Origin of the sequence: Paenibacillus foliorum (genome assembly GCF_013141765.1) — a bacterium.
Lineage (GTDB): Bacteria > Bacillota > Bacilli > Paenibacillales > NBRC-103111 > Paenibacillus_S > Paenibacillus_S foliorum.
In genome coordinates this window covers 1-57,270 of the sequence record NZ_WHOD01000128.1, presented here as the reverse complement: position 1 = coordinate 57,270, position 57,270 = coordinate 1, and the positions used below count along the sequence as shown (strand labels likewise).

Below are 57,270 nucleotides of genomic sequence, written 5' to 3'. Positions count from 1 at the left end.
TTTGATCATCGCTCCGGTTGTGTAAGAAGTTACGACCATGCCCAATAAGGGGATGGCTAACACTAACCCTTTCTTTACACCATCGATTTTGTAGGGTTCTTCCTCTAATATATTGGATAAAAAGAAGAGTACACCGAATAAAACGAATAACGCCAAGGAACCTGCGAAAAATGCAGTGATTAACCAACGACCTTTTTGTTTTAAAATAGCACCGATCGATTTCAAGTAGGGTTTTAGTTTTTGAGCCTGTTGTTCCTTTTTTGGTTCTTTTAATAAAAACATAACAGCAAGCAAAGAGATCAAGCAAAACACAGGGAAAGCAAAAAAGGCAGCATACCAAACAATGAGAGCAAACAAAGTGCCGATGATGGGGCTTAGTACTTTGCCCATCCCATTGGATGCCTCCGTTAAGCCTAGCGCTTTGCTTTCCGTGCCTCCCTTATATAGATCCCCTGCCAATGCCATAGCTATGGGGGCCGTCCCAGCTGCGCCAAGCCCCTGAATGGCTCTTGCGATGATTATGATCGTGTAAGAGTTCCAGACAGCTCCAAAGCCTGCTAGAACGCCTGCTGCTCCGTAAATGATTAAGGAAGGGATCATAATGGCCTTTCGAGAAAAACGGTCTGACAAGTAGCCTGAGATCGGTATAACGAGACCTGCAGTTACCGAGAATAAGGTGATAACGAGACTGCTTTGAAATTTACTGATCCCAAGCTTATCCTGCATCTCAGGTAGAATAGGAACCAGCATGGAGTTGCCTAATACAAGCACTAACGGAACTGTGGCAATCGCTATGAATTCCCATATTTGCCCTTTGGATTTGCTGCTTTTTTTATCCTTTTGATTAGGGGGAGGAGCTGTAGCTGCTTCCGTTTCCATATCGCTCTCGAAGGTGATATTTAGCTTGCGATTCTTTGTCTTTTGCATCGGTCGAAAGTCTCCTCTAAAACAATGGTGTACAAATAATGTGCCCTAAGGGCGAAGTTGTCATTCTTTATGACTTATTAAACGGAAGCATCCAAATAACAGGGAAACATTTTGGTTACAATATGAATTAAGCTAAAAGAATAAGACTCCAATTGAGGGAAATAATTGATTTAGAGGAGCTATAATAATGAAACGAAAATTTCCAGCGGTGATCATTGCTCTATTGTTAGTGGGCTTAGCCGCTTATCAGATGATTCAAAACGAACGAGAGGTTAGTGCTGCCGGGAGTATCAGGCCTCCCGAAATGGCGAGGAATAAACCAGTGCCGTCATTTACGTTAAAGGCGCTGGATGGGAAGGGATATGAAGTTGGCGGTGAGAGGGAGAAGCCTTTAATTGTGAATTTTTGGGCTTCGTGGTGCGGACCTTGTCATGAGGAAGCGCCGGATTTGAAACGAATGTATGATAAATACGGTGGACAAATGGATCTGTACAGTGTTAACGTTACCAAAGATGATAGGCTTGAGGACGTAAAGGGGTTTGTTAAGAAGTATGATTTATCCTTCCCTGTATTGCTGGATCAGAAAGGGACGAGTGCAGAATTGTATCGGATATTGTTTGTTCCAACCAGCTTCTTAATTGACAAGCATGGTATTCTTCGTGATGTGATACATGTTCTCCCTCCGGATTTGCTGGAACAACGAATACAACTGCTAATTAACAGTTGAGGAGACATATAAAAGCGCGGCAGTACGGATTTGATATTCCGTACTGCCGCGCTTTTGGTTATTGACGGTATGATTAGTGATTAACCAAGCCGATACGTTCTTTTTGCTCTTCAATTTGTACGGTGCTTCTTGTTTTCCCGATTAGAGCGTAGCGTAGGCTATCGATTAGAGCATCTGCGCTCGCCACAATAATATCAGCGGATACGCCGACGGTGCTCCATGTGTTATGGAAATCAGTGGATTCAATTAACACGCGAACTTTAGCAGCGGTTTTATCCTTTTCATCAAGTACACGCACCTTGTAATCGCTGAGATGCATATCTTGGAGTACAGGGTAATATTGCAACAAGCATTTGCGCAGCGCGTTATCAAGGGCGTTAACAGGTCCGTTGCCCTCTGCGGCATTATAGACGGATTCACCGTTTATGCTTAGCTTCACAATGGCCTCGGTGACAACAGGTTGATCATCATTTTTAGCTACTATTATCTTGAAGGATTCCAAGGTGAATAATTCTTCTTGCTTCCCGTAAGCATCTCGGATCAGAAGCTCTAACGAAGCGTCCGCTCCCTCGAACTGATAGCCTTGATGCTCCATTTCTTTAATTTGTTCAATTAATTTACGTGATTGTTCGTTATTGTTATCGAAATTCAATCCAAGCTCTTGAGCTTTAAATACCAGATTGCTTTGACCTGCCAGCTCGGACACAAGCACTCGCTGCTTGTTCCCGACAAGCTCTGGTTTAATATGCTCATAGGTGCTCGCATTTCTTAGAATAGCCGAGACATGAATTCCGCCTTTATGGGCAAAAGCTGCAGCGCCTACGAAAGCTTGATTCACAGGCAAATGCATATTAGCGATTTCACTGACATAACGAGCAACATTAGACAAGCCTTGTAGTTGCTCTTCCGAAATACAGGAGTAGTTAAGCTTTAGCTGTAAATTAGGTATGATTGAGCATAAATTTGCATTGCCGCAGCGTTCCCCAAACCCGTTTATCGTACCTTGAACTTGCGTAGCTCCTGCCATTACAGCTGCCAGGCTGTTCGCAACACCGAGCTCGCAATCATTGTGGGCATGAATGCCCACAGGAATGGAGACGAACCGTTTTACAATTGTTACAATCTCACTTATTTCATGAGGAAGGGATCCGCCGTTCGTATCGCATAAAACGATCCAATCTGCTCCAGCTTCTTCTGCTTTTTTTATGGTTTGCAGAGCGTAATCTGCATTGTTTTTGTACCCGTCAAAGAAATGCTCAGCATCGTAGATGATTTCCAAGCCTTTACTTTTCAAATAATGGACGGAATCATAGATCATTGAAAGATTTTCTTCTAAAGTGGTCTGGATAGCTTGGTGCACATGGAAATCCCATGATTTACCGAAAATGGTTGCAACTGGCACTCCAACTTCCAAAATACGGTTGAGATTGATGTCGTTCTCAGGCAGCGTATCTTTGCGACGGGTACTGCCAAAAGCTGTAACCTTTGCATGCTTGAGGCCAAGCTCCTTAACACGGGTGAAAAATTCAATATCTTTATTGTTGCTGCCGGGCCAGCCGCCCTCAATATAGTGAACTCCAAGGGAATCAAGCTTGCGGGCAATTTTCATCTTGTCCTCGACAGATAAGCTAATACCTTCGCCTTGAGTGCCGTCTCTAAGAGTAGTGTCGAATATTTTTACGAAGTTGGCCATGGGTTATCCTCCTGCTATAAGACTTGCACAAAATATGATTCATTATTATATCACAATAATTCCATCAAAGGGTATCATTTTCACAAAAAAGGCGGTTTACGTTGCTTGACCTGAATATGCAAGGAAGGTATGCTGAAAGATGAACGGCTATATGTGAAGTTACATTCTAATAGGGGGCAATTCCATGTCTGCTACTATTCTGGCCAGAACCTCTACTACCGGTTCCGAATTTGCATCCTACTATTATGTTCAAATATATTCAGAGCCTGTCCATAGTAGAATTGAAATGATTCAAGCTATATTATGGAGTTCCCGCGCTGAATATGAACAATGATAATAATCAAGCTTATCCAGTTAACGGAAGAGTGATCCTTCATATTGATATGAATGCTTTTTATTGCTCGGTCCACGAGGCTGTTGAGCCTGAGCTTTACAAAGGAAAACCGACCGCTGTTGCCGGTAGTGTGGAGCTGCGCAAAGGTATTATCGTCACCTGCTCTTATGCCGCAAGGGCAAAGGGGATTAAGACGGGCATGCTGGTTGGCCAAGCGCTGAAAAAATGCTCTGACTTAATTCTTATTCGCCCGAATTTTGATTTGTACAGGCAATATTCCAATGCGTTTATGAATATTGTATATAACTACTCACCTTTAGTGGAAGCCATGTCAATCGATGAATGCTATGTGGACATTACAGGGTCCAAGCAATTCGGTACCCCTTTGGAAATTGCTGAGCTTATCCAAAGTCGTATTCGCGGGGAACTGCTTCTACCCTGTTCAGTTGGTGTGGCACCCAATAAGCTGCTCGCCAAAATGGCCTCGGATATGAAGAAGCCAAATGGCCTTACCGTACTGAGAAAGCGAGATGTGCCGCGGGTATTGTGGGATCTGCCCTGCGCCGATTTGTACGGTATTGGCAGCAAGACAGCAGAAAAGCTAAAGCGTTTAAATATCCTTACTCTGGGTCAGCTTGCCAAGGCAGAGGAGAAGCTGCTTAGAGAGCACTTCGGTGTAATGGGGGTAATATTAAGACATTCAGCTAATGGTGAGGATGATTCTCCTGTTCAGCCGGAGCGCGAGCAAAGCAAATCAATCGGTCATACCACAACGCTTCCTGTTAATTTTACTGATTTATCTGACATTCGCAGAGTTTTTCTTAATTTATCCGATCAGGTTGGAAGGCGTCTCCGCAAGCAAATGCTGCTGGCTCAGACCATACAGATCACTATTCGCGATCCTGATATGAGAACAATTACACGTGCCGCCAAACTCAAGACTCCAACGGAAAACCGAGAGGATATCTATAGCATGTCTTGTAAATTATTTGAAGAGAATTGGTCCAAAGGCAAGCCAGTCCGGCTTCTTGGGATCACGCTTCAAAACTTATTGGATAAATCGGAGGCCGTAGTTCAATTGGATTTGTTTGATTATGAGAAGCAGCCTTCGAGGGAGAAGCTTAATAAGGCGATGGACGCTCTACGTGATAAATTCGGGGAAAGCGCGATATTGACCGCGGGTATGCTGGGAGACGATCCATCATCGCTCATACGCGACCACAAAGCAAGAGGTACGTCTCTGCAAATGGATCATCTTAGGTTAAATCGGTTGGAGGATAAGAAGTAAGAGATGACGAGTGTGATTGGGTTCGTGGGGTTTTCAAATAGTGGTAAAACGACACTGATTTCTAAATTGGTAACCCATTTTACCAATTCAGGTCTGAAGGTGGCTGTGATTAAGCATGATGCGCATGGGCATTATAAAGAGGCTGAAGGAGCGGATTCCACCCATTACAGGGAAGCGGGAGCTGCTGCGACAGTTGTCATCTCACCTGATTCCTATATGGCATTCCGGCGGGAAGTTACTGAGCTAGAGCCCATCGTGGCGATGCTCCAAGTTGAACAAAGCTATGAGCTCATTTTTGTAGAAGGCTTCAAGAACGGAGCTCATAATAAAATAGCTTTGTTCCGTAATGAAGAGCAAGCCGAAATTATAAGAAGCTTACCCCAACCTCCTGCTGCTGTCGCATCGTTTGAAACATTCAAGAAACTAGTGCCCGCAACTATTCCTTTTTTGGAAATAGATGATATATGCGGAATTGCAGAGTGGATCGAGATTCATATGAAGAAGAATAGTATTTGAACTTTCTCTTGTTTTATATTATATTTTAGGATGAGCTTACAATTTAGGGAGGAATTTAAAAATGGCAAAATATACTTGGGTTGAAAAAGATACCTGTATCGCTTGTGGGGCCTGTGGAGCAACAGCTCCAGATATTTATGATTATGACGATGAAGGTTTGGCAGAAGTAATTTTTGATGGTGACGGCAACAAAGGCGTAACTGAAATTCCTGATGACTTGTACGATGATTTGCAGGATGCTCAAGATGGCTGTCCAACCGATTCTATCAAAGTAGCGGATACACCTTTCAATTAATAATCATTTTCGACAAAAAGCCTTTTTTTCTAGGGATTTATTCCTATGAAAAAGGGCTTTTTTTGTTAAAATTCGTAGAAATTCCATGTATTTAGGAGGGATTTATGGTAAGATTATGTACGAAACTTTGGGTTGGAGGGGTTAAATGAGAAAGGGTATCAGTAAAACGGCAATGATCGTAATTGGTAATACAGTTGTTGTGCTAATTTGTTTGATTTTTCTTACTTTTGGACTATGGAAAGTGCTATCCGACCAAGTATTCGACATAAATATGAAGCAGTCTATGACTGGAGCGCCGCATGGTGATATTTTGGTGATTGGTATTGATGCGGAATCGATCAAAGCGGTTGGGCCCTATCCTTGGGACCGCAAAGTATATGCCCAGTTGATCAACCAACTAGAAAAAGCTGGAGCCAAAGTCATTGGTTTTGATATTGAGCTCTATTCGCAAAGTAATAATCCAGAGAGCGACAAGTTGCTTGGAGAGGAGATTGCAAAGTATAAAAATATAGTTTTTCCTTCCCATGCCGAACTGGAGAATGAATTCGCTCGTTCAACTAAAGTTAAAGAAGGCGAACTGCTCATGGCCAGTGGTGTACAGCATCCAATCCCCGCTATTAATAAATCTCCTAACAAGGCGCATATCAATGCAGCATTTGACACAGATGGCATCATTCGTTTTAACTGGCTACAGATCAACACACCTGAAGGTATTCTACCTACGATGGGACTTGCTATGGCTCAATTAGCCGGTGAGGATGTAATTAAATATTTGAATATGCCCGTACAACAAAACAGTCCTAAATCCCAAATGCTCATAAAGTGGGACGGTGTGGAGAAGGATTTTGAAACCATTCCTTTTTCCGAAGTTTATAATGGTAAAATTCCAGCGAGTACATTTAAGGACCGAATCATATTGGTCGGTTATACCGCACCAGGCTCGGATGAAGGGATAACACCGGTCGAGCGCCATATGCATCTGGTTTATGCCCATGCTAATATTTTGAATCAGATCCTGAATCAAAAAACGATTACACCAGTCAGCGGCTCTGTGACGGTTGCATTAGCGGCATTAATGATTTTGTTATTCGGTTTCTTAACGTGGAAATTGAAGGCAATATCCGGTATCATTCTGGTTTTTTCCGTTTCAGTTGGTCTTATGATAGCACAGTACATAACTTTCGCTTATAGCAATCTTTATTTAGATTCGATCGGGGCAGTTTTGAGCGGATTAGTTTCATACTTAGGCAACATAGCTATGAAAACCTACTTTGAAACGAAGCAAAAAAACTATATAACCAAGCAATTTGGACGTTACATCTCCCCAGATCTAGTTAAAGAGATAGCAAGCAGTGATTCGGAAATTCAGCTAGGCGGAATCAAAAGAGAGTTAACGCTGCTGTTCCTGGATGTTAGCGGATTTACTCCACTTTCGGAGAAGCTTAAGCCGGAGGAAGTTGTTGATTTCTTGAATATGATGTTCAATTTAATTACAGAAAGAGCTCTTGAAAATCACGGTACCATCGATAAATTTATAGGTGATGCAGCTATGATTTTGTACAATGCTCCATTGGATGTACCTAATCATGCTTATTATGCAGTAAAGACCGGCTATGAAATCCAAAAAGGTATGGAGCAGGTTCGTGCAGATGTTGAGGCTAAATATGGCATTAATCTGAGTATAAGAATTGGTATTAATACGGGGGATGTGGTTGTAGGAAATATCGGTTCCTATTTACGCGTGGACTATACGGCAATTGGCGACAATGTCAACACTGCAGCAAGAATCGAATCGACAGCTAGTCCGAATCAAGTTTGGGTATCTGAGTCCACATATGAGCAGACAAAGGATTATATCGAATATAACTTTGCCGGTGAGAAGCTAATGAAGGGGAAAAGCTCAGCATTGAAGTTGTTTGAGGTTGTAAACATAACAGGAGCTCCGAAAGAGGGCGGAAAAGCGGGAAAAGCCTCTTAATGTGTCAAATTTTGCATTGCTTATTGAAAACTATCAAATTACAATCAAGAGAGTGAATAATTCGTTGAAAATGAATGATAGAGATGAGAGGAGATTTAATGTGGGACATTCAAAGCGAATGAGGATGGATGGAAAGAAATCATTTTTGTCGCTAGTTGTTGCATCTTGTATGGTATTTTCATTATTATCGACTACACTGTCCAAGCCGGTAGAAGCAAAATCAACTAGAGCGGCAATATTAGTAGATGTAAATGGAACCGTTAGCGTCAAAAAGGCAGGAGGCTCCAAATCTTACACCGCCTACAAAGATATGAGCTTAAATGAAGGCGACGTCATTATTACAGGAGCAAGCTCTTCTGCCGTATTAAAAATTGCCGATCATGATGATGAAATTACGATAAGCGATAATGCGGAAGTTAGCATAGCAGAACTGTCTGAACAAGGCGCAGGGAAAACGTCTAAAATAAAGTCCTGGGCTGGTTCATTGTGGGTTAAGGTTAAATCCTTGGTAAGCTCAGAAGATGAATTTGAGGTTGAAACGCCCACAGCCGTCATGGGTGTTCGTGGAACACAATTAGGCATATCCATTAATCCTGAAACCGGAATTATGACCGTGTTTCTGGCGGCAGGGAAGATTGATGCATCAACAACTACAAACAACGGGCAAGGTGGCACACAGGAAACTGCCAACACGATCTTGCTGCCATCTCAACAGCTGAATCTGGATAGTAGAGATGAAGTAAAGGATTTGAATTTAAAAGTAGATATTATAGACATTGATGCATTTATACGGGCAGCATCTCCAGAAGTCATTAAAGCTCTCATTCTAAATAAAGCTCTTATTGATAAAGAAAATCAAGAATTTATAGCTGCTAAGAAACAAGAGATTGCCGAGAACGGTGAGTCCAATACCGGTGATTCGTCTCTGACCATTAAGGATCAATCCACTCTAGATAAAGTCAGCCAAAACTTAGATAATCTAATTGGAAATATTGCTAAAGCAGCATTGGCACAAAATAAAATTAGTACAGCTGAAATGAATGCTCTCATTTCGGAAGCCAACAAGAAAATTGATGACGATCAGAAAAAGCTGGATTTAAATAAAGTAGTGCCTTTGGATAAGACTGCGGGTGTCGACGCTGAAATGGAACGACTAAAAAAAGCTGAGCTTGAGAAATTAAATGCGAAAAAGCAAGCAGAGCTAGAAGCGAAACAAAGGCTTGAAAAGGAAAAGTTGGAAAAATTTAAAGCTGCCTTAGAAGCAATGGAAAAAGAAAAAAAGCGAATTGAAGAAGAAAATAAGAAAGCAATTGAAGCTGCTAAACAAAAAGCGGAAACCGAATATCTCAGCAAGCTGAGCGAAGAAGAGAAGAAGCGTTACGAAGCGGAAAAGAATGGTTCTACAGGAAATGAACCTGCTCCTACACCTACACCATCGCCTACACCATCACCATCACCGAATAGACCAAGCACTATTAGTGTGAAGCCGCCGGTATTGGTGAATCCGACAGCGAATACAACCAATACAACAGGAAATGTGGAAGTAAAACTAACGGCAGCCACAGGTTCAAACATAGAAATCCTGAATGGAGACACGGTTGTTGCCACTCTTCCTGGCAAAGGTGAGCTAGAATCCATATTCTCTTTACCTCTTCAGAATGGAATTTATAATTTAACGGCTCGTGCAGAAAGTGGCGGCAGATATAGTACTTCTGTTGTTATTCCGACAATAACGGTTCAAATACCGGACGTTCTGTTTACTCAGGCAAGCAAAGATGCTAATACGGTAACTTTGCAATTGTCGATGGCCAATTTCCCGAAGGCTAAAGAGTTTTATGCGGTTCAAGCTCACTTGGTTTATAACAATACATTGAGCTACATAGGTCCAAAAGAGCTTACAGACACACCGAATACGGTGTTTGACGGAGCCGACATATCAGCTGAAACATTGAATCAACATATTGGAAATACTCAGTATGAACTAATTTACGCCGCTTCTCAATTCGAAGCATCTACTTCAACCGCTGAAATTAATAATATTACAGTAGTAGGGACAAAGGCTTTGGTGTCAATTCCGTTGACCTTCTCGCCGAATGCAACAGGTTCAACAAAAGTAGATCTTGTTTATGTCAAGGTTGTAAATAAAAACGGCGCTACCGTTGCGGAGTTTACGACTCCCAAATCGATTACTGTTACAAAGTAAGGTTTGAATCGGGAAGGGGAACCATATGAAAAAAGTAAGCAAGCTCGTTGCTCTAAGTATTCTAGCATCGGTCCTAATGAGCAGTACTACAGCGTGGGGAGCATCGTTATCCTCAGATAGTGTTAAGGGCAGCAATAACCAGATATTGACTGATGTTACAACGGTTGCTGGAATCGGGGATTTCAGCGCTGAGAATGGGGCTGCACTTTCGTCCACGTTCCGCAGTCCTTCAGGTATCGCTATTTTGCCTAATGATTCTTTGCTAGTCGTCGACACTCGCAATCATTTACTGCGTTTGGTCAAGGACAATCAAGTAAGCACCTATGCCGGGCTTAGCTTAAAAAAAGACAGTAAAGGTTTTCCGATCGGTGGAAGATATGACGGTATCAAGGAAGAATCATTTTTCCAAAATCCCGCTGGCCTAACGGTTGACAGCCAAGGAAATGTATTTGTTGCTGATGCAGGTAACAACGCAATCCGTAAAATTACACCTTCGGGTCAAGTTATTACCCTTGCAGGTAACGGTCTTATAGGAATGAAGGATGCTACTGGAATGGAGGCTACCTTCTACAATCCTTCCGATGTTGCTGTAGCAGCAGATGGGACTATCTATGTTGCTGATACATTGAATCATTTAATTCGAAGCATCAGTCCAAGTGGACAGGTAAAGACATTAAATGCTTTGTCTGGCCGTCTTATCGAGGTTACGCCCGGACAAGTGATTCAATCAGGCGATTATGCGGATGGCATCCTAGCTTCTGCTAAATTCAACGAACCAAAGGGACTTGCTCTAGATAGCAAAGGAAATCTATATGTAAGTGATACGGGTAATCAAAGAATTCGTTATATTGATCTTCAGAAGAACACGGTATCAACGGTTGCTGGCAGCAGCTTAAATGATACGAAAACTGGATTATACGGCAAGTCAGATTTATATGCTGCTGGTGACTTTGCAGATGGGTCTGCTGACAAAGCTTTGTTTAATTCTCCACAGGGTATTGCAGTTACGGATGAAGGCGGTCTTCTAATTGCGGATAGCAATAATCATTCGATTCGCTATTTACTAAACGGTCAAGTATCCACAATAGCCGGAGCAGCAAATCTCCGTGGAGGAGAAGCTGACGGTGCTGATCGCAGCGCACAGTTAAGAAATCCTTCCGATGTGGCTGTTTCAAAGGATGGAAGCATCTTTGTAGCAGATGCTAGCAACAATAAGCTGCGTAAGATTAGTTTGTATCGTCTACCGACAAACCTTCCAAAGAATGATGAAGTGAAGGTAGTCTACGGTTCACAATTGATTAAATTTGATGTGAAGCCTGAAATTAAGGAAGGCAGAACTATGGTTCCAATCAGAGCCATTACGGAAGCATTGGGATACCAAGTAACCTTCAATGATGCAGAACGCAGTGTTCAACTGTCAAAAGACGGTGTTGCCATTGAACTGTATATCGATGAAACGGGTATTAAAAGAACGGTTCAAGGAAATGATGCAGTTATGAAGGAAACAGATGTAGCTCCTTACATTAAAGAGGATACAACTTATGTACCCGTACGTTTCTTCGCTGAACAAATAGGTTTGAACGTCCAGTGGAGTGATGCTGCCAGGACTGCTATTCTTCGTTAATTTACATTAATAGTTCCTTTTGGCTTCGCTTCTGAAAGACCTATAGTGTTGAAAAGCAGAGGGTTCTGCTCTTCACATTATAGGTCTTTTGGATTATGATAGTAGACAAAAGCCCACTAGGTTGGAGGCGGGACCGAATGTCCAGTATGCAAGAGCTGCAGAATCGAGTGGAAGAATTGGAGAAGCGGAATAAGGAGCTCTCTCTATTACTGGAATCGACTGATGAGTTGAAGAAAGGCACAACCGAAACGGATGATCCTTTCTCAATTAGTGTCATCCATTCTCTAGTATTAGCTCTAGATTCCCGAGATCCGTATACGGCAGGTCATTCATCAAGAGTGGGATTATATTCGTTGTGGATTGCTAGAGAACTGGGGATTTCCGAAATTGAATGCAAACATTTCTATAGGGCAGCCTTGATGCATGACATAGGTAAAATCGGTGTTCCGGATCGGGTTTTATTGAAGGCTGACAGTCTGAATGATGAAGAATTTCAGATTATGATTTCCCATACAACAATCGGTGCTAGAATATTATCCAAGATGCAGCCGGAAAAACGGATGATTCAGGCGACTGAGGTAGCTTTGTATCATCATGAGAAGATGGATGGCTCAGGCTATCCGGAAGGATTGCAGGGAGAGGAAATACCATTCTACGCAAGGATCGTTGCTGTGTCAGATGCTTTTGACGCTATGACGACAGATCGTCCCTATGCTAAGGGAAGAAGCTACAAGGATGGAGTAATCGAGATTATTCGGTGCAAAGGAACGCATTTTGATCCCCAGGTTGTAATGGCCTTCGAAAAGGTTATGCACACTAGAAACTATTTAAGGGATGAGTTTGAAGTAAGACCGTTCGTTGCACCCGTGGAATAAGACTTTATAAGCTGAATAAAGGATAGTTTTTTGCACCAGGTTCTTCGATACCATGGTGTTTTTTTCTGCCCTAAAAAAATTTGAAAAAGAAGCCGATATTAAGTGGGAAGGGTGGAAGGAAGGGATTGGATGAAGGAAAAAGAGCATGAGGAGCAGCTAAAACAATTTTTTAAGCATCAAGAAGATCCACTTCATTTGAAAAAATATGTGCGTGAGCACCCGAATAATAAAATGGCCTGGTATTTGTTGGGTCGCGAATATGATGCTCAAGGTAAACGCGGTAAAGCGTTGTATTGCTATTCACAAGCAGGGGAGGTTTACGAAGCCTTCGAGAATAAAGCTATTCCCGTTTCTCAGGAATCCCTTCAGTCGTTGAAGCAATGGGAACATAGAGTAATGAGAAAACGCTGGCTTAACCGCTTACGAGTAGCTGCCCTAACCGCGCTGGTTCTAGCAGCGATTGCCTATTTACCACCATTTCAGCCTAGTTCGCAGCCCATATCCAGCATTTCGTCACTTCCCCAGGATGTAAGCACGGCACTGGTTGAACAAACAAAGGTCTATTATGTGACGGCCGGTAAAAATAAAGAAAATGTAGGTGCAGCCTTACAGGAAATGCTGATTAAAGAACGATTGAACAGCTATGCGATATTAGCCTATGGTAAGCCAACGGATGATGGTAAGTGGATCTCGTGGCTGAAGCCTCCAGATTTATTGCTTTCCGTCGAGGGCAAGCAAGATGCCGCCCAGCAGCAAATATACTACCATGATGCGGAAAGCTGCAGCTGTCAGCCTACTGATTCCACGAAAGCGCGCGCGATTTATCAATCCTGGGCCGGACAACGAGAGCAGGAGCTCGTTCTTCGATCAGCGATAGCTGCTTACACGCGGAAAAATGGTCAACCACCTGAAGAGCTGCAAGCATTGAATAAGCCTTATCCACAGAATGTATTACCTGGTATTACACCTTTCATGCAGCAGCTATACGATCAACAGAAGGAACTGATAACAACTGATTCGCCTGATCTGCAAAGTAAGAATCAATCGGTGACAAGTCCTGGCTCTGCGCCTGAAACAGCAAGTATTGGCTCTGGGGGATCTGATTCTACTAAACCTTTATCAGGTCCAAGTGGACTTATGAAACCGTTGACTGAACCTATTCGAATCGTTATTGATAAGACAAACCACCGATTGGCGGTTATAAGCGGCCAGATGATTGTGCGCAGTTATCCGGTAGGCTTAGGAGCTAATAAAACACCGGAAGGCACGTTCGAGATATCGGAAAAGGTTCGGAATCCAAATGGGAAATCCAATGGGGACTTTGGCAGCAGAGGCATGGCGCTTTCGGATACTTTGTATGCCATCCACGGGACTAACAAGCCTTCAAGCATTGAGAAGGATCAATCATTGGGCTGTATCCGCATGCTTCAGGAGGATGTCGAGGAATTGTTTGATATGGTTCCATTAGGCACCTCTGTAACGATTGGAAAAGGCCTTCTGCCTTCTGAAATCAAGCGGGGTGAGCCAGTATTTAGGTTGCCTCTTAACAGCAATGAAATGAATCCTGGGAAAGTATACAAATGGCTGGATTAATCCGAAGGGTCTAGTAATTAAATAATAGGTAACGATAGAACGTGAAAAAAAGGATATCAGGAGTTATAGCCTGGCATCCTTCTTTGTTGTTTGAATTTTTGAGTTTGAGCGATGGGGCATTTATTTATTCAATAGCAATAATACAGTCATGGCAATGATTACTGCCGCGAATACGCAGCCCACCCAAATTAAAAGTTTTTTGTTGACCTCGTCTTTTGGTTTACGCTGCTGCAAATAAGTTGGTTTTTTACGCTGCATAGGGATCAGCCCTGCCTTTTAAATGGATTTAGGAATATTTTATCATAATGTACCCATTTAAACAGATGATTTTACAAGACATGTCCTCTTTATTTTTCCTGCATAAAACGATAAACTGTTCAGAGAGAGCACTTAACGTTCGTGGGGGAGAGACATATGCTTTATAAAAAGATAGCTAAACCGATTTTATTTTCAATGGATCCTGAAAAGGCGCATCATCTTACAATAGATGGCCTTCACGCAGTTTCGAAATTTCCAGGAGGTAAGGAGCTGCTTAGAGGACTATACGCGGTCCCAGAATATCCTGAATTAAGAACCGAATTGTGGGGAATTCCCTTCGCTAATCCTGTCGGATTGGCTGCAGGTTTGGATAAGAATGCAAAGGCTGTTACTGGCTTTTCGAGCATAGGCTTCGGATTTATGGAGGTTGGTACGGTTACACCGAAGCCGCAGGCCGGCAACGAACTGCCGAGGCTTTTCCGTCTGCCAGAAGACGTGGCTCTGATCAATCGTATGGGTTTTAATAATGTAGGAATCGAAACGATGGCGCAGCATTTGCAGGAAACAGGCAAACGTACTATACCGGTAGCTGTCAATATTGGGAAAAACAAAGCTACGCCAAACGAGCATGCAGAAGACGATTACCGTGCCTGCATTCGAGGGCTTTATAATTATGGCGATTTCTTCGTGGTGAATATCAGCTCGCCGAATACTCCGGATTTACGCAGTTTGCAGCATGGTGACGATTTATCGCGGCTGCTCGATGCCGTTCAAGAAGAAATGAAGCTGCAGCATCAACAAAAGGGAGGGGCAGCCAAGCCTGTTCTTGTTAAAATAGCTCCTGATCTTCGAGAGGAAGAAGTTTCGTACATGGTTCAAACCATTGTCAAAAGTGGTGTTTCAGGCATCATTGCCTCCAATACAACGATCTCAAGGGATGGATTGACGCATCGGCATAAAGGAGAAATGGGCGGACTAAGCGGCAGACCGCTCACTGAACGTTCCACTCGTTTGATCCACTCGATATATGCAGCCACTGAAGGCAAGCTCCCTATTATCGGATCTGGAGGGATTTTCACAGCGCAGGACGCTTATGACAAAATATGTGCCGGTGCTAGTTTGGTAGAAGTATACACGGCGCTCATTTATGAAGGACCTGGTTTAATACGGCACTTGAATGAGGGATTATTAACCCTTCTGCGTAAGGATGGTTTCAAACATATAACGGAAGCGGTCGGTTCTGCACACCGACGTTAGTAAGAATGGAGGAACTTGGATGGATGGACGCGACTGGAAAAAATTCCTGTTACCCTACGAACAAACTGTCGAGGAATTAAAAGTTAAATTCAAAACATTGCGCGGCGAATTGAAAAGCAGAGAGGAATATTCTCCAATTGAATTCGTAACCGGACGGGTTAAGAAAGTTTCCAGTATTCTCGAAAAATCAAAGCGATTGAATGTTCCTAGTGAGCAATTAGAGAAAGGCATTGAGGATATTGCTGGGATTCGTATCATGTGCCAATTTGTTGAGGACATTGAAAGGCTGGCTGAGCTGATCCGCAAGCGTGAGGATATGACTCTAGTCTATGAAAAGGATTACGTCACTAACAAGAAACCGAGCGGGTATCGCAGCTATCACATGATAGTAGAATATCCGGTGCAAACAGCGCTAGGGATGAAGCGGGTGTTGGCTGAGGTTCAAATTCGGACGCTGGCAATGAATTTCTGGGCTACAATTGAACATTCTCTTAATTATAAATATCGAGAGAGCTTGCCGGAGGAAGTGATTAAGCGGCTAAGTAAGGCCGCTGAAGCCGCTTATTTGCTTGATCAAGAAATGAGCAGCATTCGCGATGAAATCATGGAAGCACAGCAGTTGTTTGATGATAATTCGAATATTATTTCACGCGTATTAAATGGAATTCAAGAGCTGTATTTCTACTACCGAGTAAGAGAAGCTGCCCAATTCCAGCTGCGCTTCAATGAGCACTGGGAGACTGATGACGTTAGATATCTTAAGGAGCTGTCAGCCGAGATTGATGAAGCTATTGCTCGGGCTAAGAAAGGGTAATGGCCTGCTTGCAGCCTGGGTTTACCCTATCCGAAGTTATTGAGGTGAAGCCGTGATAGGAGAGCAGCCGTATGACCTGCTTTATGTAAAATTTATTTATTACTTTAATGTGGAACGGGATTATTTCGAATGTCATGAGGTCATGGAGGAGCTCTGGCTGGAGGAAGGTAGAGCTCCTTTATATCAAGGCCTTCTTCAGGTAGCGGTAGGTCTTTACCATCACAGTAACGGTAATGTGAGCGGAGCAATTAAGCTGTTTACAGCAGCGTTGGAGAAGCTTGTGAATTCCAGACAGCCACGATTGGGCATTAATTTGGAACACCTGGTGCAGGATAGCAAGCTTTATCTGAGTCGCTTGGAACAATTGGAGCAGGAGCCGTTCGAATTTTATGATTTGGATATTCAAATTACGGATCCTGAGCTTGCTCAGCTGGTAGAAGAGCTTATAATGAACCCGCCAGTAGTTAATCACGAGGAAGAATAAGAAAACGGAACGGAAGGCTGTGCCCACTACGGCATTTGCTTTCTTTTTTTGTTGTTTATGTGGAGTGGTATTCCGCTGTTGATGGGCCCCTAAATGAAGGATTTTTTACATTAGCGTGGAATACATCAATACGCTTACAACATGAGTGATTCTTTGAACAGACTGCGGGGAATACGGTATGAAGCTCAACATTAGAAAAGTACAAAAACCTTTTATTTGGCTTGCAGCCGGGCTAGCTGTGCTAATTGCGACAAGCTTCATTGTTTTTTCATACCCTGTACGGACAACCCCATTTGTTAAAGCGATAGATGCATCCGATCAAAAGGCAGGCTCTGCCAAAATTATTGCTACACCAGTCAGCTATAGCGTGAAGGAAGATTTTAAGAATTCGAATGTTGAACTGCCGAAGCATGATTTTGGTTCCCTACAGGTTAGCAAGTCCAAAGTAAATCGCGGTATACAGCTCCTCGCCAAGCAAGGGCATGTACAGGGACAATATGTGGCTCCAGACCAAACGCGAATGGTCTATTTGGTACAACGCCTGCAGCAAGAGGAAAAGGATGCTTGGGCTCAGGTCGAGCTTGTATCTGTTGATCCTCAAACACAGCAAATGCTCATAGAACCGATAGGGTTCACTTACACTAACGGAGAACAACTGGAAGCTGCGCTGCAATCGACGGGGTTGAGCGGTTTTGTATCCAATGATGAATTTCTATATACGACTGTAAAAAATGAACATGATGAGTGGGTTTATTTGCTCAACAAATTTAATTTTACACATAAGACGGTAACCCCTGTAATGGAATTATTCCGCTATTCGTATACAGATAATAATAACAAACCTCCTGTAATTTATTGCTCGCAGCTTTCCCCTGATAAAACACATTTGTTCGTGCGTGATAGTAGAAATGGGATTGTCAGCTATGATTTGGGTACGGGAGAGGCGAAGCTGAGTAGTAGTGACTCTAACGAGGTTAAGCCCGGTGAATATTTTGAACTATTAGAGGATAATGGAATCGCCTTGTACAGTGCTTCCCGTTATCAAAGTGATGTGTTGTGGGTTGATCTAAATACAGGTGTGAGACGTCAACCGTTTATTGCAGAGCAGGGCTTTGTTGAGGTCGGGATGGATGTAAAAGGAAAAATAATGTATTATAATTTTACTAATGACCGTATGCCGGAAAATATAATGATGAGCGATAAGCAAGGGTTGCTTTTGCCCAATGGCGTTCAGATGACAGATTTTCAGGGTAATCCAACAAAGCGATTCAGCTTATCGAAGGATGCGAAGGAGAAGCTTGAATTCGGCGGCTACAGTGAAAGCAAGAAGGCGGTTTTGCTGCATAAATTCACAGTGGCGATGAATGGTAATGGACAGCCTTATAAAAAGACGTCAGGCTGGCTGCTGGGAGATATGAACACAGGCTCGATGACCTTGCTTAACAAAATAGATGTTCCTGACAACTGGGATAAGAAAGATATCCTATTCGGTAAAGTAGCGCTCAGCGCTGTAGTACATTCAGCCCAAGAGCAAGTATTTGTAAATTTTCTGGATAATAGTTACTATATGTCACGTTGGAAGACTCACCAGGTACAGCTTCTTCAAGATGAAGACATTGTCATCTACCAGGATGACTTGCAAAAAAGGGTGTTTGTTAGTTCGTTTACCCGACCTGATCTGGTCGTCGCGGCTTTGAACTATAAGAAATATAACTGGGACAATAATAAATTTAGTTTGCTGAATGGACATTGGTTGACGCGTTATCAAAAGCAGCCTGAGGGCGATAAGCTGTACTTTTTCCAGTGGAATTAACGGGTTACGGTATTTTGTGCAGAATAAGCTGCGGAAAGTTGGACGAATATGGGCAGTCAGTTGCCTGAGGCTTTTTTAACAAAAATGGAACGTATGCTGGGTGAACAATATTCGGCTTTCCTTGCTTCTTATGAGGATACCAGATGGTATGGACTGCGGATAAATACATTGAAATGCAGCGTAGAGCAATTTCTCTCATTGTCTGAACTAGATCTTAAGCCGATTCCATGGACCCCTACAGGCTTCTACTACCGTGAGGAGGATCGGCCTGGTAAACATCCGCACTATCATGCGGGCTTATACTATATCCAAGAACCAAGCGCGATGGCGCCAGTTGAGCTGTTGGACGTTCATCCAGGCGAGCGCGTACTCGATTTATGCGCAGCTCCAGGAGGCAAATCTACGCAGATAGCAGCGAAACTGGAGGGGCAAGGCGTTCTGGTTACTAACGACATTCATTCGGATCGAGTGAAGGCGTTAGTGAAGAACATCGAATTGAGCGGTGTGCGCAATGCAGTTGTATTAAATGAGCAGCCAGAGAAGCTTCAGCGGCCCTTTGAAGGCTATTTTGATAAGATTCTAATCGATGCCCCGTGCTCGGGGGAAGGTATGTTTCGTAAGGAAGAGGACATGGCCAAGGCATGGCAGCCTGACTGGGTGAAGAAGTATGCCGAGATGCAGCGAGAGCTTCTTCGACAGGCTGCTGTTATGCTGCGATCAGGAGGGCGGATAGTTTATTCTACCTGTACGTTCTCGCCTGAAGAAAATGAGGCAATGATAGCTGAGTTTCTCCAAGCACATCCTCGATTTAAAGTGTTGGCGGTTTCTCCTGAGCATGGGTTTCGTTCCGGAGAGCCGGCTTGGGTAGATTTGGACATGGCAAGTTATAACAAAGAGACTGAGGGAGCAGTAAGTTCTGTTTCCGAGAGCACCAAGCAAGCGGTTGAGGGAACGGTAAGACTGTGGCCGCATTTGCTTCATGGAGAAGGTCATTTTGCAGCGGTTCTTGAATGTTCCAGTGATGATGAGAACCAATTGCTTGAGGAAAAGCAATGTCTGCAAGAAACACCAGAACCGTTCGAGGCAGTGAAAGCCCGTAAACAGGCTAAACGGAGCCATGGCACTGAAGGCTCTCGTCCGTCAGTTAAGGTGAAAGGTCAACCTGTCATTGATTTGCAATGGCTTTATCAATTCATGGAAGAGAACACTTTGGATATAGCCTTTAGCAATATTATCCTGCACGGAGACCATGTCTATGCTGCTCCAGAAGGGCTGCCCGATTTGAATGGTATCCGAGTCATTCGTCCAGGGTGGTACTTGGGTTGTTTGCGCAAGCAGCGCTTTGAGCCCTCACATGCGTTGGCAATGGGGATGAGAGCTTCAGATGCTGTCCGAATGGTCTCGCTATCGTCGGCAGATGCGATTGCAATTAGGTATTTGAAAGGAGAGACTTTGGAGATAGCTGAGGAACGGGTAATAAGATCTCGCTCAGCTATCCCATTGAAGGGCTATTGTCTTGTATGCATCGACGGGTACCCGGTCGGTTGGGGGAAATGGCTTGACGGTATGCTTAAGAATGAATATCCAGCCGGTTGGAGGTGGACCTAGAATGAAGCAAACGATACGTTTGGAAAAGCTGCTGGCGCATACCGGTCATGGTACGCGCAGTGAGATTAAACGATTGATGAAAACAGGATCCGTAAGTGTAAATGGACGTCCGGTCAAGGACGGCGGCATACAGGTCGATCCTGAGCAAGATCAAATTGCCGTGGACGGAATAGGGGTACGTTATCGTGAGTTTATCTATTTGATGCTGAATAAGCCGCAGGGCGTCATTTCGGCAACAGAGGATTCTCGAGATCGTACTGTGATTGACTTACTGGATCCCGAATACCAGACATTCGATCCATTTCCTGTCGGACGGTTAGATAAGGATACAGAGGGACTATTGCTGCTCACGAATGACGGCAAGCTCGCGCATAATTTGTTGAGTCCGCGCAAGCATGTGCCTAAAACGTATTTTGCCGAGGTGGAGGGCGCCGTGACAGAAGAGGACATAGATGCATTTTCAGCAGGAGTTACGTTGGATGATGGATACGTAACGATGCCAGCTAAGCTGAATATTTTAAAATCAGGGGATCCTGCTACAGACGAGGTTTCGAAGATCGAATTGACGATCATGGAAGGTAAGTTCCATCAAGTGAAACGGATGTTTCAGTCTGTTGGAAAAAAAGTTGTATTCTTAAAACGAATTTCGATGGGGCCGCTACTTCTTGATGAATACTTGGAAGTAGGTTCTTACAGAGAATTAACGGCTGAGGAGCTGCTTGAATTGCAGGCAAACACAACATCAGGGTTAATCGGATAGAAATTTATGGCAGGGATCGATGGGGGAGCTTGGAGAATTTGAACTATTCTATGATTGCATTAGATGTAGATGGAACACTACTGAACGATCGTTATGAAATTACAGACGTTACCAAAGAGGCTCTGCAGCAAGCGCATGCTTCAGGAATAAGAATTGTACTTTGTACAGGCAGGGGACCAGGGAATGCTGTTCCGATATTGGAGCAGCTGGGCCTGGAGGGAGTGTTGATTACGCATAATGGTGCAGCAACCGTTCAAACACCTGGCGGCATTCTGCTGCATGAGTGTGGATTTTCTCTCGATGATGTTGAACCAGTGATCCGTTACTGCAGGGATAAGCAAGTTCATTTTGACGTCAACACCGCATTTGAAATGTATGTCGATAAAATAAGTGCCGTGGAGGTAAGCATGTATGAGAATTATATGCTTCAACCCCAGAGAGTTAGCGATATTATGCAGCTGAACCACCCACTTGTCAAATTTACGATCTTCGGTTCATTAGAAGTAATGGATGAAGTAGAGCAGGATTTAAGGTTGATGGAAATGCCGAAAGGTCTTCAATATATCCGCAGCGGAGATTACTTTATTGATGTGATGAGTGTGGAGGCTTCCAAGGGTAAAGCACTTGAGCAGCTTGCTCAGCAATGGAATATCCCCCGTGAACGGATAATTGCTATGGGGAATTATTATAATGATATAGAAATGCTCGAATATGCAGGAATAGGAATCGCAATGGATAACTCGCCTGAAGACGTAAAAGCTGCTGCAGATGCAGTAACATTATCTAACAATGATAATGGAGTTTATGAGGCATTGGTGAAATTAGGACTTGTCTAAGGTGATTTGCAACTGATCATGCATACAGAAAGACCGCTCACGCGGCGCGTGAGCGGTCTTTTCGTAGATTGGATTGTTATGCGGTACTTTCCTCAACCTTGGACGAACGCGTACGTCCTTAAGGAAGATCGCCTTATTAAGTCAGGTGGCTATGCGATCAGTTGATAGAAGCTTTCGAACGGTCGTAGAAATCTATTAACGCTTATTAGATAGCAAGCTTACAGGAAGCCGGCACGAGATACGATGACCAACAAGATAAACAATACCAAAATAACACCTGTGCTAGTGTGAAATCCTCCAACTGTAGACATGCTGCTTCCTCCCATTGGTTATATTAACCGATCAACAAGACAAACTGCGTCAATAGCTGAAGGGCATTGGTAGGAGCCTTAATTAGCTTAACTTGGTTATCGGTCTTCTTTATAGTATGACATTTTCCTCAGATCGTTTGGACTCCTATCCCCTATGCATACTTTTTGGGCATATTAGGACACGATAGTAAAGATGGTTTATAAAGCCACTGCAACCATACAGTCCATTGGAGGCGAGAATAATGACCGATGTTAGGCTCAGACCGGATTTGAAGACGACAGGCGGAGAGGTTAGCGACATACTGTGGAACGATCAGTTTATTGGAACCATGACACTGGTATATCGCGAGGCAGACCGCATTTCTGGGGCTATCCAATTGGAAGAAGAGAGTCTTCCTCGCAATGCTAAACAGCGTGTCATGACTTTTCTACAGGAGCATATCCAATTTCAGATCCATGCATGGGGAGTTCATTCATGTGATGTGATGGTTACTTATAGTAAATATGATCATATCATCGCTACGGATGCTGTGGAGTCTGACGCTTATAATGTAGAAGAAGATCATGATTATGATTATGATTGGCCGGAGAATGAACGCTTTGAGGATGAAGATCCAATGGAGCAAAATGAGTACGTAATGAATGAGGATCTGGACTTCATGCCCGTTCAGAGTGCTTCGGATGAAGATAAATCAGTCTCTGATTATTTCGAGCTGATAGTCGTTGCAGAGTCTCGCAATAAAATTGAATACCATATTTATAATGAATTTCAGGAATTGGTTGCTGAGACATCGATCCGTATCCTAGGGCGCGAAGTAAGCGGAAATGTTACTTGGACACATGATCCTAATGATGATGAAATAGAAGCGGTAACTAGTCTCCTGGTGAGTGATTTTGATGAGGATGAGGTAGATACTTTCGTAATTAATATGAAATGGGATCAGGAGATTGTTGAAACTATTGAGCTGACCCATCAAGACCTGTTTGAGGATGAGGACGACGAGATTGAAGAATGGTTAGGATCTGTTGATGAGGATTTGAACGAAGAGGATTATACAATCGTACTTGCCCGTGATGACGGTGACACTCTAACTTATGAAATATACCAGCAATCGTATGGCGGGCTGCCAATTGGCACTGCAACCGTAGATATTAGTGAAAGGCAGTTAACTGGTTTTATCGATTTTCGGGAACCGGGCAACTCCGATGATCGTGAATGCATTACCACCTTGTTGATGCAAGAATTGGATAAGGAAAAGGAATTCGAGTCGTTCAATGTCACCATGTTATATCAGAACCAGCCTTTTGAAGAACTAATGTTTGAAACAGAGGCTTACCATTAGGTAATAACTACATTGAGTAAAACAAATACCCCTGCAAGTCATCATCGGATGAAGCGGGGGTATTTATTTTACTCAATGATCCATCGAGCATCCAACACAGATAGCTAACACTAGCCTTGGTTATTCTCGCTCGAATATTCCTTACGCTTATCCTTCCAGAATAAAGCAGTTAACATCCGCTCAATCCATTCCTTATCCTGCTCAGAAAGCTCAATTCCGTCGAATACCAGATCATTTTCACGTAGAAAACGTCGCAGATTTACACGTGGTTTGGCATAAGGTTCATTAGGCTCTATTACCTGCTTCTCCAAGTATCCAGCTATACCCATGAGCTCAGAGTAAGGTGTGTTTAATCCCTCCGACAATTTCATCAGCACATCAGGCGAAGGCACGCCACGGTTTCCATTTTCCAACTGAGAGATGTAAGCTGCAGAAACACCGGAACGGTCAGCTAATTCTCTAATAGTGAAGCCTTTTAATTTGCGCATATCGCGTAGTTGTTCATAAAAGTTCATTAGGCAGCACCTGCATGATTAGAAGTAAACAATAGTTAACATTATTATAATATCAGTAAACATATGTAATTTCAACGTTCGCAACCATGTATTCAAAAGTAAACAATATTGGTTGCAATAGCAAAAATAGTTATGTTATAATTTAGCTTATATTGGAAAACTAGCAGCAGAAATGAAAGGAGGCTGACTTCACTAAGATGAAAATCACAACGAAGTCGAATGCCTTTGTGAAAGCAAGAATTGTAAAAGGATTGTCACAAAGGGATTTAGCCAAGCGATCAGGCCTAAGTCCATCCTACATAAGTTTGCTTGAGCGCTCAGTCAAATCAGTAGGGCCAGCTACAGCTAAGAGGCTATGTGAGTTGTTGGATCAACCTTTGGAGGTTCTGTTCGTAATTGAATGAAAACCATTCGTTAACAAGCAACGACCTTGTTCTTTCCACTTGTTTTGGCTTTATACATGGCTTCATCCGCTTGCTTGATCAGTTCATCTGCAGTCACATTTTTACTATATCGGCTCAACCCCATACTTACAGTTACAATGGTTTCCGCCTCAATTCTGGCACGGATACGTTCTGCTAGCTTACTTGCGTCTGTTTCCGTATCCGTTACCAGAACAACCATTTCCTCGCCTCCGTATCTACCGCAAATGCCTATTTGATCGGTTTCCTCTTTCAGTATGTTTGCCACCTGCTTCAAGACCTGATCTCCCATATGATGGCCTTTTGTATCGTTAAGCTTTTTGAAATTGTCGATATCACTAAAAAGCACAGACACGTTTATACGCCCTTCGATATGCTGCCGAACCCGATTGTAGAAATACTTGCGGTTGTATAGCTGCGTTAGCCCATCTCGGATGGACGAATTATAGATGGCCTGCATCAGCTCGATGACACGTTCGAAAATAAACAAAAACAACACGATATATAACACCATAGGTATAATTTGCTCAAGCTTGGTCAAAACGGATTGGACTCCATCAAAAACATAGCTATTCGCCATATGTATCACATGTGTACAGAAATATAAGGTTAGCATAAGCTGGTACTTGATATTTTGACCGATACGGGGATTTACAAGAAGAAAGCTCACAAATATTATTAAAAACAAAAATAGTTCGATTCCAAGCGGGCGGAGCAACCGAATTTGCTCGCTGCTTCCTTGCAGCCAATCAGGTATATACCAGTAGCTCAAGGAAAAGAGTGCAGTCACTGCGAAACACAAGAGGAACACGATACCGTCTCTAAGCCGAGTTGGGTTATAAAGTTGGTAGACACCCAGGTTAACAAGCAGAAATGACAACAGCTTAAGCAAGATTGCCCAATAAAAAGCTAAATCGCTCGTCGAATGCGTGAGTTCAAAATAAATTAATTGATAATGCTGCGCCATCAAAATGAATAAAGAAAGCGTGATGGAGAAATAACCAATTTTTCGGCGTGTCACTAACAGTCGGATCGAAACTAGCAGCGTGAGAAGCAGAATAACCTCAATGATCAAATATGAAACGACGGCACCGAGCGTGCCTAACCATAGATCCTCTAGTCGTAAACCATTCATTGTGCGTAATTGACCTCGCATTCTTAGGCAGATGGATCTATTATAGCAAACATACATTCGTTTTGGTGAAAAATTATGTCTATTTTTGTCTGAAAGGATCACTTGTAAGTTTTACTTTATACCCTTGTAGTAGCAATATAATACTGTTACGATGTATCTATTAAATATCTTGTTTACTTGGACGGTTACGGAGGGCTACCATGAATATTTTACAGGCTTTGTTTTTCCCCCCGGAGCAGCCGGGCGGAGTTTCATCCATGATCCCTTTTATGTTGGATCGCTTTAATAAACGAGGCTGGGAAATGGAATTGTTTTCGCTGCCGAAGAGAGTTCGCGGTAAGGGTGTTGAGCCGGTAAAGTTCTCAACCTTTGATTGGGAAGAGTATGCTGGCAATGCTATCGTTGACAAATATATACAAACATATAAGGACTATGTGTGGTGGACCAAGCTTCGCTTAAACAAAACATATGATTTGATTCATGCCCATCATCCGATAGTAGCTCTGGTTATGAAGCAGTTGTTTCCAGATACACCGATTCTGATGACGGTTCATTCAAGCTTTGAAAAGGAACTAATACTGAATGGTAAAATTAAGGAGAATGGACCGGAACATACCTTTTTAACTTCAATTTACCGAGAGCTGGAGGAGCGGGTAGACCAACTAATAACGGTTTCCAGTTCATTCAAACAATATTTAGCTGAGTATGTGCAGGAGCCTGAGCGGATTGGTGTAATTCCGAACGGGTTTGATGAGAAAAGGTTTCGTCCGGTCCCACATGAGAATAAAACCCCACAGCTGATTACCGTATGCAGGCTGGTACCTGCCAAGGGGTTAGATACTTTATTATTAGCCTGCGCGGAGCTCAAGAAAGAAGGGCATTCCTTCGTCCTTCATCTAATTGGGGATGGCCCGATTCGCCAAGAGCTTGAGCAGATGGCCATTGAGTTGAATATCTACGAGGAAATTATTTTTTACGGCTACATGCTTCATCCTGAGGACTTCATGCCGTTCTTCGATGTATTCGTACTTCCGTCCCGAGCTGAGTCCTTCGGTTCCGTATTTGCGGAAGCGGCACTATGCGGATTGGCTTTGATAGGTACAAATGTAGGTGGGATTCCGGAACAGATCGTGCATGGACAGAATGGCCTGCTCGTGCCTGTGGACGATGTTCCTGCATTGGCTAGTGCATTGGAGAAAGTGATCGGAGATCCAACCTATCGCTATAATCTGGGACGTGTCGCATGGGATAAAGCGCAGAACGCCTACTCCATGTCGAGGGTTGTACAACAGCTTAAGAGTGTATACCGACCTTACCGTAAAGAGCAATCATAACCTATTTATAACTTACATAAAAAAGACCGATCCTCGGCGGATCGGTCTTTTTTATGTAAGTTATAAGGGCTGTTTACGCTGCTAAACGAAGGATAATAATGCCAACCATGGCGGCTCCAAGTCCTGAAACTTCCAAAGTAGTAAATCGCTCTTTTAAGACAAAACGGGCGTAGAGCAGTACAAAAACAACGTTCATGGCAATAACTACGGAGACTAAACCAGTTACTCCTAGCTTAAAAGCTGGCATAACGAGCATCATTCCGGATATGTTAGTTAATCCTACAATCATTCCCCAAAGCAGTGTTTTACTAATGCTCCAATTCGTTCGAGTGGAGATCGGGGCTGTGGAGCTATTTCCATTCACGGCGCTGATTTCTGCCGCTGCAGCTGTTTCAGCTTCGTGTGCTGCCTTCTTGCGTCGAGCCGAGTACCAGGTAAATCCAAACAACACTGTGCCTGTAATGTACATAAGAGACAGTGTGGGCAGTGTCTCTGCGCCTAGCAAGGCAGCTTGCTTAGATGATAAATCGGTTAAACCAAAGCCAAACATAGCAACAGCGCCCCATTGCGCTCCTTTTAAATTATTCCAAGATATCTCGTTAGAATAACGGATTAACAAAAGCCCAAAGATGATGACGACAAAAGACAGTGTCTGCCAAAGGTTTAGCTTTTCATTCCAAATGAAATAAGCCATAATGACCACCACCACGGGCGGTAAGCCTGTAAACATAGCAATAATCGCGGCTTTTCCAACCGCAAAGCCGCGATAGATCGCAGCGTTCGAAATGAAAGAGAACAAGCCCATAACAGCACCTACCCAAACTCCTGAAGACCAATGCTGTCCTGCAAAAAAATTGATAGCTAATGCGATAATAGTTCCCGACAAATAAACCCCGAATAGCAATAAATTTCGGTCAATTGGACGTTGGGAAGTCCATTGATATAGGATACCTCTGAGGCCGAAGCAAACGGCTGCAGCGGCGGCAAATACAAACCACATGATGAGAACTCCTCGCTGAATTATTATTTATTCATATATCATATTGACGGTCATCCCACCGTCAATGATAAGATTCTGACCTGTTATAAATCCTGCGTGCTCTCCTGTTAAATAGAGGCATGCGGCTGCAATGTCGGCAGGAGTTCCAACCCGACCGATAGGGTGCTGGAGCGCGTCCCGCTCACTATGCACCGGCTCCTGCCTGTTCGCGGTCTTCTGCCAGTCACGTGTTTCGATCCACCCAGGACTGACAGCATTTACACGTATGCCATACCTTCCTAAGCTTATGGCCATAGCATGGGTGAGCGCAAGCAGCCCGCCCTTAGAGGCGGAATAAGCTTCTGTGTCCGCTTCGGACATTAGCGCACGTGTAGAGGCCATGTTCACAATAGCGCCACTTCCCTGAAGCTTCATGACAGCAGCAGCGTGCTGCGAGCATAGGAATGCACCGCGGAGGTTCACCCCAATCACTTCATCGAATTGATCGATTGGCAATTGAAGCATAGAGCCATTGCGGCTGATTGCTGCGTTATTGATTAAAATATCGATGCGCCCAAACTTATCATGGATGGTGCGTATCCACTGAATGACTTCATCTTCCTTAGCTATGTTCACACACATAAAAATCGCGTGTTCCCCTATATGTAGTAGCTCTTGAACGGTTTCCAGCCCAGCTTCCTGATCCGCATCTGCAATAGCAACTATATATCCTTCCTTGGCATAAGAGAGGGCTATGGCTTTACCAATACCTTGAGCTCCTCCGGTAACTGCAACCACTCTTTGCATGTGATCTTCTTCCTCCGGCATTATTTTATTTAGTAAAGTACTGGTAAATAATATTTAAATTTATTGAAAACATAGGTCATCCTTTTCACAAAGCCATTGCTTTTTTTACAGGTTATAAATACTATAGTATATAGTATAACAAACGGAGGCGCAATGATGGAGCCTGAACAACGAACGGAACGGGAAATAACTTATCAAGTGGGTTGGAAACGAGGTAAAATCAAACTGAATACAGCACATCCAGTTGATTGCGGAGAACCTGCTGCACAGATTGAAGGGACCAAGAATCTGTTGTCAGGTATCGATAGCTTGAATTTGCGCTGGTTATGGCGACCAGTAGGTCTAATAAAGGATGAGGTTCTTCAAGTGGTGCTATGGGTATTCCCAGTCATAGCTTTTGGAATATCCATGTGGCTGATCTATAAATTGTCCTTTCAACCGTAAGGGATTCTGAAGTTATTTATCAAGAAATGAGGCTGGTGACAAATATGAAATTGATTCTGGCAATCGTAGGAGGGAGTATTGGACTTTTAGTTTCAGCTTCTGCTGTATTTATGGCTTGGGCTTTGTTTCAGCATCATAAAACCAAGTCAACTCAAGAAACTGTAACAGGAGAACCCTCGGAGAAGATGGGAATCACGTCCGGAAGTGCAGTTTCGGCTGCGATGCTGAGATGGACCTTTTTTGACTATGCATTAATTGCTGTATTTGCTATAGGAAGCTTGTTTCTTTTCACGGATGTTATTGCTGTGATTCGCGATGCGGAGAGCTACCCGCTGTACCACTACGGTTACTTGCTCTGTGGATTCGTCTTTACGTTATTAGGTATGTTGTTTATGATTCTTCGACTAGCGTTTGTGCTTTCGTTAGTTCGTTCGGATCGGCCGGTTACGGTACAGGATAATCATAATCATCCAGGCAGCGCTGACCAAGCCGAAAAACGGGTATAGTGTGGAAAGCAGTGTTTTAAAGCCCAGCTGGCTAATTATATAGCTGAGCAGCAGGATGAGTATCAAAACCCAGTTTCGAGATATTCGGGTACGTTGCTCCAGCTGAGTTGAAAGCCCATAAACATCAGCAATAAGGGTTGTAAATATTTCTCCATAGATGACACCAATAAACAATAACTGCAGCAGCGGTCCGAGATTATGAATTAAATGTCCCATAGGGATTTCGAATTGGGAGATTCCAGGCATTTGTGCTGATAAAGCAAAATGGCCGGCAAGCAGCATCATTCCAATAATGACTCCTCCAGAAATTCCCCCCCAGAATAGAACGGAGCGGTCCTTAGTTTGAGCGCCAAGCGGGACAAGCACTCCTTGTGACATAGTCAGGTTAAAGGCAGCATAAAGAAATGGGGCAAACCAAATTCGAACCATGCTGAAATCGGATGTTAGCTGAAGCCAATTGTTCGAGCCAGGTATGCCCCAGTTATCCCATACAACGATACAGCTAAAGGAGAGCATCAATGGCACAACAATAGAGTTTACAGCCAGAATGGCCTTCATTCCATTATTTAATACGATAAATGCCAATACTAACGTAACTACTAAACCTAACTGATTAGGCAAATGAAATTGTTCCTTAAAGACTGAGCCAGCTCCGGCTAGCATAACGGTTGTCACACCGAACAAAGTTATTAGGGTGAACAGGCTTATCCACTCGCCTACTTTTTCACCAAAGAGGAGTCTATTTAAATCCTCATAAGAACGAGCTTTGACATCATGAGCCAACAACATTAGTTTAATTCCAAGCCAAACGAAGAGCAGGCTGGAAATACCAATCGTAAGCGTAGCCATCCAACCGTACCGAGTAAAAAATTGTAGTATTTCTTGGCCTGTTGCGAAGCCAGCACCTACGACAGTGCCGACATAAGTAAAACAGACTTGCAGGATGCTGCCGAGTTTTCTCATGTATAGACCTACCTTTCACACGGCATGTTACTCCCGATATTAGTACAAGGTATGAAAAAGTGGACGAACACATGACACTGAACTTGGGAAAATGGCAAGATTCTGTTAAAATTGATTATAACTTTTATTTTTACTGATTATATCTGAGGTTGGAGCGTGTTTGAGTGCTGGATGATATTCTACTCTTGATAGAAAACTATGGATACATTGCGTTATATTGCTTGTTGGCTGTGGGGATTATTGGAATCCCCGTACCTGATGAAATCTTGATGACAACCGTTGGTTCCTTAACCTTAGAAGGTGGTCCGCTATCATTCGGAACTTCATTTATAGTCTGTTTTGCTGGTACGATGACTGGAATGCTGGTTAGTTATTATTTAGGAAAGACCGTTGGGAAGCCTTTCCTATATCGATATGGTAAATGGGTGAAGCTAACGCCGCAGAGGCTGGAACGAGCGGAGGGCTGGTTTAAGAAATACGGAATATGGGCGGTCGTATTCGGATACTACGTCCCCGGGGTGAGGCATTTCACCTGTTATTTGGCAGGTGTTAGCGGTGTCGCATTATGGAGATATTTGTTGTATGCGGGCAGCGGTGCGTTAGTCTGGTGCTTGACATTCCTATCATTGGGTCACTTCATCGGTAGGAATGCCCCTATGATTGCTGGTGTGGTACATCATTATCTGGGACTTTGCGTTGCAATAATTGTAGTGCTGGCTGGTGTTGGAGGCTACATCTATTGGCGTTATCGCCGTAAACGTCAAAGGTCCCACTCATAGGGATACGGAAACGAAAGAACAAAGAAAAGGACCTCGAATCGAGGTCCTTTTCTGCATGAATCGAAAGTCTTATATGACTCATTACTCTACAGCAAAGAGTTTAATGGAGTTCACTTTATCGGTTTTCGGGTCAATGTCAAGCTTCAATACAGCTCCTGTAGATTTATAAGTGAGAACAAAGCTTGTATTGGAGTCTGGTTTGCCCAATGTTTTGAACACATCGTTCGTAGACTGACCAAGCTTAAGACCGTTAAGACCAGGATTAATATCACTGCTGCGAATGTCGATGAATTGAAGTAAATTCTTTTGATTAAAGCCAACCAGGAAATCAGTGTAGTCATACACGGTTATAGGGTCGCTATCATCTTCCATGACGAATTGTGATTTCGGTTTACCGTATTTCGTTGTAACTTTATCCAATGAGGTATTCAAGGTTAATCCGAGTAGTGTAGGCTTTTCCTGGTTATAGGGATCTTGAATATCAATCTTTGGCTTAGTGGCCGCAGCCGGCTTACTGTCTGGTGTGTCCTGATCTGGCAGGTTATTATGCTCAACACTCGCCAACGATACCTTATCGGTCGGATTTACTATCGCTGGAGTGTTATCTGCCTGTTTGACAGATGCGGTCCCTTCATCGGCTGCATCATGCTTATTAGTCACATCAACATTAGCTACTGTGGGAGGTTGAACTTGTGATTCCCCCGGCTTGGGACTTTGCAGCGTAGTTGATGTATCTTTACATCCTATTAATAGCATAATGAAGATTAATGGAATAGACCAAAGAGCGATGAATTTATTATGTCTGATCATCCCAATCTTTCCTTCCTTATTGAATTGTAAATATTAATCTGATTGTGATTGTTGTATAAATAATTACCCGATGGATAACCTATCTAATCATACTCTGTTAAGCAGTAATCCACAAAGAGCATTTATGACTAAATGAAGGCAAATTTTATGAAAATAGCTGGTTATTATTTTCAGTATGCTTTTTTCGCGATTAAGATCATCGTTTCTCTTATTACATCTATATAGACGCGTTTTACAGGACGAAGTTGCACATCCTTTAAAAAAGTTTATTGCATTAGGACTTGAAACCCGGAATCTCCTTGTGATAAGTTAACGGAAAGAGTTTTTCGGATGGGGGAGCATAAATGGAATTATTAAAACAACGTATAAGAGAAGTAGGAACTGTACTTTCAAATGAGATTATTAAGTTGGATGCCATATTGAATCATGCAGTGGATCCGGTGCTGACAACTGCAATGGGAAAAGAATTTGCACGTTTATTCAGAGAAGAGAATATTACGAAGATAGTGACGATTGAATCGTCTGGGATTGCGATTGCTTTTGCGGTAGCGCAGGAGCTCGGTGTGCCGATGGTCTTCGCCCGCCGTAAAAAATCACTCAACGCAGACTTATCAGAAACCTATTGCGAGCGTGTTCCTTCCTTCACCAAAGGATTGGTCACAGATATTATGGTATCGCGTGAATTTTTGGATCCTCAAGATCGAATTCTTCTGATTGATGACTTTATTGCCAATGGGGATGCAGCCAGAGGCTTGATCCGGATTATCCGACGTTCAGGCGCTCATTTGGCGGGTGTTGGGATAGCAGTGGAAAAATCCTTTCAAGCAGGTGGACGTACCATCAGGGAATCTGGGGTACGTGTGGAATCTTTAGCTAGGATTGCTTCAATGGAGCCTGGGAAAATTGAATTTGAATAGGATGATTTTCATGAATTATTTTCAAATTCAATAGACCTTTTCAGCATGATCATTTTCATTTATAATGATTACATGTTAAGAGAGGAGGCATTGCTATGGGGAATGGAGTCCCGGCCGATTTTTTTGAGACAAAGTTAAGCGAAGCCAAAATTCACTTTGAACGTGCCCTCGATTGTAAACATACAGAGTTTGACGACCTGTATCCCTATATGATTGAACATCCTCAATTTTTTTGGTATAAACGTTACGTAGCGTGGTCTGAATTGTTAACGATCGTTAAGTTGTGTGAACAGCTAGGGGAAGAATGGCAGGAACAATTTTCTCAACAACAGGTAGATTATATACAAAAGAGAGTCATGTCTAGCAAGGTTCTTGACTACTGGTTTGAAACTAATGATTCTAAAGAACATGTAAGCTAGTCGTACGAAGTACGTGCTATACAGTAGGAATAATAAAACCTATTTCACCTATATGGTGAGATAGGTTTTGTTGTTGTACGCGGAAATTGAGGTCACGCTGATTATGGCGCATGGTGTTTAAAGGGTATTTTTTAAGGGAGTTAATTAATCTGGCAATATGTTCATACTTTCGATGTGTGATTTGGTCTCAGGCGTGCCAAGCTCATGCAGCTTCTGATAAATTTGGGCTAAGTAATAATCAGCGGCATCGTTTTCCTTGTCGTTATGATATTCCCGGTATGGGATATGTGCCCGTATGCCTGTATCTTCTTGAGCTTCCATCGATTCCTCGAACAACTCCTCAAGCTGGTCACGCTCTTCCTCGGTTGCGTTGATGACAAATTCAAAATTACCTGTCATGTTGGATGGCTCCAAAATTTCTCCTTGGCCAACTGAAACGTAAAAGGTCTTTTTTTCGGTTTCTGTATTCATATCCATGTTTAAGGTTCCCTTCCTTTTGAGCAAATGACTTGAGTAATTCCTAATAGGTTTATTGTACGCTTCGTTTGGTGTATTCTATTCTTACATAGGCTGGATAGAAAAAGGAGCGATTTTAATGATTACGGAAGATCTATTGGATCAGTATCGGGTTGAAGGGACATTGATTCGTGTTGTAAGGGATGCCGATGTCAAAAATGATGTAAAAGGAATTGTGGTTGCATGGGATGATGAAACGGTAATGATTCGGAAGCAAAATAGGCGCATTGTGAAGCTTGATCGCAAGCATCATTATCAGCCTTTTGCTGAGGAACGGAATGTAGAGTGGATTGAAGGGTAAAAAACCGGGGCTGCCCCCGGCTACCTTGTGAACTTGCATGAAAAATGGTGTTATTTAGATTCTGGAGAATCAGCAGCTGCTGTTTTCGTATTCCTACCCTCTGCCCACTTTTCATCAAACTGCTCTAGCCTAGACGGATGAGAAGCAGGTCCTCTGTTTTTCGGTTTATTATTTCTGCCAGCCATGTTATCACCTCCCCGAGAATAGGTTATCTAGTTCATAATGTTCTTATCCGTCACTGCAGATAAGAATAACTCGGAGCTGTTACTGGAACCCTATATGGTAGCTGGTAGAGAATTAGGAGGGGAAGCTTGTTGGAGGAAATGCAAACCGTTATGCTGGACGCTTATTATGCGCTAAGGCTTCAAAGTGAGGGTGAGATTGGGGTAAGCGGGGATGTTATAAGGCTTTCTGCAGGAACTGGACAGGCATATACACATTTGTTCGACATCCCTTCGATGCAAGACGAGCAGGCAGCTAAGGAATGGGCTTTGAGGGCTCTGCAGGCATACAGGGAGGGGTAAGGTCTAAGGGTAAGAAGAAGGCATCAAATTAGCGTGTAGATCCTCTCTAAGGCCTAAAAGCCCCCAAAACAAACATGATTCCCAGTGTCGCAAGCATCCCGATAAGGATGAATAGAAGGCCACTTAGAAAAAGAAAAGCACCAGGGATAATAAAGCTTGCTACAACAGCAATACCTATTATCCAAAGCATAGATTGGAAGGTTAGCTTAATGAACCCCCATATTAATAAAGCGGCAATGACGCCAATGGCTATCTGATATAGTACCATTCTGGAATCCTCCTAAGAGTTTGGCAGCGTAAGCTTTTTAGGCTTGCTCTTTGCTCCATTATATGGGCCAAGCATGGAAAAAATGATAATTGATAGTTGGATGAAAATCGGAGTATAAATGTACTTTTCACAGCATACAATATAATCCAATCAATCAGTCCTTAGTACAGCGGTGCTGGGATTTAAAGGGAGGGTGTAAGATGTCTGATGAAGGGTCAACGCTGAAGGGAACCGTTTATGGTATTTTGTTTACGCTCCCAATCTGGTGTCTTATAGCTTGGGTTTGTTATTACTGTTTTATTGCCTAGTTCAATAATGTCTGAGTTAAGAAATTCCCCCCATGAATAAAATGTTAGAAAGATGTTTGACATCTAGCAAAGCAGATGATATTATACTTCTTGTCCCCTTCAGAGTTTAATTGAAGAGACACTTCTAATAGGCGGTCATGGCGGAATTGGCAGACGCGCACGGTTCAGGTCCGTGTGGGCTAACCCCCCGTGGAGGTTCGAGTCCTCTTGACCGCACCACATACTTAAACGACACTCTAGAGAATTCTCTGGAGTTTTTTTGTATTTAAATAGAGTCAAAGTAAAGAAAGCGGCTATGCCATGTCTAGCTAATTGGATACCGTTTTCTCGACCAGAGATTCAAAGTAATCAGTATCATATCAACCTAGACGCAAGAAAGATGTATGTTTATTGACAACATCTTCCCTCGGTGATATCATTTTATGAGAGAAAAGACGTCATAAGCAGTGGGCAAATGCGAGAGGACAATCCTTTATTGTGTCACATCGCGCTAGTTCTTAATTTACAACCACTTGTTAGATTCATAGCAGGTGGTTTTTTAATTTAATTTGTGATGCCATGCCTGAGGGAGAAGCTTTTTACACTATCAAAATAAGAAAAGGCGGAGACATGAATGGAGATTAGGTCAGCACAGCAAACGGATATTGAATCGATTCTGGATATATATAATGAAGCGATATTAAATACGGTAGCCACCTTTGATACGGAGCTGCGTACCTTAGAACAGCAGACACAATGGTTTCACAACCATGGAGAATTATACCCCATTTGGGTTGCGGAGCAGGCTGGCATTATTATTGGCTGGGCATCGTTAAATCCTTATTCCGACCGGCTAGCCTATAGAAGGACTGCTGAATTGTCTTTGTACATTCACAGTGACTACAGGGGGAAGGGTGTTGGCAAGCAGCTGATGAAGCAAGTACTAGATGCTGGGCTTGCAGCGGGCTTGCACACAGTCTTATCCCGAATTGTTGTAGGGAATGAGAGCAGCATCCATCTGCATCAAGTCTATGATTTCGAGCATGTAGGAATTATGCGGCAAGTAGGCTTCAAGTTCGGTAGGATGCTGGACGTGATTATGATGCAGAAAATGCTGTAATCTTACTGCCGGAGTACCTGCGTGATCGGCAGACGGACAGCGACTTCGGTACCTTGGGGTTCTTGGATGCTTTCCAGGGTGAGAGTGCCGCCATGCAGATTAATGATCTCCTTGCAGATGGAAAGACCTAAGCCTGTTCCCCCACCTCCGGGATTAACTTGATAAAACTTACCGGTAACTTTGTTGATATGTTCGGCCGGGATGCCGATACCTTGATCACGAACGCGAATTACGTAATATTCGCGTTCGACTAATAAGGAAACGTCTATAGTCGTATCTGGATGAGCGAACTTAACTGCGTTATCGACGAGATTGATAAACACCTGCTTTAGACGGTTTTCATCCCCAGGAATGATGCTATTTTCAGGTGCGTTATTGATAAGTCGGAGTGAGTTGTTTTTGATCGAAGCCTTGGTTGTGAGCTGAAGTATAACCTCATTAAGCAATTCCAGTATATTCGTTTGTTTAACCTCTAACACAAGCTGCTTTTGTTCCAATCTGGAGAAATCAAGCAGTTCCTCAACCAATCCGACCAAACGGTCCGTTTCTTTGGAAATGATTTTAAGACCCCTTTTTGTTACATTAATATCTTGTAAATCACCAAGCAGAATCGTCTCGCTCCAACCTTTTATACTGGTCAACGGCGTTCGTAGTTCATGAGAGATAGACGAGATGAAGTCATTTTTCAAATTATCGGTTTTGACAATTTCTTCGGCCATGTAGTTTAAAGTTTGGGCCAGCTCCCCGAGCTCATACCGGTAGGTTTCGTCTATTCGTGTATCGAATCGGCCCTTGGCCATAAGGGAAGAAGCTGTTGTTATATGATGGAGCGGCTTAACTATGGAATTTGCTAATGCAATGCTAATCAGTGTGACTGTTGCCAATATGATCAAACCAATTAACAAAGCAATGCCAGATAATGTGCGTATCACACGGTCAACGGCCTCCAAGGAAGTGATGTAACGCAGCACAGCGATGGACTGGCCGTTCGATTGAAGCGGGGTAGAGACAGCCATTATGCGTTCGAGTGTTCCTGGATTGTCACCGATCCAACGACTGGTAGCTCCTTGGGCTGCTGCTTGCACATCCTTAGTAAACAATTGCTCCCGAACAGAGAAGCCGCTAGAACTGGTTAGAATGGTGCCTTGGGTGCTAATAACTTGCAGCTCAGCATTGTTATGGGCAAAGGAATCCGTAATATCCGCCAACTGGGTGTCAAGCAGCATAACGTTTAGGTTGGCGTGAAACTTATTATAGAAGGAAGCCGATACTTGGGCATGATTACTGAGTTGATTGGAAATGGTGTTGTAGTAGTAAGTTCGAACAGAGTAAATAAACACACTTTCCACTAAAATTAAGGTTAACAAAACCACGAGAAAGTAATGGGACACGACAAGCCGTTTCATTCCTGCTTTAATCATAATGAAGGATCCGTCCATTTATAGCCGAAGCCCCATACCGTCTGAATAAAAATAGGCTTGGAGGGGTCTTTCTCGATTTTTTGGCGGAGTCGTCGTATATTGACATCAACCATCTTGGGATCGCCATAATAATCTTTTCCCCATACATTATCCAGCAGCGAGTCGCGGCTTAACGGCACTCCCTCATGGTCCATGAACATCCGCAGTAAAGCTAGCTCGGTTGGAGTCACCTCCAGTAAGAGACCGTTTTTCTTGACCTCACGACCCTCCATATCCAGCTCAAAAGGGCCTGAGCGAATTAATCTGCTGCTATTGGTTGTAGGAGTTTTTAATTCAACACGGCGCAGCAAAGAGTGAATACGTGCCATCAATTCACCCGGACTAAACGGCTTGCTTATGTAATCGTCGGCTCCGAGAGTCAAACCGAGTATTTTATCTTTTTCCTGAACTTTGGCCGTCAAGAAAATAATCCCCATGCGCTCATTGTTCTGCCGGATGTACTTGCAGACTTCAAATCCATTAGGTGCAGGCACCTTGACATCTAACAATGCAAGGTTGATCTCAGGGTGCTCCTGAAGAGATTGCAGGGCTTCACTGCCTGAGGCAGCTTCAATAACCTGGAATCCTTCACGAAGCAAATTAACAACGATAAAGCTTCGAATTGATTCTTCATCCTCTAATAAAAGTACAGTGCTCATGGGTTCGCATCTCCTAAGAGTTTGGCTTTAGCCGAAAGGATAAGCATTCAGCAGCTATTTCACCAGCTCGGACAGGGGCCGAAAATGGGTCATGTATTTGCGACTCGCTTCATTAAGGTGAAGAGCAGTTACCGTTTTGGCGGTTCGGCCGATTTCCATCCAATCGGTAGAAGGCTGTATGCCGATCCAAGCTTCCTCAGACATCGTCTTCCATTCTACTGTTTCGCCATTACTGCTAGATATGAACCGCAGCACTTCTTCGTCTTTGGGCCGCTGAAGCACATAGGTTTTATCCCACTCGACTGGTATTTCAAAGTAAAAACCGTTGCTTAAATCCATATACAGTTCATATAGCGGGGCTGGAGAGTAGCCCGTATGACTGTCCCAACGGTAAAAGGCTGTAATCCAGGGAGTCGAAGCATAAGCTTCATTCTCCCAGCCTGTTGGCGCCTGGTCGATACCAATCTCCACAATACCGTCATGGTTGAAGTCACCGTTAATCGAAGGGCGCGGCTTCATGGGGATATCATTGTCTGGGAAGACTTTAATCAAATTGCCCTGTGCAAAATATACCAATTGAGTGTATGCTGAATGAGCACCTACCCCGGCATCCAATAGAACCCCGCGTACGGATTCAGCGATCCAGCCTGATTGGATAGAATAGTAGCCGTTTACATGAGGATCTAACGGCGTCTTTCCAACGGTTTGAAAGCTGTTTAAGTCGTATTGGAAGACGGTCAATGACGAGGAGACATTTCGTTCTAATGTCAGAATGGATATATCCTTTTTATTATCTTGGTTGATGTCATCGACTATAAATTCGGTATAAGGAGATTCCAATATTTTGGAAAAAAGCTTTCCGTCAAAATGGTAAACAATCAATCCTTTGGATACTTTAGCTCCTCCAGAATAGCCGGCCAGCACATTGATGCTGCCGTCATGGGTTACATCGTCAAACAACAGCGTGTCCAATTCGTAACCCTCCCCTTGGAACTGGTCAAGCATTTTCCACGTTTCTCCATCCTGTTGCCACAGCATGCCTGTTAATCCTAGGTTGCTTTCTGAAGTCTTGTAATATACAATAGCTTCCAGTATACCATCCCGATTCAGATCGTTTACGAATATGGAGCCAGAAGCTCGGGAATTTTTCGGTCGTACTAAAGATGCGCCAGAAGGAAGTGCATTCTGGATCACTTGCTTCAAGCTTTCCTTTTCCTCAGGTAATCGTGGTAACCGCATATAGGACTGCGGGTCTTTAGTAAGTGCGCAGCCACTGCAAAAAAAGGTGAGAGCTATAAACAACATGAATGTGCCGCGGAGCTTGAACTGTAACAGGGTAATCACCTTCTTATCTAGGGTTCATTCATTAGGTCATTATACCAGCCGTAGTGGCAAGGAAGCGTAACAAAACGGTAACAGTTTTAAATATAACACTATATGGTGTGATATTTATCACAGTATAGAGTCAGTTTATCATGATACTTTGTAGGTACAGCTACCTATATAGAGAAAAGAGGCACATATTCATGAACATTAAAATGGGGATTGTAGGTAAGGTTACATGGTTAGTGGTCATAGCTGTAATGGTAAGTGTATTATCACTTCTTAGTATTGGATATTATGTGAATTACAAACAGGTTGATGAAGCGGCAGGCGATGAATTAATAGGCTGCGCGAGCATTACCTCAGGGCTGCTTACAGCTGTAGAGATACAGGAGTTGTCGCAAGGCAAAGTTTCTCAGAACTTAAAGGAGAAAGTTAACTGGATCGTTGATCATAAGCCTATTTTTAAAAATGCTGCAATAATAAGTTTGGATGGCGTGCTGATTGTGCCTGATAAACGTTGGGAAGCACAGGGATATAAAGCAGGAGATAAAGTATTTGTGGATCGTGATGCTGTAGACATGCTGGTTAGCATGAAGCATCCTGAAGCGTCAGCAGTTCATAACTTTGCAGGTATTGACCGTAAATCCGGTTATGCTCCAATCTTTGCCGACCATGATAGCTCCAAAAACATTGTAGCGTTGATGGCAGTTGATTTTGACGCATCGATCATTAAGGATCGTACTTTTAAGATGCTGAAGTTTACGGTACAAACAGGAGGCATTTTTCCAGTAGTCGCCGCATTAATAGCTTACTTACTAATCAGCAGGATGATAAAGCCTATTGGACTCGTCAGTGCTAGGGTGCAAAAAATTGCAGAAGGCGATTTAACTGGAGAGGCCATTACAAGCACAAGCAAAGATGAAATTGGCAGCTTGGTTAGTTCAGTGAATCAAATGAGTATTCAATTAAAGCAAATGATACATACCATAGAGGATACTTCCCGAGAGGTTAATCGGACATCCAAAGTGTTGTCGGGAGACGCTAACCAGACCGCAGCTTCGATTCACACGATGGTATCCGCTATGCAGCAAATAGCAGCAGGGGCTGAAGCGCAGGAGAAAGGGACGGACGAGAGCGCGCGTGCCATGGAGGAAATTGCAGAAGGAATCAATGGAATTGCCGACTCCGCAATGACAATGTCTGAGATGATGTCGGATACTCTAGGTGCAGCGGTAGAGGGTAGTGAAACATTGGACCGCGTTCTGAAACAAATGGACTCGATACATCAATCAGTAGAAGAATCCTCAGGAGCTGTTAAGGAATTATCCAATAACTCGGAACAAATAGGTCAAATTGTATTGGTTATGAAGGGAATATCGACCCAGACCAATCTGCTGGCTTTGAACGCTTCTATCGAAGCTTCGAGAGCAGGTGAAGATGGCAAAGGTTTTGCAGTTGTAGCGGGTGAAATTCGTAAGCTGGCTGAACAGTCGAGGCTATCCTCTGAGCATATTGCAGAATTAATTGAAACCGTGCAGCTCAAGATTCAGCATATGGTAGCGGCGATGGAGCGGGAAATGGTTGAAATGGAGACAGGCAAAACATACATTCACCAGTTATCCAGCGGATTCCAAAGCATCGTAGACAAAGCTCATAAATCTAATGGACAGATCATGGAAATCTCAGCGATTTCGCAGCAAATTTCAGCAGGTACGGAGGAGGTCGCTTCATCCGTTCATGAAACGGCGACGATTGCCAAGCTATCGTCTTTGCAATCATCGAAGGTGGCCAAGCTGTCTGCCGGTCAGTTGGATTCCATGAAATTAATCACTACCGAAGCTAATGGGATGGAAACGATAAGCGAGGAGCTGAGCGGAGTGGTTAGGAAGTTCAAAATCTCTTAGCCTACCTGCTTCTTTGCTTGACTCATTTTTTGCAGATAGCTATAATGTAACATATGTCAATGAAGGTATATTGGGACAAAAGTCTTCTGAGCACCCCGTTTGGGGTGCTTTATTGTATAAAATACCGATTGCCGATCAGCTCGATATTGAAAAGAAAAGGGGATCATCAATCATGAATTATAAAAGTTTACTTGCATCCAGACTAGTTTCGCAGGTGGAAGGTGTTAGTGAGGATGAAATTGCCGAGCTAATTGAATACCCGCCTAACCCGCAGATGGGTGACTTGTCTATGCCCTGCTTTAAATTAAGCAAGCAGCTGCGCAAAGCGCCGCAAGCCATTGCGGAGGGGTTGAAGGAGCAATGGGAAGCGCATCCAGCTTTCGAACGGGTGGAGGCTGTATCCGGCTACTTCAACGTTTATTTGAATCGCGGACAGTTTGCTGCGGATGTGCTTGGTGAGGTTTTTGAACTGAAAGAACGTTTCGGCTCGCAAAATATAGGCAATGGTCGGAACATTGTCATTGACTTTTCGTCACCTAATATAGCCAAAACATTTCACATCGGCCACCTTCGTTCTACTATGATCGGGAATGCGATTTATAAAATTCATGAGTTTCTCGGGTACAATTGCGTTGGAATTAACCATCTAGGTGATTGGGGAACTCAGTTCGGTAAATTGATTGTTGCCTATAAGCTGTGGGGAGACCAGGCTGCGGTTGAAGCAGAAGGCATCGATGAGCTGCAGCGCTTGTATATTAAATTCCACGATGAGGCAGATAACAATCCAGATCTGGAAACCGAAGCTCGACTATGCTTTGTTCGGTTGGAGCAGGGTGATGAAGAAGCCTTAAAGTTGTGGAAATGGTTTGTTGAAATCAGCTTAAAGGAATTTGAGAAGATGTATGCTTTACTTGGTGTAAGGTTTGATTCTTACGCAGGCGAAAGCTTTTATAATGATAAAATGGATGCGATCATCGAGGAGCTGAAGCAAAAGAAGCTCCTGGAAGAGGATGATGGCGCGCAGCTGGTACGGTTGGACGAATACAACATGCCTCCTGCTCTAATGATCAAGAAGGATGGGGGAACACTGTACCATACTCGGGATGTTACGGCTGCAATCTATCGTAATAAAACGTATGATTTCGAGAAAGCTATTTATGTTACAGATGCAGGGCAGAGCTTGCACTTTCAGCAGTGGTTCAAAGTTATTGAGCTGATGGGCTATGATTGGTCTAATAAGCTTGCCCACGTGCCTTTCGGTAAAGTAAGTCTTGAGGGTGCAAAGCTGTCAACTCGTAAAGGGAATGTAATTCGCCTAGAGGAGCTATTGACGCTAGCGGTTGAGAAGACTCGGGAGATTATCGAAGAGAAAAATCCGAATTTGGAAAACCGGGACGAGGTTGCTCGTCAAGTCGGTGTGGGCGCCATTATTTTCAGCGACCTGAGCAACAATCGGATCAAGGATATTGTATTTTCTTGGGAGGATGCACTTAACTTTGATGGTGAGACAGGTCCCTATGTTCAATACACGTATGTAAGAACTTGCAGCTTGCTGCGCAGAGCTAATGGCGGGGAAGGGATAGAGCTGCCTGTATCGTCTGATGCATTGAATCTGGCTTTGCTGGATGATGCTGAGGCACAGGGAGTAATTAAGCAGCTGTACCTGTTCAAGGAACGTGTGGAACAGGCTATGTACAAGCTAGAGCCTTCAATTGTCAGCCGTTATTTGGTCGACTTGGCGCAAAGCTTCAACCGTTTCTACCATGAGTGCCCTATTCTTGTTGATGATGTTTCGCTGCGTCAAGCTAGATTAGCACTTGTAAAGAGTGTGCAGATTACACTGCGCAATGGCTTGACTCTAATCGGTGTGGAAGCACCGGAAAAAATGTAGCTGCGTGACTTACGCAGGAGCTAAGTTTAAGGTAACTGTGCTCTCAACCTAGACCAACTCGTTTGTTCCTATGTACATTGCAATGCTGAATCTAAACACCCTGGAATCCGTTTTCCTCAGAAAGCGGATTTCAGGGTGTTTTTGCATGCGTGAACCTATCCGAAGCCTCGTGCAGAAAACTTTGTGCTGGAGAGAAAAATAACCTATGATACTGTAATTACAAGCATAAAAGGGGCGGTGAATGGATGATTTGGCGCGTGATCTATTAGGCATCAGCAGAAGCTTTAGTGTAAAGCTGATTCTTAGCTTGTCCATGATCATATCAATAGCTTTTGGAGTTACCGTCTATTACACGTATCAAAACAATTTGAAGCTGTTTGAACAGGAGATCAACAAGCAGTTTGCAGGTACAAACCCCGGATATTCGTGAGGATCAGCATCCCGGTGGATGCCAGTATGTTCATGTGAATTTGCTGACACCCTTTGACCGTACTTTTAAGATTCGCTTGTTATGACGGCCCGTATCCATTTTTTTAGCAGAAAGGGTTACCCCTATAAAAATAGGTCATACTTATATCATGGGGGTGGTTGTGCTGGCAAAAAGTGATGAATTGGTTAAATATGTAACCGTACAGCTGCTGCATTATATGGAAACGCCTCGCGAGGTTCGCAAGCAAGTTAGGGCGAGTCAGAGGGAGGCACGGGAGCATTGGAAGTACCGCTGGTTCGGCATGCTGCCTGTAGCCATACTGATGTGGACTCAAGGCTTGCGCATAAAAAAATGAAAAGCTTCGCTCTTTAACAGACACGATTCTTCCAAATCGACTGTTGAAGAAGGGAAGCTTTTCTACTTTTAGGTTAGTTAAGGATACAGCTTTCCGAGCTGGAAAGTGGTGCCGTAAGGAATCGCACGCTGCCCTTTTTGCTCCAACAGCAAAAACACTTCATTATTGGACCATTGATGATAACCAGTTACTGCTAACGGGATCGTAACCTTATCATCAAACAATTGGGCCGTATAGGTAAGTTTTTTTTGCTGATCAAGGTCGCTAAGCAGTGCTGAGATGGATCCATATTGTGCGGGAGTGCCTTTTACCCATGGCAGACGTTCATATGGATCAAATTCGGGAAGTTGAACACTTCCGGTTATCGTATGCTCTGGTTTCAGAAGGGAAGCTATTTGTTCTTCAAGTGGTTTATCGAACTCCTGCTTCTCGGAAACCGTTAGCTGGGGGAGAACCTCACCTGTCTTGGCATCAATGAAATACAGGTCTTCACCGGAGGTTATCTTCCAGACTGCTTGCAAGGGGCTTGTATACAGACGTTCTGCATGATAGGAAGTATTCATTAGTTCAAGCTGTACCAGAGATTGGTACAGAGTTTGCATACTGAAGAGAGGAGTATTCCCACTTCCGTATTCAGTCAGACGGTACTTAGTGGGATTGTTCGGGTCCGCTGCATGTATCACCATGTAACCTACGGGTTGACCATTGGATTGGAGCAGTACGATCCAACCATGTGTTCCTGGCCCAAGCGGTTGGCTTGTCCAGGTTGCTTGCTTCCATGCCTCATAGCCTGGTTTTGCAGAGATGCTTTGAGTCCATTGCTTGATTGCTTCCATTAAAGATGGGGAAGACAGGGTGTTATCCGGCTGCGAAGGCGATGGGACAGGAACGGGAATAGGCGCTTCTGCTGATGACGATGAGGCTGCAGAAGTCGCAGCATTGGGTGTTGTTGCTGTGTATGATCCAGAGCTAGATACGGCTGCATTGGAAAGAGGCATAGGCAGCATTAGGCTAGTCCAGATAACGAGCGACATGAGCCATAGAGTTGATTTGATCATCCATTCACCTGCTTGTGTATTGTTTTCGGACATGAAGCTTGTAGTTTTGAAAAGGTGTTCTAATAGAAGGTTATGTCGAGATACGTTAGTTGAACAAGCTGCTATGCCCTTATTGTATAAAATATGTCTTGAAAAGGATGTTAGAACCTGTAGGGAATGTAAAATCATTTTGCTTCTTATTTTGCTGCCATTTAGCAGAATTCGTCAGTTGATGGGCAAGTGATCTTTTTGAAGATGAAATAGACCGCAATTGATGACGGATACTTGGATTCGCGGTCTGTACTGCCAATCAATCTCTTGCTTGCGGTTAACATATTGGGCTTCAACCTCAGACCGCTTTTCAGGGTCAGCTCCTTGGATTAATGTTTCATAATATCCCCGTATACGGTCGATCTCATCGGTTAGGCGCAAGCCTGCTTCTTTGGCCCAGCTATGGTCATAACCTCTCAGCAGCTGCTCTAAATATTCTTCCAGATAGATAACTGCTCGCGGCAGTGTAATTTTATCGGGAATGATGAAAATTTGCGCGGGCAGACGCGGAGTAAGTCGTTTGTTAAGCAATGACTCTTGAAACCGTTCACGGATTTGTCCTGTTTCCAGATGAATGCCGAGTGAGTGAATCTCACTTCGCTTCATATCACATGCGAGCTCGACCTTGAAATTCACCGCAAGCCAATTCTCGTAAGGGAGGGTTGCTGTGGATTTCTGCTCTGGCTTGAATTGCTCATACAGGTGGACGAAGCGGCCCTTGTTGCGCACTGCGCCGAAGATCTGCTCCAGCCTTCGGCTCCCGAAGGTGACTTCGTCCTTCGGCACCCGTGCGACTATCTGTGTCGGCACGAAGCCGAAATAGCGGCCGAGGATGCTGTCCGGCTGCTGCTCTTGCCCAGGCACCACAGGCGGCGTTATGCCCGCAGAGCTGCCTTCCGCTGGCCTGGCGCTAGCAGGCATAGCCTGCGGAGGCAAGCCAGCAGCCGGTGCGCCGCCTGCCTCCTGAACGGATGCCTTATGGCCATCCGGATCGAAGATAAAGGTGCAGGTCATCGTCTCGGGCGCAACCCCGGTTCGTTCCACGAAGCTCCAGTAATAAGGTCGATAAGTCAGCTCTTTATCGGCAGAAGGAGATAGCTTTACGGTAACGTAAGCTGGATGCTTCTCCACAATATCGCATTGCTCCGCATCTAAGTAGCGCAATACGAATTCTTGAATTTGCGTTTGGTTCATGGAAGCACCTCCGCCTGAGGAGCGGATTGCCCTGCCACGGAATCTAGCAGCGCTGTGAGCTGCGAGGGATCCTGTGTATGCTGCTCCACCTCTGTCCGAATGGTTGAAATGGAACGACCGAGGTCGTCCATTTGACGCTTTATATCTTCCTCGCTGCGTGAGGTCAGGATCATTTTGGCCAAATGATTTTCTAATGAGCTCGTTTTCTCCAGCCTCTCCAAAATCGTATCCAGCTCGCCGATGACCAGCTCGAACATATTGATTTTTTCATGCAGCAAGGATAAAATGTATTCCTCGATTGTACCTTGGGTAGAGAGGTTGTAGATTTTCACATCATCCTTCTGTCCCAATCGGTGAACACGGCCAATCCGCTGCTCAACTCGCATCGGGTTCCAGGGCAGATCAAAGTTGATCATGTGATGGCAAAATTGTAGATTGATCCCTTCGCCTCCGGCTTCTGTAGCTACTAGCACCTGGGCGCGGTTGCGAAACAGGTCCATCATCCAATCCTTCTTACCTCTGTTCATACCGCCCCGATAGGGTACGGCAGTAATTTTATGTTCTTTCAAATACTGCATCAAGTATTCTTGCGAGGCCCGGTATTCGGTGAAAATAATGACCTTATCATTAATATCTTGGATCAGCTCGATTACTTTTTCCGCCTTGGTGTTGGCCTTAATGCTCCGGATCAGCTCGACCAGCTCCCAGATTCGGGGGCGAAGCGGGGAATCCTCCGGTGTTTTCTTGAACATATTGACCAGGGTGATAAAAACCGCGTCCCTGCTGCTGCAAACCTCTCGCTGTAATGTGACTAAGGATAGGATACTGCTCAGATCACTGCCTGATTCTTCATAGCGGCCTTTGACAAAGTTGGTTACGCCATCATAAAGCGCCTTTTCCTCGGGAGAAAGCGTCAGTGGAATGTTGCGTACAATACGCTTGGTGAAGTTCACATTGCCGTCGGTTCGCCGATTTCGGATCATTACCTTAGAAAGCTCCTGCTGCAGCTGATCCTCATTTTTGGGTACGCGTTTATCCACAACAAAATTGGACTGGAAGCTGCCTTGCCCACCCAGATGACCGGGCTTGAGTAATGTGATGAGATTGTATAGCTCTTTTAAATCATTCTGTACCGGTGTTGCTGTCAGCAGCAGGCAGTATTTTTTGCGCAGCTCGGTAATGAACTGATAGTTAGTTGTTTTTTTGTTTTTCAGCTTGTGTGCTTCATCTATAATGAGCATATCGTATTCCAGACCCAATACTATTTCACGATGCGGATCACGTTTGGCTGTATCCATGGAAGCGACGACTATGTCGTTCTGCTGCCACATATATTCCTTTTTCTGGGCAACGGCAGGAATGCCGAACTTCTGATTCAGCTCACGAACCCATTGCAGCACTAATGAAGCGGGAACGAGGATTAGCACTTTTTTGACCAAGCCGCGAATGATGTATTCTTTTAAAATAAGTCCGGCTTCGATCGTTTTGCCCAAACCGACTTCATCGGCCAGGATGGCTCTGCCGCGCATCTCGTTCAAAACCTTTTTGGCTGTATCGATCTGATGAGGCATCGGGGTTAGTTGTTGAATATGAACGAGACATTGCAGCTCATCAAAGCTGGAAATAAGGCTGGATTGTTCAGCCTCGTAAGCGAGCTGATATAAGGTCCAATCGTCCCAAGGGCCGTTGCGAAGAGCTTTGGTATGCAATTCTTCAAACCACTGCCTGTCAAAATGAAGCTGAACATGATCGTTGAACGGTCGCACGTGTTCTTTGTGATCGGTTGTTTGCATAGTAGACGCTCCTTTATCGCCCTCCTTAGGAAGGCAAGCTGGCAAACGTACGTGTGAACATAGGTAATTCTTCATAATCGTTACTTTTAAGTATGGACGAAAAGAGGTACTTTCATAACTCGATTGAATGCATTATGATGGTTTATAGTTGTGCAGAAAGGAAGGATTGTTGTTGAAAAAACGGTTCTTATGGATTTCTCTCATTCTACTGACTGTCGCAAGTACCGTTTATTTGTTCTTTGTGTTCCAAACTAAGACTCATGTTACGCCAATCGATCCACAGGCTACCCAAGCCATAGACGAGACTGGCAATATGCTGCTGGCTGATGAGTTTCAGCTGTTCAGCGTGAATAGCAAGACGAAGTTGTCTAAACGAATTCTGCATACGGAGCAGTCGATAAGCAGCATCTGCTATACCTCCGAGCATACGGTGGTTACGGTTTATAATGCTAACGATCCGAAAGCGTTCAAGGGCTTTTATTTACGCGATAAGCAAGCAGACAGCTTCATTCAATACCCAACGCCGCAATTATCTCCCAAGTTCAGTTATTTATTCGGTGATGTATTATTCCTTGTTTCCGCCGATAAAACGGCTCAGAAGAGTGGAGATTTCACGAAGGTAGCCCTGTATGATGTGTTGGAGCATAAATGGCTTAAGGAATGGTTTGTGCCAGGAAGCGTTGAGAGTGTGAAAGGGAGCGGGAGGAGCGTCTACTTCGTAACTTCAAATAATATAGAGACAAGCTCTAATCTGTATAAAGCTGATGTTCTCAGCGGGGAATGGGACAAACAGATTCAAGAAGGGCGGCGCTATCCGCTCGATCAAGTGGCGTTGGATACGAACGGCGATATTTATATGATGATATCAGAGCGATCCAAGAATGAATGGTCTAATAAAATATATAAATACAACCCCAAACAAACTCCCTATGAGCTGACGAAAAATTTTGTTTCGAACACAAAACCCTACTCCTATAGTATGGTTGGACTTCAAGGTAAAATGTTGATCGTTCGTTATGACTTATCTAATATTAATGTTGAGCTTGATAGACCATTAGGGCTGCTGGATCTGAAAACACGCAAGCAAATTCATCTGGCATGGGAGCACCGACCGGTTGATGCGGATGTGTTGTCTAATGAATTTGTGGTATTGGCCGAAGACGGCACATTGGCGTTTGTAGGCTTAGATGCTGCGGCGGATCAACCGCTCCGTGAACTTAGTATCCCCGAGATTACCACAGGCAAACGAATAGCAGTGAAAAAGTAAATCAAACCGTATCTTTACAGACAGGAGCATACTATGAAAACTCAATGGCGTTTTATTTCTTCAGGCATGAATGACCCCGCCTACAATATGGCAGTGGATGAGGCGATATTGACGGCTCACAGCGAGGGCAAGGTTCCTCCGACAGTCCGATTCTATGGATGGAATCCAGCGACCTTATCGATCGGATATTTTCAAAAGGCGATTGAAGAGATCGATTTTGATCAGCTTGAGCAGGAAGGATTAGGCTTTGTACGGCGTCCTACCGGAGGCAGGGCTGTACTTCACGATAAGGAACTGACATACAGCATTATTGTCTCAGAGAGTTATCCAGGCATTCCGAGCGGCATAACAGAAGCATACCGAGTGTTGAGTGAAGGACTGCTGCTTGGTTTCCGTAAGCTGGGATTGGATGCGCGCATGGTTCAGCTGGAGAGCGAGGAGGACAAAAGCAAATATGCTTCGATGGGTTCGGCGGCCTGCTTCGATTCTCCATCCTGGTACGAGCTTGTCGTTGAGGGACGTAAAATTGCAGGCAGCGCCCAAACCCGGCAAAAGCAGGTTGTACTGCAGCACGGTTCTATTTTGTTGGATATGGATGTGGATCAGTTGTTTCGGGTGTTAAAGTTTTCGAATGAGCGACTGCAGGCCAGGTTAAAGCAGCAATTTGTCCACAAAGCTGTCGCCATTAATGATTTATGCCGCAGTATCGATAAGCAGGAAGTTACATTACCAGAGGTGGAAGAAGCATTTCAGGCAGGGATAGCAGAGGGCTTGGACATTGAGCTTGTGGAAAGCACGCTAACTGAGTATGAGCAATCATTAGTCCAGCAGTTGATTGCTGAGAAATACGCTAATGAGGGATGGAACCTTCGGAGGTAAGCTAGCACACTCACTGCTCAGCAATAGCCATTTGGAGGATGTTTCGATTTGCCGAAAGCTAAAGTGGGGGTCAAGCTGAATCTTCTGAACCTCTATTATAAAATAATGGGGGTTAACTAGGAATAATTGGATTCGCTTGACTTCTGTCCTTGGTTGTAACTATAATGATTACATCGAGAGGGTGTTACTAATGAAAATTAGCAGTCGATTTTCTATTGGCGTTCATATATTATCTCTTCTAGCAATTGCTAAGGATGCTCATGGCACTTCAGAGTGGATTGCAGAAAGTGTAAAAACGAATCCTGTAATTATTCGGAGAATATTAGGGCAGCTTAAAAAGGCTGGGTTGGTAAATGTGCGTGCAGGGACCGGCGGTGCTTTCTTACTAAAAGAATTGGAAGAGATTACTTTGTTAGAAGTATTCAGAGCGGTTGATGTAGTGGAAGAAGGCCAGCTATTTCACATCCACGAACAACCTAACCCTCAATGTCCTGTAGGAGCTAACATTCAGGCTGTTCTACAGTTGTTGTTAGGGCGTGCTCAAGACGCAATGGAGAAAATTTTAGCGGATATTACGATGAAAGAATTAGTAACCGTGCTTGCTGAGCAAATTCAGCTGTCTAAGGCGGACTAATTTTTTTTAAACTCGTTGTAATCAACGATGTTACAACTGTTCATTTAACATTCCTCGATGAATGACTATATAAATTAGAAAAGGTGGAAACAAGGATGAAAATTGCATTAATTAGTGCCAGCGGAACCATTGGACAACGTATTCTAGAGGAAGCTTTGACAAGAGGACATCTAGTTACTGCCGTAGTTCGCGATCCTTCTCGAATCACTAAGCAGAATGAAAACTTAAAGGTTGTAACAGGTAACATTTTTGAAGAAGAAAGTGTAGCGAATGCAGTGGCAGGACATGATGTCGTCATAAGTGCATTCGGTCCGGCATTCGGTACTGGTGAAGAACATACTCTAGTAGACGCAACCCGAACTTTAATTAAAGGAGTAAAAAAAGCGGGTGTGGGTCGGCTTTTGGCTGTAGGCGGAGCTGCAAGCTTAGAGGTTGCACCTGGAGTACTGCTCATCGATACTCCGGAATTCCCCGAAATCGTTAAACCTACTGCAATAGCTCATCGTGACGCACTAGGCGTGTATCGCCAAGAAAATGAATTGAATTGGACGAATCTGAGTCCAGCGGCTAAGATTGCTCCAGGAGAACGCACTGGAAAGTACCGCACAGGAACGGAACAGTTAATCGTTAATGAGAAAGGTGAAAGCTATATTTCTGCTGAGGACTATGCTATTGCGATGCTGGATGAGGTAGAGAAGCCCCAGTACAGCCGTCAACGTTTTACAGTTGGCTATTAATAATAAAGAGGCAAGGAGCTGTGGGTGGGCTCCCTGCCTCTTTTTTCCTTATGAAAGATTGCTCTGGAGAGATTCTCCGTTCTGGATTTGTTCTAGGAGCCTTTTTATATCGGCGTTGCTTTTAATCACAAAAACGATTTTGGCCGCAGACAATGTATGGAGCTTTTTCATAATCGCAGGTCGTTTCGTTGCTCTGTAATTCCAAACCCATTTAACAAATGGCCAATCTAATCGTTCAGGACAGCCCTCTTTTAAGTCAGGCCTCGTTTTTCCATGATACATGATTCTTCGTTTGATCACTCGGTAGGTTGTTATCCGCCTGGGTAAATCAAAAAAGATGATCACGTCGGCTTCATTCAATCTGATATCGATGGTTCTTCCGTAATTCCCGTCAATAATCCACTCTTGTTCTTGAATTAGCTGTTTCTGCAGATGCTCCCATTGATCATTAGGCATGGGAACCCAACCGGGTTGAAAATGTAACGCATCCAGATGATACACATTCAGTTTTGTAAGCTCACCAAGCTTGCGGGCAAGTGTAGATTTACCTGATCCTCCAGAACCGATTAGCGCAATTTTTTTCATTAGGAACTCTCCTGACCAATAGATTGACATCATCAGGTGTTTGGGTCTTTTACAAGTAATTGTCAATTTAACATAGGTTTGGTTCCGGCGGCAAGCAGAAAATATAAGCTACAGACTGTTTACTAGCTGCTCAAAGGCTTGTTGAAGCTTCCTAGTTACAGGCCCAGGATTTCCTTGTCCGACTGCCCTGCCGTTTACCGAGATAACGGGCGTTATTTCTACTGTAGTTCCACTTATAAACGCCTCTTCAGCCGAATGCAAATCCTCAATAGTAAAAGCTCGTTCATGGTAAACTATGTCTAATTTACGGGCAAGTCTAAACACAACCTCACGAGTAATGCCGTGTAAAATGAGATTATTGGCAGGGTGTGTCAAGATCTCACCTTTTTTTACGATCATGAAATTAGAGGAGCTGCACTCGGTTACGGTACCCTTTCTATGTAATATGACCTCTCCTGCACCTTGAACTAAAGCTTCTTGTTTGGCCATTACATTTGCCAACAGATTTAACGTTTTCAGGTCACACTTGAGCCATCTTATGTCATCCGCTGTGATAGCTGTAATTCCCTGCTCCATAGTACTTAGGGGTCTAGCGATCTGATTGCAATACGCCATCAAAACTGGCTCTGTATCGAGAGGTGGAAATGGATGAGAACGTGGTGCTGTTCCGCGAGTAATTTGCAAATACACCGTACCCTCTTGAATATGGTTTGCTTGAATGAGCTCGACCAAATACTGATGCATCCGCTCTATGTTATAGGGCAATGGAATGCGGACCTCGCGAGCGCTCTTTTCCAGTCTGCGATAATGACCCTCCGGTTCAAAAAGCACACCGTTATAAACGCGAAATACTTCATAGATGCCATCTCCGAAATAATAGCCCCTGTCATCTGGAGAAATGGACACCTGATCTTTAGGGAGAAACTGATTTTGATACAAATATAGGCTCATAGCTTGGCGCTCCTTAGTTTGAAATGAAATGCGAACATTCGTTTGTGTTGAGGTGGGGAATATGGTATGCTCAATTTAGTAAAGATTGATTTCAAAAGCTGTCTATCGTTAGGGTAACAAGGTTAGCTTGGTATGTCAAAATAAGTTGCTGCACTCTGTAATTAATGGATGATTAGGTTGGGATTGGTAGTGCTTTTGTCGCGGGAAATAGTTCTTGCGAATCGATTATTAGGTGAAAGCTGTCGAAAAAAATAAAGTTTTCAACTATCGAAAAAGAGTGAATTGCAGAGCAAATGCAAGCAATTGGCAAGGTGTCTTGTCCTAACCGGTGAATTCCGCTACTGTCCTATTAGAAGTACCATATATTGTGTTGTATAATGTTGAAGACATACTAGATATTGTGCTTGATGTTGATCTCTATTCTCGGGAGGTTATTGTTTTGGAAACAGTAAAAAGCAAGAAATTAAGCGGTTTAAGCGAAAAAATCTTCCTTGATCGTTATGCCATGAAGAACGCAGATACTGCGTTAACGAAAGTTGGAGATACCGTATTAGTTCTGACAAAGGACGATCCTAAGTTTCCGGCTAAAGAAGTCGGGGAAGTGATTAGCCGCAATGAACGGATTGTGAAGGTTAAGCTTCGCAATGGGGATATTATAGAATCTCCGGTTGAAAAGCTTACTTTAACATTGGAAAAAACACCTGAACAATTGTGGAACCGTTTGGCAGGTGCAATGGCATCTGTAGAAACTACTCCGGAGAAACAAACGGAGTGGACGGAGAAGTTCAGATATATATTGGATGACTGGAAGCTGGTTCCAGGAGGACGGATTGCTGCAGGCGCTGATGCGAGCGAGGAATTGACGCTTTTTAATTGTTATGTCATTCCATCACCTCACGATAGCCGTGGAGGAATTATGAGCTCGTTAACCGAGATGACCGAAATTATGGCACGTGGTGGTGGCGTTGGTATCAATCTCTCCTCGCTTCGTCCAAGACGAGCGATCGTTAAGGGAGTTAATGGTTCCTCAAGCGGTGCTGTATCATGGGGTGGCTTGTTTAGCTACACAACAGGTTTAATCGAACAAGGAGGCAGCCGCCGCGGTGCGTTGATGCTTATGATGAACGATTGGCATCCAGATGTTGCTGATTTTATTACAGTTAAACAAACGATGGGTCAAATTACGAATGCGAATTTATCCGTCTGCGTCAGCAATGGTTTTATGAAGGCTGTGAAAGAAGATCTCGATTGGGATCTTGTATATCCCGATACAACGGATCCTCAATACGACCAATTGTGGGATGGCGACCTGGATAAATGGAAGAAGCTTGGAAAGCAAGTGAATGTGTACCGTACTGTCAAAGCGCGTGAAATATGGCATACGATCATAGAGTCGGCCTGGAAATCTGCAGAGCCGGGCGTTGTTTTCATGGAATATTACAATCAAATGTCTAACAGCTGGTATTTCAATCCGATAATTTGCACCAATCCATGCGGAGAACAGGGATTGCCGGCATGGGGTGTATGTAATTTGTCTGCCGTTAACTTGTCCAAATTTTATGATGCCGAAAAGCATGATGTAGCTTGGGATGAGCTGGGCAAGGTTGTTCGCTATTCGACGCGGTTTCTAGATAATGTAATTGACAAGACACCTTATCATTTTGAGGAAAACAGACTTAATCAACAAAATGAACGCAGGGTAGGTCTTGGAACGATGGGTTTGGCGGAGCTGATGATTATGCTCCAGATTCGTTATGGAAGTCCTGAATCACTCCAATTCATGGACCGGATTTACGGTTTTATGGCCAAGGAAGCTTACTTAGCATCCGCTGATATTGCCGCGGAGAAGGGCAGCTTCACCCAATTTGAAGCGGATAAATACTTACAGAGCGGCTTCATGAAAACGATGACGAGTGAATTCCCTGAGGTTGGGGCAGTCATTCAGAAAAAAGGAATGCGCAATGTAACTGTGATTACTCAAGCGCCTACTGGGAGTACGGGAACAATGGTAGGCACTTCGACAGGTATAGAGCCTTATTTTGCATTCGAATATTATCGCCAAAGCCGTCTTGGCTTTGATAAGCAGTATGTGCCAATTGCTCAAGATTGGAAGGATGCTCATCCTGAAGAGGAGCTGCCGGATTACTTCGTAACCTCGATGGATTTATCTGCGGAGGATCATATTCGTGCTCAAGCTGCGATTCAAAAGTGGGTGGACAGTTCGATTTCTAAGACTGCGAACTGCCCAGCTGATTTTACAGTAGACGATACCAAGCGGCTGTACGAATTGGCCTTCGATCTTGGCTGCAAGGGCGTTACAATATACCGTGACGGCAGCCGTGATGTTCAAGTGCTTTCGACAGAGAAGAAAGAAGATAAAAAAAGTGATGCAAGTTCAGCGGTAACACCAGAACCAAGCGAAAAATCAGAAGTGCCTGCCAGCTCGTCTAGCAAGGAAAGTGGTCATACGGCGCTTAGCAGCATTGGTGAATCTTTGGCTGTTTCCGCTCCGCGGACGGACAGGGTGGATGATAAGCAATACAAACGGCGTCCGCAGATTTTGCGCGGTGCAACTTACAAATTCAATACGCCATTCGGCATGGCCTATATTACGATTAACGATATGAATGGCTCACCCGTTGAGATATTCCTGAATGTAGGAAAAGCAGGATCTGATGTATTCGCTATGTCCGAGGCACTTGGCCGAGTCTGCTCGTTGTTCTTGCGTTATGGCGACCATGGCAACAAGGTGCAGCTGTTAACCAAGCATCTCAAAGGCATTGGCGGCTCTGGAGCAATAGGGTTCGGTGCCAACCGTGTCGAATCCATCGCAGATGCAGTAGCCAAAGCTCTCGAGATCCACGGTGAATTCTCCGACGATGCGGACGACTACGTCACTGCAACCCAGGAGGTCGTGCATGAAACAACTGCCCAGTATGCGGTCAATCGTAGTTCAGCAACATCGCTGGACCTGTGCCCATCCTGCGGCTCAGCTTCATTGATTAATAGTGAGGGCTGCAAGAATTGTACCAATTGCGGTTATGGTAAGTGCAGTTAAGGAAAAGCGAGGGGGGACCCTTGCTTTTATGATGTGAGCTGTAATTTAAAATGTCGACAATTTGAAGATAAAATGTCGTTGAGTTTGAACATAAATATCGCGGGTCCGTGCCTTGATGGTACGGCCTTTTTTATAATTTGGTTGCTTTCGAAGGTGTTTGTTATTTCGAATAAAATACTGGGTGATGAGGTTTTAAAGTTGGACTATATTTTGTCATTTTTTTGATGTTATTACATGGAATTTGCATTAAAGATGGGTCGGGAGAAGGAGTCTATGCGTCAAATGTGTGGAGTCATAATTGGAGAGATTATTTTCATAATTAATGAAATGATTTTTCAAAATTTATGAGATTATGCATAATTATACAATGTGGATGAAGAAGGTTATAAAGGTATTCCGAAGGAAGTGAAAGAAAAGATGGATTCCTTGTTCCCACAGGTTACTTTGATCACATAATTTTAAGGCTGCCTATATCA

The 57,270-nt window shown here is 43.7% G+C and carries 59 protein-coding genes and 1 tRNA gene (1 of these 60 only partly in view); 39 read left to right on the top strand and 21 right to left on the bottom strand.

Annotated features, from left to right (window positions below; all coding sequences use genetic code 11):
• Positions 1-927 carry the 5' portion of an MFS transporter gene (locus tag GC093_RS32910; protein ID WP_171656186.1) on the bottom strand. 378 nt of this gene lie to the left of the window's left edge, so 927 of the gene's 1,305 nt are visible here — the first part of the coding sequence; it begins with the start codon at positions 925-927; its stop codon lies beyond the left edge, outside the window.
• A gap of 187 nt (positions 928-1,114) precedes the next feature.
• Between GC093_RS32910 and GC093_RS32905 the strand changes: the two genes are divergently transcribed.
• Positions 1,115-1,654, top strand: a complete 540-nt coding sequence (locus GC093_RS32905) for a TlpA family protein disulfide reductase (protein ID WP_171656185.1) — start codon at positions 1,115-1,117, stop codon at positions 1,652-1,654.
• 73 nt (positions 1,655-1,727) lie between these two features.
• Here the strand turns inward: GC093_RS32905 and cimA are convergent, their stop codons facing one another.
• Positions 1,728-3,347, bottom strand: coding sequence for a citramalate synthase (gene cimA / locus GC093_RS32900; protein ID WP_171656184.1), 1,620 nt, complete (start codon positions 3,345-3,347; stop codon positions 1,728-1,730).
• Between the two features lie 184 nt (positions 3,348-3,531).
• Here cimA and GC093_RS32895 point away from each other — a divergent pair, with 184 nt between their 5' ends.
• The 9 genes from GC093_RS32895 to GC093_RS32855 all read left to right on the top strand — a co-directional run bounded on the left by GC093_RS32895 (position 3,532) and on the right by GC093_RS32855 (position 14,053).
• Positions 3,532-3,681 (top strand): hypothetical protein, encoded by a 150-nt coding sequence (locus tag GC093_RS32895; RefSeq protein ID WP_171656183.1) that lies wholly within the window; start codon positions 3,532-3,534, stop codon positions 3,679-3,681.
• Positions 3,671-4,969 carry a DNA polymerase IV gene (locus tag GC093_RS32890; RefSeq protein ID WP_171656182.1) on the top strand — a complete coding sequence of 433 codons (1,299 nt, stop codon included), beginning with the start codon at positions 3,671-3,673 and terminating at the stop codon, positions 4,967-4,969. Before GC093_RS32895 ends, GC093_RS32890 begins: the two co-directional genes overlap by 11 nt.
• 3 nt (positions 4,970-4,972) lie before the next feature.
• Positions 4,973-5,485 (top strand): molybdopterin-guanine dinucleotide biosynthesis protein B, encoded by a 513-nt coding sequence (gene mobB, locus GC093_RS32885; RefSeq protein ID WP_171656181.1) that lies wholly within the window; start codon positions 4,973-4,975, stop codon positions 5,483-5,485.
• 61 nt (positions 5,486-5,546) lie between these two features.
• On the top strand, positions 5,547-5,780 hold the full coding sequence (locus GC093_RS32880; protein WP_171656180.1) for a ferredoxin: 234 nt from the start codon (positions 5,547-5,549) through the stop codon (positions 5,778-5,780).
• Positions 5,781-5,925: 145 nt separating this feature from the next.
• The gene (locus tag GC093_RS32875; RefSeq protein ID WP_171656179.1) at positions 5,926-7,758 is read left to right on the top strand and encodes a CHASE2 domain-containing protein; all 1,833 of its coding nucleotides are present in this window, start codon (positions 5,926-5,928) and stop codon (positions 7,756-7,758) included.
• Positions 7,759-7,858: 100 nt separating this feature from the next.
• Positions 7,859-9,961: a FecR domain-containing protein gene (locus tag GC093_RS32870; RefSeq protein ID WP_171656178.1), complete on the top strand. Its 2,103-nt coding sequence runs from the start codon at positions 7,859-7,861 to the stop codon at positions 9,959-9,961.
• Between the two features lie 25 nt (positions 9,962-9,986).
• Positions 9,987-11,585, top strand: coding sequence for a stalk domain-containing protein (locus GC093_RS32865; protein ID WP_171656177.1), 1,599 nt, complete (start codon positions 9,987-9,989; stop codon positions 11,583-11,585).
• A 137-nt stretch (positions 11,586-11,722) separates the two neighbouring features.
• On the top strand, positions 11,723-12,460 hold the full coding sequence (locus GC093_RS32860; protein ID WP_171656176.1) for an HD-GYP domain-containing protein: 738 nt from the start codon (positions 11,723-11,725) through the stop codon (positions 12,458-12,460).
• A 129-nt stretch (positions 12,461-12,589) separates the two neighbouring features.
• Entirely contained in the window at positions 12,590-14,053 is a 1,464-nt protein-coding gene (locus GC093_RS32855; protein ID WP_171656175.1) for a L,D-transpeptidase family protein, read from the top strand.
• A gap of 120 nt (positions 14,054-14,173) precedes the next feature.
• Here the strand turns inward: GC093_RS32855 and GC093_RS32850 are convergent, their stop codons facing one another.
• The gene (locus GC093_RS32850; RefSeq protein WP_171656174.1) at positions 14,174-14,311 is read right to left on the bottom strand and encodes a hypothetical protein; all 138 of its coding nucleotides are present in this window, start codon (positions 14,309-14,311) and stop codon (positions 14,174-14,176) included.
• A gap of 156 nt (positions 14,312-14,467) precedes the next feature.
• On the opposite strand from GC093_RS32850, the gene GC093_RS32845 reads away from it, so the two are divergent.
• From GC093_RS32845 to GC093_RS32815, 7 genes are all read left to right on the top strand, one after another.
• Positions 14,468-15,568, top strand: coding sequence for a quinone-dependent dihydroorotate dehydrogenase (locus GC093_RS32845; protein ID WP_171656173.1), 1,101 nt, complete (start codon positions 14,468-14,470; stop codon positions 15,566-15,568).
• Between the two features lie 19 nt (positions 15,569-15,587).
• Positions 15,588-16,382: a GTP diphosphokinase gene (gene yjbM, locus GC093_RS32840; protein ID WP_171656172.1), complete on the top strand. Its 795-nt coding sequence runs from the start codon at positions 15,588-15,590 to the stop codon at positions 16,380-16,382.
• Positions 16,383-16,434: 52 nt separating this feature from the next.
• The gene (locus tag GC093_RS32835) at positions 16,435-16,866 is read left to right on the top strand and encodes a DUF309 domain-containing protein (protein ID WP_312886669.1); all 432 of its coding nucleotides are present in this window, start codon (positions 16,435-16,437) and stop codon (positions 16,864-16,866) included.
• Positions 16,867-17,044: 178 nt separating this feature from the next.
• Positions 17,045-18,679 carry a hypothetical protein gene (locus GC093_RS32830; protein WP_171656171.1) on the top strand — a complete coding sequence of 545 codons (1,635 nt, stop codon included), beginning with the start codon at positions 17,045-17,047 and terminating at the stop codon, positions 18,677-18,679.
• A 48-nt stretch (positions 18,680-18,727) separates the two neighbouring features.
• Positions 18,728-20,287 carry an RsmF rRNA methyltransferase first C-terminal domain-containing protein gene (locus tag GC093_RS32825; RefSeq protein ID WP_171656170.1) on the top strand — a complete coding sequence of 520 codons (1,560 nt, stop codon included), beginning with the start codon at positions 18,728-18,730 and terminating at the stop codon, positions 20,285-20,287.
• 1 nt (position 20,288) lies between these two features.
• On the top strand, positions 20,289-21,047 hold the full coding sequence (locus GC093_RS32820) for a pseudouridine synthase (protein WP_171656169.1): 759 nt from the start codon (positions 20,289-20,291) through the stop codon (positions 21,045-21,047).
• Positions 21,048-21,085: 38 nt separating this feature from the next.
• Positions 21,086-21,883: a Cof-type HAD-IIB family hydrolase gene (locus GC093_RS32815; protein WP_171656168.1), complete on the top strand. Its 798-nt coding sequence runs from the start codon at positions 21,086-21,088 to the stop codon at positions 21,881-21,883.
• A gap of 218 nt (positions 21,884-22,101) precedes the next feature.
• Here the strand turns inward: GC093_RS32815 and GC093_RS32810 are convergent, their stop codons facing one another.
• Complete coding sequence (locus GC093_RS32810; protein WP_171656167.1) at positions 22,102-22,194, bottom strand: sporulation protein YjcZ; 93 nt, start codon at positions 22,192-22,194, stop codon at positions 22,102-22,104.
• A 242-nt stretch (positions 22,195-22,436) separates the two neighbouring features.
• Between GC093_RS32810 and GC093_RS32805 the strand changes: the two genes are divergently transcribed.
• Entirely contained in the window at positions 22,437-23,537 is a 1,101-nt protein-coding gene (locus tag GC093_RS32805; protein WP_171656166.1) for a hypothetical protein, read from the top strand.
• A gap of 110 nt (positions 23,538-23,647) precedes the next feature.
• Here the strand turns inward: GC093_RS32805 and GC093_RS32800 are convergent, their stop codons facing one another.
• The gene (locus GC093_RS32800) at positions 23,648-24,052 is read right to left on the bottom strand and encodes a helix-turn-helix domain-containing protein (RefSeq protein ID WP_171656165.1); all 405 of its coding nucleotides are present in this window, start codon (positions 24,050-24,052) and stop codon (positions 23,648-23,650) included.
• 197 nt (positions 24,053-24,249) lie between these two features.
• On the opposite strand from GC093_RS32800, the gene GC093_RS32795 reads away from it, so the two are divergent.
• Entirely contained in the window at positions 24,250-24,456 is a 207-nt protein-coding gene (locus GC093_RS32795) for a helix-turn-helix domain-containing protein (protein WP_171656164.1), read from the top strand.
• Between the two features lie 10 nt (positions 24,457-24,466).
• Here the strand turns inward: GC093_RS32795 and GC093_RS32790 are convergent, their stop codons facing one another.
• Positions 24,467-25,609, bottom strand: a complete 1,143-nt coding sequence (locus tag GC093_RS32790) for a GGDEF domain-containing protein (protein ID WP_171656163.1) — start codon at positions 25,607-25,609, stop codon at positions 24,467-24,469.
• A gap of 200 nt (positions 25,610-25,809) precedes the next feature.
• On the opposite strand from GC093_RS32790, the gene GC093_RS32785 reads away from it, so the two are divergent.
• A complete protein-coding gene (locus tag GC093_RS32785) occupies positions 25,810-26,943 on the top strand; it encodes a glycosyltransferase family 4 protein (RefSeq protein WP_171656162.1) in 1,134 nt (377 codons plus the stop codon).
• Positions 26,944-27,016: 73 nt separating this feature from the next.
• Here the strand turns inward: GC093_RS32785 and GC093_RS32780 are convergent, their stop codons facing one another.
• Complete coding sequence (locus GC093_RS32780) at positions 27,017-27,943, bottom strand: EamA family transporter (protein WP_171656161.1); 927 nt, start codon at positions 27,941-27,943, stop codon at positions 27,017-27,019.
• Positions 27,944-27,970: 27 nt separating this feature from the next.
• A complete protein-coding gene (locus GC093_RS32775) occupies positions 27,971-28,729 on the bottom strand; it encodes an SDR family NAD(P)-dependent oxidoreductase (protein WP_171656160.1) in 759 nt (252 codons plus the stop codon).
• 156 nt (positions 28,730-28,885) lie between these two features.
• On the opposite strand from GC093_RS32775, the gene GC093_RS32770 reads away from it, so the two are divergent.
• The gene (locus GC093_RS32770; RefSeq protein WP_171656159.1) at positions 28,886-29,173 is read left to right on the top strand and encodes a hypothetical protein; all 288 of its coding nucleotides are present in this window, start codon (positions 28,886-28,888) and stop codon (positions 29,171-29,173) included.
• A gap of 44 nt (positions 29,174-29,217) precedes the next feature.
• Positions 29,218-29,679, top strand: coding sequence for a hypothetical protein (locus tag GC093_RS32765; RefSeq protein ID WP_171656158.1), 462 nt, complete (start codon positions 29,218-29,220; stop codon positions 29,677-29,679).
• Here the strand turns inward: GC093_RS32765 and GC093_RS32760 are convergent.
• Complete coding sequence (locus GC093_RS32760) at positions 29,596-30,642, bottom strand: YkvI family membrane protein (protein ID WP_171656157.1); 1,047 nt, start codon at positions 30,640-30,642, stop codon at positions 29,596-29,598. The genes GC093_RS32765 and GC093_RS32760 overlap by 84 nt on opposite strands.
• A gap of 164 nt (positions 30,643-30,806) precedes the next feature.
• Between GC093_RS32760 and GC093_RS32755 the strand changes: the two genes are divergently transcribed.
• Complete coding sequence (locus tag GC093_RS32755; RefSeq protein WP_312886667.1) at positions 30,807-31,421, top strand: DedA family protein; 615 nt, start codon at positions 30,807-30,809, stop codon at positions 31,419-31,421.
• A gap of 81 nt (positions 31,422-31,502) precedes the next feature.
• On the opposite strand, the gene GC093_RS32750 is transcribed toward GC093_RS32755, so the two are convergent.
• Entirely contained in the window at positions 31,503-32,231 is a 729-nt protein-coding gene (locus GC093_RS32750; RefSeq protein WP_171656156.1) for a DUF4309 domain-containing protein, read from the bottom strand.
• Positions 32,232-32,575: 344 nt separating this feature from the next.
• Between GC093_RS32750 and GC093_RS32745 the strand changes: the two genes are divergently transcribed.
• Positions 32,576-33,148 (top strand): xanthine phosphoribosyltransferase, encoded by a 573-nt coding sequence (locus GC093_RS32745; RefSeq protein ID WP_171656155.1) that lies wholly within the window; start codon positions 32,576-32,578, stop codon positions 33,146-33,148.
• Between the two features lie 95 nt (positions 33,149-33,243).
• Positions 33,244-33,567 carry a hypothetical protein gene (locus tag GC093_RS32740; RefSeq protein WP_171656154.1) on the top strand — a complete coding sequence of 108 codons (324 nt, stop codon included), beginning with the start codon at positions 33,244-33,246 and terminating at the stop codon, positions 33,565-33,567.
• A gap of 144 nt (positions 33,568-33,711) precedes the next feature.
• Here GC093_RS32740 and GC093_RS32735 read toward each other — a convergent pair whose 3' ends face one another.
• Entirely contained in the window at positions 33,712-34,044 is a 333-nt protein-coding gene (locus tag GC093_RS32735) for a hypothetical protein (RefSeq protein ID WP_246315798.1), read from the bottom strand.
• Between the two features lie 118 nt (positions 34,045-34,162).
• On the opposite strand from GC093_RS32735, the gene GC093_RS32730 reads away from it, so the two are divergent.
• Complete coding sequence (locus tag GC093_RS32730) at positions 34,163-34,384, top strand: hypothetical protein (protein WP_171656152.1); 222 nt, start codon at positions 34,163-34,165, stop codon at positions 34,382-34,384.
• A 50-nt stretch (positions 34,385-34,434) separates the two neighbouring features.
• Here GC093_RS32730 and GC093_RS36520 read toward each other — a convergent pair whose 3' ends face one another.
• A complete protein-coding gene (locus GC093_RS36520) occupies positions 34,435-34,569 on the bottom strand; it encodes a hypothetical protein (RefSeq protein WP_281365355.1) in 135 nt (44 codons plus the stop codon).
• Between the two features lie 129 nt (positions 34,570-34,698).
• Between GC093_RS36520 and GC093_RS32725 the strand changes: the two genes are divergently transcribed.
• Positions 34,699-34,908, top strand: coding sequence for a hypothetical protein (locus GC093_RS32725; protein WP_171656151.1), 210 nt, complete (start codon positions 34,699-34,701; stop codon positions 34,906-34,908).
• 46 nt (positions 34,909-34,954) lie between these two features.
• Here GC093_RS32725 and GC093_RS32720 read toward each other — a convergent pair whose 3' ends face one another.
• Positions 34,955-35,176 carry a hypothetical protein gene (locus GC093_RS32720; RefSeq protein ID WP_171656150.1) on the bottom strand — a complete coding sequence of 74 codons (222 nt, stop codon included), beginning with the start codon at positions 35,174-35,176 and terminating at the stop codon, positions 34,955-34,957.
• A gap of 439 nt (positions 35,177-35,615) precedes the next feature.
• Between GC093_RS32720 and GC093_RS32715 the strand changes: the two genes are divergently transcribed.
• Positions 35,616-35,703, top strand: a tRNA-Leu gene (locus tag GC093_RS32715).
• A 394-nt stretch (positions 35,704-36,097) separates the two neighbouring features.
• Entirely contained in the window at positions 36,098-36,583 is a 486-nt protein-coding gene (locus GC093_RS32710; protein ID WP_171656149.1) for a GNAT family N-acetyltransferase, read from the top strand.
• Positions 36,584-36,585: 2 nt separating this feature from the next.
• Here GC093_RS32710 and GC093_RS32705 read toward each other — a convergent pair whose 3' ends face one another.
• The 3 genes from GC093_RS32705 to GC093_RS32695 are packed head-to-tail and all read right to left on the bottom strand — an operon-like array spanning position 36,586 to position 39,941.
• The gene (locus tag GC093_RS32705; RefSeq protein ID WP_216624993.1) at positions 36,586-38,004 is read right to left on the bottom strand and encodes a sensor histidine kinase; all 1,419 of its coding nucleotides are present in this window, start codon (positions 38,002-38,004) and stop codon (positions 36,586-36,588) included.
• Positions 38,001-38,702 (bottom strand): response regulator transcription factor, encoded by a 702-nt coding sequence (locus GC093_RS32700; protein WP_171656148.1) that lies wholly within the window; start codon positions 38,700-38,702, stop codon positions 38,001-38,003. Before GC093_RS32700 ends, GC093_RS32705 begins: the two co-directional genes overlap by 4 nt.
• Positions 38,703-38,756: 54 nt before the next feature.
• Positions 38,757-39,941 (bottom strand): hypothetical protein, encoded by a 1,185-nt coding sequence (locus GC093_RS32695; protein ID WP_216624992.1) that lies wholly within the window; start codon positions 39,939-39,941, stop codon positions 38,757-38,759.
• Positions 39,942-40,228: 287 nt separating this feature from the next.
• On the opposite strand from GC093_RS32695, the gene GC093_RS32690 reads away from it, so the two are divergent.
• The 4 genes from GC093_RS32690 (at position 40,229) to GC093_RS32675 (ending at position 44,608) form a co-directional block, all read left to right on the top strand.
• Entirely contained in the window at positions 40,229-41,932 is a 1,704-nt protein-coding gene (locus GC093_RS32690; protein ID WP_171656146.1) for a methyl-accepting chemotaxis protein, read from the top strand.
• A 172-nt stretch (positions 41,933-42,104) separates the two neighbouring features.
• Positions 42,105-43,823: an arginine--tRNA ligase gene (gene argS, locus GC093_RS32685; protein ID WP_171656145.1), complete on the top strand. Its 1,719-nt coding sequence runs from the start codon at positions 42,105-42,107 to the stop codon at positions 43,821-43,823.
• Positions 43,824-44,064: 241 nt separating this feature from the next.
• Positions 44,065-44,253, top strand: coding sequence for a hypothetical protein (locus GC093_RS32680; protein ID WP_171656144.1), 189 nt, complete (start codon positions 44,065-44,067; stop codon positions 44,251-44,253).
• A 148-nt stretch (positions 44,254-44,401) separates the two neighbouring features.
• On the top strand, positions 44,402-44,608 hold the full coding sequence (locus tag GC093_RS32675; protein ID WP_376768696.1) for a YqzE family protein: 207 nt from the start codon (positions 44,402-44,404) through the stop codon (positions 44,606-44,608).
• Between the two features lie 77 nt (positions 44,609-44,685).
• Here the strand turns inward: GC093_RS32675 and GC093_RS32670 are convergent, their stop codons facing one another.
• Entirely contained in the window at positions 44,686-45,444 is a 759-nt protein-coding gene (locus GC093_RS32670) for a hypothetical protein (RefSeq protein WP_216624991.1), read from the bottom strand.
• On the opposite strand from GC093_RS32670, the gene GC093_RS35625 reads away from it, so the two are divergent.
• Positions 45,431-45,889, top strand: a complete 459-nt coding sequence (locus tag GC093_RS35625) for a hypothetical protein (protein ID WP_216624990.1) — start codon at positions 45,431-45,433, stop codon at positions 45,887-45,889. The two genes, GC093_RS32670 and GC093_RS35625, sit on opposite strands and share 14 nt — an antisense overlap.
• On the opposite strand, the gene GC093_RS32665 is transcribed toward GC093_RS35625, so the two are convergent.
• Complete coding sequence (locus tag GC093_RS32665) at positions 45,871-46,890, bottom strand: YqhG family protein (RefSeq protein WP_171656142.1); 1,020 nt, start codon at positions 46,888-46,890, stop codon at positions 45,871-45,873. The two genes, GC093_RS35625 and GC093_RS32665, sit on opposite strands and share 19 nt — an antisense overlap.
• Positions 46,887-48,683, bottom strand: coding sequence for a DEAD/DEAH box helicase (locus GC093_RS32660; protein WP_171656141.1), 1,797 nt, complete (start codon positions 48,681-48,683; stop codon positions 46,887-46,889). The genes GC093_RS32665 and GC093_RS32660 overlap by 4 nt, the downstream gene beginning before the upstream one ends.
• A 172-nt stretch (positions 48,684-48,855) precedes the next feature.
• Between GC093_RS32660 and GC093_RS32655 the strand changes: the two genes are divergently transcribed.
• From GC093_RS32655 to GC093_RS32640, 4 genes are all read left to right on the top strand, one after another.
• A complete protein-coding gene (locus tag GC093_RS32655; RefSeq protein ID WP_171656140.1) occupies positions 48,856-49,950 on the top strand; it encodes a hypothetical protein in 1,095 nt (364 codons plus the stop codon).
• Positions 49,951-49,983: 33 nt separating this feature from the next.
• Positions 49,984-50,829: an octanoyltransferase LipM gene (gene lipM / locus GC093_RS32650; RefSeq protein ID WP_171656139.1), complete on the top strand. Its 846-nt coding sequence runs from the start codon at positions 49,984-49,986 to the stop codon at positions 50,827-50,829.
• Positions 50,830-51,019: 190 nt separating this feature from the next.
• On the top strand, positions 51,020-51,463 hold the full coding sequence (locus GC093_RS32645) for an Rrf2 family transcriptional regulator (protein WP_171656138.1): 444 nt from the start codon (positions 51,020-51,022) through the stop codon (positions 51,461-51,463).
• A 95-nt stretch (positions 51,464-51,558) separates the two neighbouring features.
• The gene (locus tag GC093_RS32640) at positions 51,559-52,200 is read left to right on the top strand and encodes an NAD(P)-dependent oxidoreductase (protein WP_171656137.1); all 642 of its coding nucleotides are present in this window, start codon (positions 51,559-51,561) and stop codon (positions 52,198-52,200) included.
• A gap of 48 nt (positions 52,201-52,248) precedes the next feature.
• Here the strand turns inward: GC093_RS32640 and GC093_RS32635 are convergent, their stop codons facing one another.
• Complete coding sequence (locus GC093_RS32635; RefSeq protein ID WP_171656136.1) at positions 52,249-52,785, bottom strand: DNA topology modulation protein; 537 nt, start codon at positions 52,783-52,785, stop codon at positions 52,249-52,251.
• A gap of 108 nt (positions 52,786-52,893) precedes the next feature.
• On the bottom strand, positions 52,894-53,736 hold the full coding sequence (gene dat, locus GC093_RS32630) for a D-amino-acid transaminase (protein ID WP_171656135.1): 843 nt from the start codon (positions 53,734-53,736) through the stop codon (positions 52,894-52,896).
• 505 nt (positions 53,737-54,241) lie between these two features.
• On the opposite strand from dat, the gene GC093_RS32625 reads away from it, so the two are divergent.
• On the top strand, positions 54,242-56,794 hold the full coding sequence (locus tag GC093_RS32625; RefSeq protein ID WP_376768699.1) for an adenosylcobalamin-dependent ribonucleoside-diphosphate reductase: 2,553 nt from the start codon (positions 54,242-54,244) through the stop codon (positions 56,792-56,794).
• Positions 56,795-57,270 lie beyond the last annotated feature (476 nt).

Bases quoted from the DNA above. Each gene is read 5' to 3' on its own strand.
- GC093_RS32735 (WP_246315798.1), bottom strand. From the start codon at position 34,044: ATGGATATGAATACAGAAACCGAAAAAAAGACCTTTTACGTTTCAGTT.
- GC093_RS32830 (WP_171656171.1), top strand. From the start codon at position 17,045: ATGAAGCTCAACATTAGAAAAGTACAAAAACCTTTTATTTGGCTTGCA.
- GC093_RS32700 (WP_171656148.1), bottom strand. From the start codon at position 38,702: ATGAGCACTGTACTTTTATTAGAGGATGAAGAATCAATTCGAAGCTTT.
- GC093_RS32720 (WP_171656150.1), bottom strand. From the start codon at position 35,176: ATGGTACTATATCAGATAGCCATTGGCGTCATTGCCGCTTTATTAATA.
- GC093_RS36520 (WP_281365355.1), bottom strand. From the start codon at position 34,569: ATGGCTGGCAGAAATAATAAACCGAAAAACAGAGGACCTGCTTCTCAT.
- GC093_RS32680 (WP_171656144.1), top strand. From the start codon at position 44,065: ATGGATGATTTGGCGCGTGATCTATTAGGCATCAGCAGAAGCTTTAGT.
- GC093_RS32705 (WP_216624993.1), bottom strand. From the start codon at position 38,004: ATGATTAAAGCAGGAATGAAACGGCTTGTCGTGTCCCATTACTTTCTC.
- GC093_RS32795 (WP_171656164.1), top strand. From the start codon at position 24,250: ATGAAAATCACAACGAAGTCGAATGCCTTTGTGAAAGCAAGAATTGTA.
- GC093_RS32770 (WP_171656159.1), top strand. From the start codon at position 28,886: ATGGAGCCTGAACAACGAACGGAACGGGAAATAACTTATCAAGTGGGT.
- GC093_RS32825 (WP_171656170.1), top strand. From the start codon at position 18,728: ATGGGCAGTCAGTTGCCTGAGGCTTTTTTAACAAAAATGGAACGTATG.
- GC093_RS32785 (WP_171656162.1), top strand. From the start codon at position 25,810: ATGAATATTTTACAGGCTTTGTTTTTCCCCCCGGAGCAGCCGGGCGGA.
- GC093_RS32625 (WP_376768699.1), top strand. From the start codon at position 54,242: ATGAAGAACGCAGATACTGCGTTAACGAAAGTTGGAGATACCGTATTA.
- GC093_RS32865 (WP_171656177.1), top strand. From the start codon at position 9,987: ATGAAAAAAGTAAGCAAGCTCGTTGCTCTAAGTATTCTAGCATCGGTC.
- GC093_RS32660 (WP_171656141.1), bottom strand. From the start codon at position 48,683: ATGCAAACAACCGATCACAAAGAACACGTGCGACCGTTCAACGATCAT.
- GC093_RS32640 (WP_171656137.1), top strand. From the start codon at position 51,559: ATGAAAATTGCATTAATTAGTGCCAGCGGAACCATTGGACAACGTATT.
- argS (WP_171656145.1), top strand. From the start codon at position 42,105: ATGAATTATAAAAGTTTACTTGCATCCAGACTAGTTTCGCAGGTGGAA.
- GC093_RS32710 (WP_171656149.1), top strand. From the start codon at position 36,098: ATGGAGATTAGGTCAGCACAGCAAACGGATATTGAATCGATTCTGGAT.
- GC093_RS32800 (WP_171656165.1), bottom strand. From the start codon at position 24,052: ATGAACTTTTATGAACAACTACGCGATATGCGCAAATTAAAAGGCTTC.
- GC093_RS32765 (WP_171656158.1), top strand. From the start codon at position 29,218: ATGAAATTGATTCTGGCAATCGTAGGAGGGAGTATTGGACTTTTAGTT.
- GC093_RS32810 (WP_171656167.1), bottom strand. From the start codon at position 22,194: ATGTCTACAGTTGGAGGATTTCACACTAGCACAGGTGTTATTTTGGTA.
- GC093_RS32790 (WP_171656163.1), bottom strand. From the start codon at position 25,609: ATGAATGGTTTACGACTAGAGGATCTATGGTTAGGCACGCTCGGTGCC.
- GC093_RS32850 (WP_171656174.1), bottom strand. From the start codon at position 14,311: ATGCAGCGTAAAAAACCAACTTATTTGCAGCAGCGTAAACCAAAAGAC.
- GC093_RS32670 (WP_216624991.1), bottom strand. From the start codon at position 45,444: ATGGAAGCAATCAAGCAATGGACTCAAAGCATCTCTGCAAAACCAGGC.
- GC093_RS32745 (WP_171656155.1), top strand. From the start codon at position 32,576: ATGGAATTATTAAAACAACGTATAAGAGAAGTAGGAACTGTACTTTCA.
- GC093_RS32890 (WP_171656182.1), top strand. From the start codon at position 3,671: ATGAACAATGATAATAATCAAGCTTATCCAGTTAACGGAAGAGTGATC.
- GC093_RS32760 (WP_171656157.1), bottom strand. From the start codon at position 30,642: ATGAGAAAACTCGGCAGCATCCTGCAAGTCTGTTTTACTTATGTCGGC.
- GC093_RS32775 (WP_171656160.1), bottom strand. From the start codon at position 28,729: ATGCAAAGAGTGGTTGCAGTTACCGGAGGAGCTCAAGGTATTGGTAAA.
- dat (WP_171656135.1), bottom strand. From the start codon at position 53,736: ATGAGCCTATATTTGTATCAAAATCAGTTTCTCCCTAAAGATCAGGTG.
- mobB (WP_171656181.1), top strand. From the start codon at position 4,973: ATGACGAGTGTGATTGGGTTCGTGGGGTTTTCAAATAGTGGTAAAACG.
- lipM (WP_171656139.1), top strand. From the start codon at position 49,984: ATGAAAACTCAATGGCGTTTTATTTCTTCAGGCATGAATGACCCCGCC.
- GC093_RS32645 (WP_171656138.1), top strand. From the start codon at position 51,020: ATGAAAATTAGCAGTCGATTTTCTATTGGCGTTCATATATTATCTCTT.
- GC093_RS32750 (WP_171656156.1), bottom strand. From the start codon at position 32,231: ATGATCAGACATAATAAATTCATCGCTCTTTGGTCTATTCCATTAATC.
- GC093_RS32690 (WP_171656146.1), top strand. From the start codon at position 40,229: ATGAACATTAAAATGGGGATTGTAGGTAAGGTTACATGGTTAGTGGTC.
- GC093_RS32740 (WP_171656154.1), top strand. From the start codon at position 33,244: ATGGGGAATGGAGTCCCGGCCGATTTTTTTGAGACAAAGTTAAGCGAA.
- GC093_RS32695 (WP_216624992.1), bottom strand. From the start codon at position 39,941: ATGCGGTTACCACGATTACCTGAGGAAAAGGAAAGCTTGAAGCAAGTG.
- GC093_RS32635 (WP_171656136.1), bottom strand. From the start codon at position 52,785: ATGAAAAAAATTGCGCTAATCGGTTCTGGAGGATCAGGTAAATCTACA.
- GC093_RS32820 (WP_171656169.1), top strand. From the start codon at position 20,289: ATGAAGCAAACGATACGTTTGGAAAAGCTGCTGGCGCATACCGGTCAT.
- GC093_RS32880 (WP_171656180.1), top strand. From the start codon at position 5,547: ATGGCAAAATATACTTGGGTTGAAAAAGATACCTGTATCGCTTGTGGG.
- GC093_RS32845 (WP_171656173.1), top strand. From the start codon at position 14,468: ATGCTTTATAAAAAGATAGCTAAACCGATTTTATTTTCAATGGATCCT.
- GC093_RS32730 (WP_171656152.1), top strand. From the start codon at position 34,163: ATGATTACGGAAGATCTATTGGATCAGTATCGGGTTGAAGGGACATTG.
- GC093_RS32855 (WP_171656175.1), top strand. From the start codon at position 12,590: ATGAAGGAAAAAGAGCATGAGGAGCAGCTAAAACAATTTTTTAAGCAT.
- GC093_RS32905 (WP_171656185.1), top strand. From the start codon at position 1,115: ATGAAACGAAAATTTCCAGCGGTGATCATTGCTCTATTGTTAGTGGGC.
- GC093_RS32860 (WP_171656176.1), top strand. From the start codon at position 11,723: ATGTCCAGTATGCAAGAGCTGCAGAATCGAGTGGAAGAATTGGAGAAG.
- GC093_RS32675 (WP_376768696.1), top strand. From the start codon at position 44,402: ATGGGGGTGGTTGTGCTGGCAAAAAGTGATGAATTGGTTAAATATGTA.
- GC093_RS32895 (WP_171656183.1), top strand. From the start codon at position 3,532: ATGTCTGCTACTATTCTGGCCAGAACCTCTACTACCGGTTCCGAATTT.
- GC093_RS32780 (WP_171656161.1), bottom strand. From the start codon at position 27,943: ATGTGGTTTGTATTTGCCGCCGCTGCAGCCGTTTGCTTCGGCCTCAGA.
- cimA (WP_171656184.1), bottom strand. From the start codon at position 3,347: ATGGCCAACTTCGTAAAAATATTCGACACTACTCTTAGAGACGGCACT.
- GC093_RS32875 (WP_171656179.1), top strand. From the start codon at position 5,926: ATGAGAAAGGGTATCAGTAAAACGGCAATGATCGTAATTGGTAATACA.
- GC093_RS32805 (WP_171656166.1), top strand. From the start codon at position 22,437: ATGACCGATGTTAGGCTCAGACCGGATTTGAAGACGACAGGCGGAGAG.
- GC093_RS32665 (WP_171656142.1), bottom strand. From the start codon at position 46,890: ATGAACCAAACGCAAATTCAAGAATTCGTATTGCGCTACTTAGATGCG.
- yjbM (WP_171656172.1), top strand. From the start codon at position 15,588: ATGGATGGACGCGACTGGAAAAAATTCCTGTTACCCTACGAACAAACT.